The sequence below is a fragment of the Flavobacterium caeni genome, from assembly GCF_900101895.1.
In the GTDB taxonomy this organism is placed as follows: Bacteria; Bacteroidota; Bacteroidia; order Flavobacteriales; family Flavobacteriaceae; genus Flavobacterium; species Flavobacterium caeni.
The window spans coordinates 1-57671 of record NZ_FMVF01000012.1 but is presented as its reverse complement, the minus strand read 5'-3'; the positions used below and the strand labels follow the sequence as shown (position 1 = coordinate 57671).

Sequence of the window (57671 nt, the reverse complement as noted above, 5' to 3'; positions counted from 1 at the left end):
GAAGTGCAGTCGATTCAGGGTTCTGGTGCAGACGGACGCATCCAAAAAAGCGACGTGTTCAACTATTTGAAGAACCGCAAGTATGCGTTACCGAGTCGTCCGACAACCGACAACCGACAACCGACAACCGATTTCCCGAAACCCAAGATCAATTTTGTCGAAGGCAAAGACCGCATCGTCGAGATGGACCGCATGCGCAAAATGATTGCCGACCACATGGTCTATTCGAAACAGACCTCGCCGCATGTCACGTCATATATTGAAGTTGATGTGACGAATCTGGTGAATTGGCGCAACGCAAACAAAGATGCATTTGCCGCCAAACACAACGAAAAACTCACGTTTACGCCAATTTTTGTCGATGCCGTGGCCAAAGCCATTGTCGATTTTCCGATGATCAACGTATCGGTCGACGGCAAGAACATCATTGTGCACCAAGACATCAACATAGGCATGGCCACCGCGCTGCCGAGCGGGAATTTGATTGTTCCCGTGGTCAAGAACGCCAACGAAAAGAAGTTGCCGGAACTTGCCAAAACCGTCAACCATTTGGCCGACAGTTCGCGTACCGGCAAACTCAAGCCCGATGAAATTCAGGGTTCGACGTTTACGATCTCTAACGTCGGGACGTTCGGCAGTTTGATGGGAACGCCCATCATCAACCAGCCCGAGGTCGCGATCTTGGCGCTTGGCATCATCAAAAAGAGACCCGAGGTCATCGAAACTGAAAGCGGAGACGAGATTGCCATCCGCAGCATGATGTTTTTGTCACTCAGCTTCGACCACCGGGTCGTGGACGGATTCCTGGGCGGATCATTCTTGCGCAAAGTAGGCGACTACCTCGAACAATTTGACATCAATACCACTTTATAAAATTAGATTACCATGATTGACATTAAAGAAACCATCCACCACAGCGGCCGCGAGAAAAACATCGACCTCAATACGAGCGTCATGGGCACGGTCTTTACCGACCACATGTTCATTTGCGATTTCGAAAACGGCGCCTGGCGCAATCCGCGGATCGAGCCGTTGGGCAACATCGCAACGCATCCGGCGGCGATGGCTTTGCATTACGGACAGGCGATTTTTGAAGGATTAAAGGCCACGCTGGGCAAAGACGACACGCCGCTGTTGTTTCGTCCCGAGCAAAACGCCAAGCGATTGAATTTTAGCGCCGACCGCATGGGCATGCCCGCTTTTCCCGAAGGGTTATTCGTAGAAGGACTGAAGCGTCTGGTGGCCATCGACAAGGAGTGGATCCCGAGCGCCGAGGGTACGGCTTTGTACCTGCGTCCGTTCATGTATGCCGACGAAGCCTTTATCGGGATGCGTGCGGCCACCAAGTACAAGTTCATCATTTTTGCGTCGCCGAGCGGACCGTTTTTTAGCAAGCCGATCAAGCTGTGGGCCGAGACGCAATACATCCGCGCGGCCAATGGCGGAACGGGCGAAGCGAAGGCAGCCGGAAATTACGCAGCGGCGATCCGTCCTACCGAGATGGCCAAGGCCAAGGGCTACGACCAGGTTTTGTGGCTCGACGCACGCGATTTTGAGTATGTACAGGAATGTGGAACGATGAATATTTTTTTCAAGATCGACGGTAAATTCGTGACGCCAAATTTGGGTGGATCGGTGTTGAACGGCATCACCAGGTTAAGCGTGATGGATGTGTTGCGCGACCAAGGTTTTGAAGTGACCGAACGTCCGGTATCGATCAACGAAATTGTTGCGGCGTTCAACAATGGCACGCTCGAAGAGGCGTTTGGCGCGGGAACGGCCGTGTCGATTGCGCCTGTCGAGGAAATCGGATACAAGGATTTGAAGATTACATTTCCGGCTAATGCACCTGTTGGGGCAGCCGTCAAAAAGACGCTCGACGGGATCAAGACGCAGCAGATCGAAGATAAATTTGGTTGGATTGTAAGCGTCGATTCGACGGTCAAAGCGTAAATTTTAGACAGACTGCAGCCGTGATGGTAGCGGCATCCTTTTATGGAATGCAATGGAATAAAAGATAAAGCGGACAGCACGAATTGTCTGCCCAAGAAATAACAATGAAGATGCAAATTGCAGAACAAACCCTAAATAAAACCCTCCTCGAAAGCGCGTTCACGACGATGGCGACCGCCAAAACGATGGCCGAGTGGTATGAGGAAAATTTTAAAGTCGTATCGAAATACGTTCATGCGACTTCGCGTGGCCACGAGGCGATCCAGATTGCGACGGCCATGCAGCTGTTGCCGCAGGATTTTGCGTTCCCGTATTACCGCGACGATGCGATGTTGCTCGGTATCGGGATGCAGCCTTACGATTTGATGTTGCAACTCATGGCCAAGCGCGACGATCCGTTTTCGGGCGGCCGCACTTATTATTGCCATCCGAGTTTGCGCGATGCCGACAAACCCAAGATTCCGCACCAGAGCTCGGCCACGGGTATGCAGGCGATTCCGGCGACGGGCGCTGCAATGGGATTTTGGTATAAGGAAAATGTAGGGATTGACGACAAAAACCAAGAGAAGCCAATCGTGGTTTGTTCGCTCGGCGACGCGTCGGTGACCGAAGGTGAAATCGCCGAGGCTTTCCAGATGGCGGCTTTGAAGCAACTGCCGATTTTGTACCTCGTACAGGACAACGGTTGGGACATTTCTGCAAACGCTGCCGAAACGCGTGCGCAAAATGCTTTTGAATACGCCAAAGGATTCCATGGGCTCGAGGCGGTTTCGATCGACGGCGCCGATTTTACCGAAAGTTACCTGACGATCCAAAAGGTGTTGAAGACCATGCGTGAGCAGCGCCGTCCGTTTTTGGTGCATGCGAAAGTGCCGTTGTTGAACCACCACACCTCGGGGGTTCGCATGGAATGGTACCGCGACGATTTGGACGAGGCAAAGAGTCGCGATCCGTATCCGGTTTTGAAGCAACAAATGTTGGACGCGGGATTTACATCCGAAGAAATTGCCAAGATCGAAAATGACGCCTTGGCCAAAGTCAAGGCCGATTACGATAGGGCGCTCGCGGCCGAAGATCCGCGCCCCGAAGATTTATTTACGCACGATTTTGCCCCGACACCGATTTTGGAAGAGCAAGGCGAAAGAAATCCAGAGCGCGAAGACAAAGTAGTCATGGTCGATTGCGCGCTGTTTGCCGTCGAGGAACTGATGCGCGACAACAAAGACTGTTTACTTTACGGGCAAGACGTGGGCGGACGACTCGGCGGCGTGTTCCGCGAAGCCGCAACGCTGGCGCAAAAGTTTGGCGATGAACGCGTGTTCAATACGCCGATCCAAGAAGCGTTCATCGTCGGTTCGACGGTCGGAATGAGCGCCGTTGGTTTGAAACCAATCGTTGAAGTCCAATTCGCCGATTATATTTGGCCGGGCTTGAATCAGCTCTTTACAGAAGTTTCCCGTTCGTGTTACCTGACCAACGGCAAATGGCCGGTTTCGATGATTTTGCGCGTACCGATTGGGGCGTACGGATCGGGTGGGCCGTACCATTCGAGTTCGGTAGAGAGTGTTTTGACGAACATCCGCGGGATCAAGATTGCCTATCCTAGCAACGGTGCCGATTTGAAAGGACTATTGAAATCGGCGTATTACGACCCGAATCCGGTCGTGATTTTGGAGCACAAAGGCTTGTATTGGTCTAAAGTAAAAGGTACTGAAACTGCACGCGTCAATGAACCGAGCGAGGATTATGTGTTGCCTTTCGGAAAAGCCAATGTGGTGCAGGAAATCTGGCCGCAGGACGATGCCGAAACCTTGACCGTGATTACGTATGGCATGGGCGTACATTGGGCGTTGAACGCATCGGCAGGAATGAAAGAAAAGGTAGAAATCGTCGATTTGCGGACGTTGTATCCGCTTGACGAAGAAACGATTTTAAAGTCGGTTAAAAAAGCCAAGAAATGCTTGGTGGTGACCGAAGAACCGACGAACAATTCGTTTGCGCGAAGTTTGGCCGGAATGATCCAGGAACAATGCTTCAAATACCTTGATGCGCCGGTAATGGTGATCGGATCCGAGAATCTGCCGGCGATTCCGCTCAACAGTACGCTCGAAGCGACGATGATTCCGAGCGCCGAGAAGGTCAAGACTAAAATGGAAGAATTGTTGAGATATTAAATAAAAAACCGCAATTTATGTTGCGGTTTTTTTTGTGGGCAATTGCCCGACTTAACTTTAACAAAATCTACAGATTTTCTGTAGCCTACGTTTTGATTTTTTTCGTTGGGAATACCTTACATTGCCCCCTTCCCATAGAACGAAGTTAGCATTTGTGGTGTTGTTTTTACTGCAGAAAAACTGTAAAGTTCTAAAGGGTCACCTAATCCGGTCAAAAAAAACGCGGCTGCGGTTTCTAGGTTATTGTTTTTTCTGCGGCGGATATTGCTCCAAGATCTTCGCGACAAAATTCTTGATCACTTCGTCTTTTTTGTCGACATTTTGCGTGAGCGTTCCGATGCCCTGGCCTTGCCAGATCATTTCTTTTTTCTTGGCATCGATCAAATCGATGTAAAGCGTACCCTCGGTGCTGCTCGAAACGGTGGTGGTGTTGCCGCCCCACATGTACGGGTTCCAGCCCCAGCCCCAACCGTAGCCCCAGCCGGCGTTGAATTGGTTCACGCTGATTTGCTCGCGCGATTTGGTAAAGATGTTCACCAGCAAATCGGGGTTTTCGCTTTTGGTGAAGCCTTTGGCGGTCATGGCTTCGTCGATCGAACGCAGGATACGCTTTTTGTCGAGGTCGGATATTTCGACCTTGTCGATGCCATTTTTGTAGAACGCATAGGTTTTGAACTGATTGAAATCTACGTTTTTGTCGTAGTCAGAAGACACCTTGACCGAGGCGCAGGCGCCCAGTAAAAACACCAGCAATACAGGTAGTAATTTCAGATTTTTCATAGCGTGGAGGTTAGGATTGTTTTTCTTTTTCCTTAAAACTTTTGACGACTGCAACAATGTTGAGTACAATCGACGCGAGCGCCAAAAACGACTGCGCAAACACATTGTCGATAACCAGGGCCAGCGGAATCAGGCAGGTCCCCATGATCATAAGCTCTATGCTGTTTGCTTTTTTCACTTTACAACAAGTCTAAAATGGCGTCGTCTACAGTATTCGGGATGGTTACTTTGAGCAAAGGCTGCGTGGCCATGGCCCGTTTGATCGCAAATACGGCGCCCTCGTTTCGGGCCCAGCTCCGTCGGGAAATGCCGTTGTTTACATCCCAGAAAAGCATGGATTCCAAGCGTCTGGACGCATCGGCCGAACCATCAAGAACCATACCAAATCCGCCGTTGATGACCTCGCCCCAACCCACGCCACCACCGTTGTGGATGCTGATCCAGGTGGCGCCGCGAAAGCCGTCGCCGATGACGTTGTGGATGGCCATGTCGGCCGTAAAACGCGACCCGTCATAAATGTTCGAAGTCTCCCGGTATGGGGAATCGGTACCCGATACATCGTGGTGGTCGCGGCCCAAAACCACGTAACCGATTTCGCCCTTGGCAATGGCATCGTTGAACGCCTGTGCAATCTTGATGCGGCCTTCGGCGTCGGCATACAAAATACGCGCTTGCGAGCCGACGACCAGCTTGTTTTGCTGCGCGCCTTTGATCCATTGGATGTTGTCCTGCATTTGTTGCTGGATTTCGGTCGGAGCGGTTTTGGCCAATTCCTCTAAAACCTGGCAGGCGATGTCGTCCGTTTTTTGCAAATCTTCAGGTTTTCCCGAAGTACAAACCCAACGGAACGGGCCGAATCCGTAATCGAAACACATAGGGCCCATGATGTCCTGCACGTAGCTCGGGTAGCGGAAATCGATGCCATTGGCCGCCATGATGTTGGCGCCGGCGCGCGACGCTTCGAGCAAAAAGGCGTTGCCGTAATCGAAGAAATAGGTGCCCTTGGCGGTGTGTTTGTTGATCGCGTCGGTTTGACGGCGCAGCGATTGTTGTACTTTTTGTTTGAACAATTCGGGGTTTTCGGCCATCATGCGGTTCGATTCCTCGAACGATTGACCAACGGGGTAGTAGCCGCCCGCCCACGGATTGTGCAGCGAGGCTTGGTCCGATCCCAGATCGATGTGTAAATTTTCTTCGTCGAATTTTTCCCATACATCGACCACGTTACCGAGGTAGGCGATGGAAACCGTTTCCTTGTTTTCTTTGGCCTGGCGTACACGTGTAACCAATTCGTCAATGTTTTCGATGACTTCGTTGATCCAACCCTGCGAATGACGGATGTGCGTAATCTTCGGATTCACTTCGGCACACACCGTGATGCATCCCGCAATGTTGCCCGCTTTGGGTTGCGCGCCGCTCATGCCGCCGAGTCCAGAAGTGACAAAAAGGTTGCCTGTTGGCGTCGTTTTGATTTTGCGGAAGCCGTTCAATACCGTAATCGTCGTGCCGTGCACGATGCCTTGCGGGCCGATGTACATGTAACTTCCGGCTGTCATTTGGCCGTATTGTGTGACGCCGAGCGCGTTGAATTTTTCCCAATCGTCGGGTTTGGAATAATTAGGGATCATCATGCCGTTGGTGACCACCACACGCGGGGCATCTTTGTGCGACGGATACAAGCCCATCGGGTGGCCCGAATAGATTGTGAGCGTTTGCTCGTCGGTCATTTCGGAAAGGTATTTCATGGTCAGCAGATACTGCGCCCAGTTCTGGAATACCGCGCCGTTGCCGCCATAAGTGATGAGTTCGTGCGGGTGTTGCGCGACGGCATAATCCAGGTTGTTTTGGATCATGAGCATGATGGCTTTGGCTTGTTCGGATTTTCCTGGGTATTCTGATATCGGACGCGCCTTCATTTCGTAATCGGGGCGAAAACGGTACATGTAGATGCGGCCATAGGTGTTGAGTTCCGCAAGGAATTCGGGTGCGAGTGTCGCGTGGTGTTGTGGTTCAAAATAGCGCAACGCGTTGCGGATGGCGAGTTTCTTTTCGTCATCCAAAAGGATTTCCTTGCGTTTGGGCGCGTGGTTGATTTGCGTTTCGTAAGGTTTTGGATTAGGAAGCGTGGTTGGGATTCCTTGTTGGATTTGTTCTTTAAAAGTCATGTTTTTTGTTGTTGGACGCCGGTTTGCGCAGATTTTGTTCGAGAGTGACGGGTTTGTATTTTTTAGTGTTCGTTCTAAGCGGAGGTCGCGTTAGCGATTACTTCACCTCATTAATATTTTTTACAGGAGTTCAGTGAACTTCGTTTGCAGCAAGGTGCCGTGCACCGCGGAAAGCGCGGGCCGCAGGCAACGCACAACTACTTTTTAAAATCACCCGTCTTTTTGTCAAAGCCATATGGGCAATGCCGGCACCCGCTTTTGCAGCAATAGCCGCGCTTGAGGTGGTATTTTTCGGTAAAGCACTTGTAGCCTTCGGGCGTATAATAAAAATCTTCGCCTTCGATGGGTTTATTTTCGTTATTTTGGTGGTTCATAATCACTACAAAAATAACAAGATTCGGCCGAATGTTTTTGATTGTTTCCAAATATTTGCTCCCCAAAGGATTTAGCGGCATGGCCATTTTTCCGTTTGTGATCCTGCGCCGCAACGAACAAAAAAGCGATGCCGTGATGGTCAACCACGAACGCATCCACATCAGGCAGCAAATGGAACTGCTCGTGGTGTTTTTTTACCTGTGGTATGGTGTGGAGTTTTTGTGCCGATGGGTCCAATACCGAAGTAAAGACAAGGCCTACCGTAACATTTCTTTCGAACGGGAAGCCTACCAAAACGAAAAAGACCCCGGCTATTTGAAGCGGAGGTCTTTTTGGTCCTTCTGGAATTATGTTTAATGGTTCAATTCGGCTTTGAGTGAGGCGCGCTGCTTGACTTGCGGAGCCTTTTCGAAACGGCGGTCGTAGCGTGCCGTACGGGTTTGTCCGTTCGGTGCGGTGTAAGTTTCGGAGCCTCTGGTGGCTACTATTGAATACGAAAACAGGGTGTTGGACAGGCCACTTTGGAGTTCGACCACCTCAAACGAATGGGCCGATTTGTTGGTGACATACACGCCGTTGCAATCGCCTTCGAGTTGCACGAATACCTTGAGCGGATGTTGCTCGTCTACCAGTATATTTTTGGCGAATGTAGGGTCGATGGCAATCGTGACGCGGCCGTTTACCAATTGGCCTGTGCCGTAATCTTCGAACAGGTTCTCGGGTGTTTCGGTACAGTGCATCACCACTTTTTGGTTGTTGATGTCTTCTACAATCGTACTCACGGCGCCGGGCCCAATGATTTTGTAGTAGCCGAAACCGTCCCAGTGCGCAACATCCCATTGGTTGTCGAATTCATCCTGAAACAAGCCGCCCGAGCTCGGGTCGATGGTGATGGAAGAAACAAAGCCGAACACGCCCGTATACAATCCAGAGAAAGAGCCGCCGCTACCTGCGGTGAGATAGGTCGATATTTGGTTGTTCCCCGCGCCGTTAGAGCCCGTTCCCGATGCGCTGGTGTTGAATCCCCACAACCCGAATGCATTGCCTTGGTTGGTGCCGCCTTGCACCCCCGCGCCATTTGCGGCAGTCGCCTGGCCATATACACCGCGGCCATTGGCCAACGTGCTGTATCCCGCGATGGCACGTGTCATGGTGCCCTAAGTGTAGGACGAAAGTACATCGGTAGCAACGGGTGCCGCCGTGTTGTTGACGATGGTTTGTCCGTTGGCCAAAAGACGAACACGTTCGACACCCGCCGTAGCCAATCCGAGCGTGTTTGCTGCATTGCTGAACAGACCCGTATCGGGATCAGGTTGGAACGAATAGGCGGGTAAAGCCGCCGTCCCGCGCGAAATAGGATTGCAATTGTCCGTTGTTGGTATTGGAGATGTTCCATCGGTCGGTGCCCGCGGTCTTGATGCGCAAATCGACGGCGTTGGTCGTGCCCAAAAAGTGTGTGCCTGGCGTGGTGCCCGCATTACCGGTGATTGACCAGTCGTTGCTGGCGCCAGTTGCCAATCGAATCCAGGCGGTGCCGCTCCAATAGTAGAATCCGGGCGTTACATCGCCTGCTGTGGCAGTATTGTATACCAATTCCGAAGCGGTTGGGGTAAGCACCGTAGCGGTGGTGGTGTTGGCCAATGCCACGCGCGGAATCAAAAGTCCGTCGTTGGCGGCCGAAATGTCTAGTGCGGCATTGGGTGCCGTGGTGCCGACGCCCACTTGCGCCGACGCCGAATGGGTCGCAAAAAGGAAGGCTGCGACCAACAATCCAGGGTAAAAATGCTTCATATTTGTTTGATTAGGTGGTATTGAAAATAAACATAATAAATTGTAATTAGATTCCTACCAGAATATCGATGAGCAACCGTTAAAATGGACAAACGACACATTTTGTGAATTTTATCGAATAATTGCGTGTGCTGCATCGGCTGCATATATTTTTTTGCTACTTTTACCGAACTCAAATGCGATTGATTATGGAACGTTTATACTTTGCATGTTTTGGTCTGCTGATGGTAACTACCATAGCAAAGGCACAGGTTTATGTAAGTCCTGACAGCTATATTTTCGTGAATGATAGAATGGTTTTCGTAAACCAGGATATCAATTTGGACAAGGTTGGAGCTGTAGAAGGGAACATTTATTTAAGGGACGAAGCCATGCTGTTGCAAGGTGCGTCGACAGTGGTTTCTACGAATAGAGGAGCCGGAACATTGTCAGTTTTTCAAGAAGGAACCGTGAATAATTTCGCTTACAACTACTGGTGTTCGCCAGTAGGAAATGCCTCGGCTGCAACAGGAAATGAAAATTTTAAGGTTTCAATGCTTCACAGGCCGACGACCACAACGGCGTCGACTCCTGCAGTCATGTTGGGTGCCGGTGTTTTTGACGGCGTTGCGAATCCTTTGCGTATTGCCGATCGATGGGCGTTCAAGTTCGTATCATCGAGTACCTATGCACAATGGGTGCCAGTTCCAGGAGGTGCTGCCTTGCCCAACATCGAGCCAGGGATCGGTTATACTTTGAAAGGATCTGGAACTGCCGTGAACGATCTTACTTTTTCGGATAACGGACAAGCCAACAACCCAGGAAGCAGACAACGTTACGATTTCAGAGGCAAGCCAAATGACGGGAATATTACCGTTTTCGTAGGCGCGGGCTTGCGTACTTTAACAGGTAATCCGTATCCATCGGCCATCGATTTGAGGGCGTTTTTGATGGCGGCAACCAACACGACACAGGTGGCTTATTTTTGGGAGCAAGATCCTACGACGAATTCGCATTTGATCGCTTCGTACCGCGGCGGCTATGGTTCTTATTCGCCTTTGGCGGCGGGCGGTGTTACCGATCCGACTTATGGTTACATGGGGGTTTACAATCCGCCGACATTTTATGCCTATGATGGTGCTGGAACACAACTCGGAGCCACTGGGACAGGGACGCCATTTGAGCGTCGTTTTTGTCCGATCGGACAAGGTTTTATGATCGAGGGCGCTGCAGGCGGAAACGTCACGATGAGCAACAACTACCGTGTTTATATCAAAGAAGGTACTTTTTCAGACTTTAACCGTCCGGCGGATGTAAATGAAGGCACGAGCGAGCATACGTCAAGTACGGGATTCTTGCCGCCAATCCAGTCGGTTGCAGGTTGGGATTATACCACCGTAAGCACGGCACCGGCACCGCAAATCAAATTCCAGACTTTGCTCAACAACACAGGGGTTAAGGAAACTACCCTCGTGATGATCGACGGGGCTTCGGATGGCGCGGAATCTGGAATGGATGCCAAGTCGCCCGACCAAACCGACATCGACATGTATTTTGTGCTCGACAACGCACAGTATGTGATCTCGGTTATCGATTTTGACGTCAACAAAAAAGTTCCGGTTGGTTTTAAGGCCAATGTGCCAGCATCGTTCCGTATCAAGGCCACCGAAATGATCAATTTTTCGGAAGCAGAAAACGTTTATTTGCACGACAAATTGACCGACATGTACTACGACATCAAGAATTCAGACTACGAATTCACGCTGCCTGCGGGCACCAACGACACCCAGTATGAGATTACGTTCGTGGACGGTCTTTTGGGTACCTCGGATGAGCTCGCTGCCGATGCGTTCGCGATCTTGCAAAACAACGACCGTCAAATGCTTACGGTATCGAATCCGGGCAGCATCGACATCAAGTCGGTGACTTTGTTCGACATCACCGGGAAGCAGATTTTCACCAAGACCAAATTGGGCGCCAAAACGAGTTACGAATTCCCGACATCGGGGTTGGCCGAATCGATTTATGTGGTGAAAGTCGTTACTACCGACAACAAGCAATTTGCCAAGAAAATCAGCGTGTTTGAAAAAGGCAAATAACAATAAGGCATTAAAAAGAAAGCAGTCGAAAGGCTGCTTTTTTTGTTTGTAGGCGGTATTTTTGCGTATGGAAAGTTTCAACCAGCCGATACTTTTAAAAGCCGATGTTTCGCTTGCCATCAAACGCGAAGACTTGTTGCATCCGATGGTTTCGGGAAACAAGTTCAGGAAACTCAAATACAACCTGCTTGAGGCCAAACGGCAAGGTTTGCACACGATACTTACTTTTGGCGGCGCCTACTCGAACCACATCGCCGCCGTGGCCGCCGCCGGCAAACTATACGGATTCGAAACCATTGGCGTGATACGCGGCGGGGAACTCGAGGGTCAAATCGGTCAAAATCCTACTTTGCAATTGGCAGTAGAAAACGGTATGCGGCTGGTGTTTGTGTCCCGCGAACAGTACCGTCGTAAGACCGATGCGGGTTTTATTGGTCAAATGCGCGCGAGATTCGGCCCGTTTTACCTCGTGCCAGAAGGCGGCACCAATGATCTAGCGGTGCAGGGATGCGAAGAAATATTAACAACGGCCGACGACGACTACGATTTCATCTGCTGCCCCGTCGGCACTGGCGGGACGATGGCTGGACTGGTCCGGTCGGCAAAGCCGTGTCAACAAGTTTTGGGGTTTGCGGCGCTCAAAGGCGATTTTCTCCAAGCCGAAATACTTAAATTTGTAAACACGCCGAATTGGGAGCTGAATACCGACTACCATTTTGGCGGTTATGCGAAGATCGATGCGTCGCTGGTGGCGTTCATCAACGCGTTCAAGCAGCGCCACGGCATTTTACTCGACCCGGTGTATACGGGAAAGATGTTGTTTGGCGTTATGGAACTGATCGACAAAGGCTATTTTCCCGCCGGGTCAAAGATACTGGCAATCCACACTGGTGGTCTGCAAGGCATCGAAGGGATGAACGCCAAATTAAAAGAAAAGAAATTACCCATAATACAATGATTAAAAAGTTAATGCTTTTGCTGACCGCCTTGTTGGTGGTGGCGTGTAACTCCAGCCAGCCGGTTGTAAGGACCAAGAAGCCGGTCAACCGCAAGCCCAATACATCGGTTTCCAGCCGATCGAACGCCAAGAAACCTTATAAAAAGCCAGCCCCCGAGAACCGTAGGGTCACGCCCAACAAGCCTGTCGCATCAAGAACCGGGCAAAATGGCGATTTGCAGAAAATAGGCGAGAAATACGAGGCGGCCAAAGAGAAGTCTTCGGGGAACTCGACCGTGTATTCCAAAGAGGAGATCCTTGAAGCTACTACGCGTGTCAAAGTAACCACGGCCATGGTTTACGACTACATCGACACCTACAAAGGCATCGCGCAAAACAACATGACGCAGTACGGCATTCCGGCCAGTATCACGCTCGGGCAAGGTATTTTGGAGTCGGGTTCGGGCACCGGGCCACTCAGCGTTTTGGCCAACAACCACTTCGGGATCAAATGCCATAAGGAATGGACAGGCCCAAGCGTACGTTACGACGACGACGAAGAACAGGAGTGTTTTAGACAATACGAACATCCGAGCGAATCCTACCGCGACCATTCGCAGTTCCTGACCACGCGTACGCGCTATGCGGGATTGTTTTTGCTAGACAAAGACGACTACAAGGCATGGGCCAAAGGGCTCAAGGCGGCGGGATATGCGACCGATCCGAAATACCCAGATAAACTCATCGGCATCATCGAGCGCTACCAGCTGGCCAAATACGACGCCGAAGTGCTCGGGACAGAATACGTTTCGACAGGCAAAGAGCCGTCGATTCTCGAAGCCGGACGCGACAATGCCGTGGCCGACTCCGATTTGTATCAGGTGATCCAGGGCGATACCCTGTATTCGATCTCTAAAAAGTTCAACATCTCGGTCGATGATTTGCGCCGCAAGAACAACATCATCGACAACGCAATCTCAATCGGCCAAAGCCTCAAAGTAAAATAATATGTTATACCAAAGAAGCAGCCAGCTTTTTGCCGAAGCCGAGCAGGTCATTCCGGGCGGCGTCAACTCTCCGGTACGTGCGTTCAAGGCGGTGGGCGGAACACCGTTGTTCGCCAAAAGCGCCAAAGGAGCGTACCTGTACGACGAAGACGGCAACAGACTCATCGACTACATCAATTCATGGGGCCCGATGATACTCGGACATGCGTTCGAACCCGTAGTCGAAGCCGTGATTGCGCGGGCCAAATCGGGTACTTCTTTCGGGATGCCCACCGAACTCGAGACGCGTATCGCCAAACTGGCGGTTTCTATGGTGCCCGACATCGACAAGATAAGATTCGTGAACTCGGGTACCGAGGCTTGTATGAGCGCGATCCGATTGGCCCGCGGGTTTACCGGACGCGACAAGATCGTCAAATTTGCAGGGTGCTACCACGGCCATTCCGATGCGTTTTTGATCCAGGCAGGGAGCGGCGCCGTGACCTTCGGTACACCCAACAGTCCAGGGGTAACGCAGGGTACGGCCAAGGATACGTTGCTGGCGCACTACAACGATCTGTCGCAGGTGTCCGATTTGATCGACCACAACAAAAACGAAATCGCCGCCATCATCATCGAGCCGGTGGCGGGCAATATGGGGTGTGTGCCGCCGCAAAAAGGATTCCTCCAAGGCTTGCGCAAACTGTGTAACGACAACGGCATCCTGCTCATTTTCGACGAGGTCATGACTGGTTTTAGGTTGGCCAAGGGCGGCGCGCAGGAATTGTTTGGTGTTCGTGCCGATATTGTCGCGTTCGGAAAAGTAATCGGTGGCGGATTGCCCGTGGGCGCGTTTGCCGCACGCAACGAAATCATGAATTATCTGGCGCCGGTAGGGCCGGTCTACCAGGCGGGCACGCTGTCGGGTAATCCGCTGGCCATGGCGGCCGGATTGGCGATGCTCGAAGCGCTCGACAACGACCCTTCTATTTACCAACGCCTCGAGGAAAAAACGGCTTATCTGGAGCGCGGTATTCGCGAAGTGCTTTCGGCATATGATTTTCCGTTTACAATCAACCGCGTGGGTTCGATGATCTCGGTGCATTTCGATGCCGAGCCCGTGGTCGATTTTAAAAGCGCCGCCAAAGGCGATAACGACCGTTTTCGTCAGTTCTTTCACGGGTTGCTGCAACAGGGCGTATACATCGCGCCATCGGCCTATGAAACCTGGTTCATCACCGATGCGCTTACCTACGACGACCTAGACTTTACAATAAAGGCCATCGACAAAGTGGCCAAAACACTATAAAAAAAAGCCCGCAAACGCGGGCTTTACTTTTTTTGATATTCCGATCAATGAGACAATTGCTTGAGCAACGCCGGGTTGTCGGTCAATACTTTTCTTTGTTCTTTTGATACGCCAGACAAAATCTTGTGCTCAATCATATCCGAAACCTTTTGCTTATCGGCCGGAGATTTCGCAGCGGCAAGCATTTCGTGTTTCGACACCATCAAGGTATACATGTCTTGCTTGAGGGTTTGGTCGATTGTCACTTTTTCAATCAACGCGGCCACATCCTTTTGCGCGGCATCGTTAAAGTTTGATTTTTTATCCTGCGCTTGGGCCGAAACCGAGAAAGCAAGCACCAAGGTTACTACAGCAATTAACTTTTTCATGGTATGTTTTTTTAAAAAATTAGCAACCAAATCTAAATTATTTTTGTCAATCTGCAAAACAAAAAAGCGGTGTTATTCCGATTTTTGTATCGATTCGGCTTTGCGCTGCATTTTTTCCTGTCTTTTGGCTTTTTCGGCTGCCTTCATTTTTTCCCATTGCGCAAGCTGGTCATTTCTAAGGATTTTCTTGATTTTATCGTCTTGCGCGTCGCGGAAAGCTTCCATTTCGGCGCGACGCTCTTTGCGTTGTTCAGGCGTCAATTTAACGCCATTCTCTTTGTTGGCTTTGTGTTCCTCTCGCAATGCTTTGCCTTTCTCGGTGCGCTCGTTCAAGATTTCTGCCAAGGCTTTTTGTTGTTTGTCGTCGAGGTTCAGTTCGGCGGTCATTTTCTTATGTTGGAACTGCTCGCGATTTTCGCGTTGCTCTGCCGTAAGCGGCTGTTGGCGTACCAATGGTTTTCCTTCCTGCGCCACGGCGGTCATGCCTACCATCAACAAAGCGCCCAAAACTAATTTTTTCATGTTTTTATTTTTTAAGATTGGCCCGTAAGACTTTTTTGATTTTTGAAAGTTTAAAGCTAAAAAAATTTTAATACTAATTTGTGTTTCAAACTTATTTTTTTAATGCCTAATTTTGCCCCGTGAAACATTTGCTGCTGTTGTTGTGTTTGTCTGTGCTGCTCAAACCGCTTTTCCCGGTGGTCGAGTATGCAGCCAATTACCAATACATTGCCAATGAATTGTGCGAAAACCAAGACAAAGTAGAAATGGGTTGTAACGGTAAATGTTACCTCATGAAACAAATGGCCAAGGAAGCCGAATCCGAGAAGCCGCTTTCGTCAAACAAAAAACACGCGCCCGAAACCACCGATCTTTACTTTGTCGGTTTAAACGAATCGGCAAATTTACAAACAATTTCCATCCAGTCTTCTTCCGAAAGCCCATACCGCAACCGTTTGTTTTCAGACGCGCCCATCGGGGCTTTTTTCCACCCGCCCACGGCACTTTCTTAAATCCACGCATTTTTTTTCGCCCCGACGCGTGTCGCGTGGCGATGTATGTCCACATTTAAGAAAAAACCATGAAAACTACATTCAAAACCTTTTTTGCCGTATTGGCAACCACTTTTTTATTGGCGTCTTGTAACGACGACGATGCCGCACAAATGTTCAACAACCCAACAGGAACCGGTGATTTACAGGTTAAATTCGACAATGCCTATGCAGGCAACGACCTGATCCTTGGCGCGCCCAATACCGTCAATTCACAGGGCGAGACGCTCAAAGTCAACCAGATCAAGTACATCGTCAGCAACATCGTGCTTTTTGACGAAAACGGCGGCACGTTCACGTATCCCAAATCGGAAAGCTATTTCATTGTTAACGAAGCCAACCCCGCCAGCACCTTTATCGATTTGACCAGCATTCCCGCGGGGAATTACACCAAAATCAAGTTCGGAATCGGCGTAGACCAAGCCCAATGGGAAGCAGGTGCCGACGGGCAAGGCGATTTCCTGGCCCATGCCGATGCCCAGGACATGATGTGGAGCTGGAGCGCAGGCTATAAATTTATCCTGTTCGAAGGCCAATTCACTTCGGCCACCGTTTCGTCCGATACGGCCTACATGGTGCACACGGGCAAGACGGGTACGGCCTACAACTACACCGAAGTCACGCTCGATTTGCCGACCAAGGCTTTCGTGCGTACCGAGATTACCCCTTCGGTCCACATCGTGACCGACTTGTCGAAAATCATCGACGGCACCAACAAAATAGCGCTGTCCGACCACAACATGGGCGGGATGGGCGCGATGATCATGGGCGGCGAGGCCGTCGCGCAAATCTCGGCCAACGTGCCCGGGCTGTTTACGGTAGACCACGTCCACAACGATTGATTTTTTAAGGAGCACAACACCCGTTTCCAGTACAAATTTGGTCCCGCTGTACGCTGCAATCTGCGGTTGCGAACCCCGCAACCACAGGATTTCCGCTGCCATCGGGGCTAGATTACAGGGCTTGTGCGCCTAAGACGTTTCCTATGAAAAATACACTCATTTTAGCTATTGCGTTGGCGTTTGCGGGCTGTTCAAGCTCCGATTCCGCAAACCAAGACCAGTATATCGACGTGCCGCTCGCGTTCGAAACACCATCGAATTTTCCACCATTGGTGTACGACATAGCGTCGAATCGGCCCACGCAAAAAGGTTTTGAACTGGGCAAGAAGTTGTTTTACGACGGCAGGTTGTCGTCCGACGGCACAGTTTCCTGCGGTTTTTGCCACGAGCAATCGTCGGCGTTTACGCACCACGGACACACGCTGAGCCAGGGCGTAGATGGGCAGTTGGGCACCCGCAACACGCCATCTATCCAGAACCTCGCGTTCCAGACCCAATTCATGTACGATGGCGCGGCCGACCATATGGACCTGCAACCCATCATCCCGCTTATGAATCCGGTCGAGATGAATGCGAACATGGCTGCGATTTTGCAATTGCTGCGGTCAGACGCCACTTATGTCCAATTGTTTGGGCAGGCCTTTCCGGGCAAACCCATCGATTCCGAGCACATGCTCAAGGCGATGTCGCAGTTCATGCTCATGATCACCTCGTCCAATTCGCGTTTCGACAAATACCGTCTCAATGAAGCCGGTGGCACACTTTCGGCCGACGAATTACAAGGCTATGCCGTGTTCAACCAAAAATGTGCGTCCTGTCATTCGAGCGACTTGTTCACCGACGATTCGTTCCGCAACAACGGACTGGCCGTCAATCCGCTCGTAAATGACGTTGGGCGCTACCGCGTCACCGAACTCGAATCCGACCGGTACAAATTCAAGGTGCCCAGCCTGCGCAATGTCGAGAAAACCGCGCCGTACATGCACGATGGCCGTTTCGGGACACTCGAGGCGGTGTTGAGCCATTATACTAACGGCGTACAACCATCGGCCACGCTCGATCCGCTGTTACAACAAAACGCACAACCAGGAATTGTGCTTTCGGCCACCGAAAAGACGCAATTGATTGCTTTCTTAAAAACACTAACCGACCAGCAATACCTCAATGATCCGCGTTTTGCGGAATTTTAGACATGAAAAAACACCTATTGATTTTGATGGCGCTTTGCGCCCAAGCCGCCGTAGCGATTACCGTTAAGGACTCGCTTAGGCCATTTCCTTATTCAGGTCACGAACCTGCGCGATACCTCTCGAAATACCATGCCCTGCTCGACGATTGCGACGCGTGCGGTTGTTCGTCCAACGGCGGTAGCATGGGGTTCAGTTCGATGTTCAACAACGAATTTGTCGGGCTGCGCTATTTTTACCAGCGTTATTCGAGCAAAGACGGTATTTTCAACAATTCGCCTTGGGTAGACGAAAACTTCAACACCGTGCAGGCTTGGGCACGCATCCCGATCGTCAGGCGCTTGCAGGTGTCGGCCTTGGTGCCCTATCATTTTCACGTACGCGAGCGTGCCACGGGCGACCAACGCATCGAAGGCTTGGGCGACATCACCGTCCTGGCCATGTTTACGGCCTATGAAACCATGCGCGACAGCACCGTTCTTACACACAAATTGCAAGCGGGCGGCGGACTCAAGATGCCTACGGGCAAGTACAATATGGCCAACAATGTGGGTAGCGTCAATCCCGGATTCCAAGTCGGGACGGGAAGTTGGGATTATTTGCTCGCGACCGAGTATGTGCTCAAAAAGGGGCGTCTCGGACTCAATACGATGGCCACCTATACCATCAAAACCCAAAACGAAAAGCTGTACCGCTTTGGCAACCAATTCAACTACGGTGCGACGCTGTTTTATTTGATCGAGCAAAAGGTCAAATGGGTGCCGCAATTGGGGATTGCGGGCGAGGTTTTTGCGTCGAATTTTCAGTACGACCAAATCGTTCCGGATTCCTCGAGTGACATTGTGTTCGGAAAAGTAGGTTTAGAAGTAGGCCGCAACGATTTTTCGCTGGGACTCAATGCCATGTTGCCGATCAACCAGCATTTGAACGGCGGTAAGGTCGAAAGCAACTACCGGTTAAGCGTAAATTTAAACTACAGTTTGTAAACAAAAAAGCGGAACCGTCGGGCTCCGCTTTTTTTATCGTTTCTGGTATTTATCCGATGTAATGTACGGTTTTGATGTCGCCGTCTACCGATACTTTGACGAGTCCGTGTTTGGACAGGTTTTTCATCGCCGCGTCCCATTTTTTGCCGCTCAGTGCAGCCGAAACCTTAAGCATGCCAAGGTCCATTTGCTGGTCGTTGTCCGACTGGAGCATGCCGATGATGACTTTTTCGTCGTCGGTGAGCTCTACGCTGGTCTGTTTTTTCTCGGGGCGCATCTGCGGGAAGAACAACACTTCCTGGATAGATGCGTTGTTGGTAAGAAACATGATCAAACGGTCCATCCCGATACCGAGCCCCGACGTAGGCGGCATGCCGTATTCAAGCGCGCGCAAAAAATCTTCGTCGATGAATTGTGTGGCCTCGTCGTCGCCTTTTTCGGCCAGTTTGAGCTGGTGTTCGAAACGTTCGCGCTGATCGATGGGGTCATTGAGTTCAGAATAGGCGTTGGCGATTTCCTTGCCGCACACCATGAGTTCAAAACGTTCGGTAAGCTCTGGATTGTCGCGGTGCGATTTACACAAAGGCGACATTTCCTTCGGATAATCGGTGATGAACGTAGGTTGGATGAAGTTGCCCTCGCATTTGGCCCCGAAAATCTCGTCGATCAATTTTCCTTTGCCCATGGTGGCGTCCACTTCGATGCCCATGCTTTTGGCCGCATCAAAAAGCTCTTCTTCGGTCTTGCCCGAAATATCGAAGCCGGTGTATTGTTTGATCGCATCGGTCATCGTGACACGTGCGTAAGGGGCTTTGAAATCTACTTCGTGCTGGCCGAAGGTGGCTTTGGTCGTGCCGTTTACCGCTGTCGCACAATGTTCTAGCAGTTGCTCGGTGAATTTCATCATCCAATGGTAGTCCTTGTAGGCCACGTAGATTTCCATGGCCGTAAACTCGGGGTTGTGTGTGCGGTCCATACCTTCGTTGCGGAAATTTTTCGAGAATTCATACACGCCGTCGAATCCGCCTACAATCAATCTTTTGAGGTACAATTCGTTGGCGATACGCATATATAGCGGCACATCGAGCGCATTGTGGTGCGTGACGAACGGACGTGCGGCCGCGCCACCCGGAATCGGTTGTAAAACAGGTGTCTCGACTTCGAGGTAGCCTTTGTCGTTAAAAAAACTGCGCATGGCGTTGAACAACTTGGTACGCTTGATAAACGTATCCTTGACGTGGTCGTTGACGGTGAGATCGACGTAGCGACGGCGGTAGCGTTGCTCGGCATCGGCAAAAGCGTCGTGCACGTTTCCATCGGCGTCGGTCTTGACCACCGGCAGTGGCTTGAGTGCTTTGGAGAGCACCGTCAGTTCGTGTACGTGGATCGAGGTTTCGCCTACTTTGGTTTTGAAAACGGTGCCGCGAACACCCACGAAATCGCCAATGTCGAGCAGTTTTTTGAACACCACTTTGTACATGGTCTTGGCTTCGTCTTTCGAAATGTCGTCGCGCGTCACGTAAATCTGGATACGTCCTTCGGCGTCCTTGAGTTCGGCGAAAGAAGCATTGCCCATGTCGCGGAACGACATCAAACGGCCCGCGAGCACGACTTCCTTGCCGTCGTATTGCTCAAAATTTTTGAGGATATCGGTCGAATAGGCGTTGGTCGTGAATTCTTTTGCCGGATACGGCTCGATGCCCAGATTGCGCAATTCGGTTAGCGATTTTCTGCGGAGAAGCTCCTGTTCGGATAAGGCCATGGTGTTGAATTTGAAAGCCGCAAAGATACTCAAAGTTTCAAAAATCACAACGTCAAATTTGACGGGAATTGGTATCTTTGGGTTTGTAAACAGATTTCTTATGCGAAACAAAATTGCGGTTATCCTACCCTTGCTGGCGGTGTTTTTCACAGGCTGCCAGATCACCGAGAACATTTACCTGCAGGAAGACGGCAGCGGTAAAATCGTTTATGACATCGACGCCTCGGGGCTTATGGCGCTCGCGGGCGACAAACTGGGAGAATCGGGACGCGACAATATCGATTCGACAATGACCTTCAAGCAATTGTTTGAAGAGAAAAAGGACAGCATCGCCCAAATGTCGGCCGAACAACAGGCGCAATTGAAAAAGTTCGAAGACGTGTCGATGCGCATGCAAATCAATGCCGCACAAAAGCAATTCAACCTGTCGATGTTAAAGGACTTCAAAAAAACTTCTGAATTGCAGGACATGATGGACGCGATGAAAGTGCTGCAATCGCTCGATAAAAAAACGGCGATGGCCGACGCGGACAACCCGCTGGCGTCGATGATGGATTCGGGCGGCAATACCGAACTTTCATATGCCTACGACGGCAAGGTGTTCAAACGCACGCTTAAGGTTATCGATCCGAAGTTGCAGGAAATGGCCAAGGACACGACGGGTATGTTGCAAATGATGTTCGGAGGATCGAATTATACGATCAAATACCATTTTCCGCGCAGGGTCAAATCGGTGTCGAACCCCGATGCGCTGTACAGCGAAGACCGCAAGACGGTGACCATCCCGTATTCGCTTGTCGACTATTTGGAGCAGCCCGATAAGATGAGTTTCGAGGTGGTGCTCGATAAGAAATAATTGGGAATTTTTAACGACAATCCTTTGTAACTTTGCGGTTCACGATCACGCCATGAATAAAATCGTCCGCCTCGAAGATTTGGGTCTTAAAGATTACAAGCAAACCTGGGAATACCAGGAATCGTTGTTCAATGCCATTGTCGATTTGAAAATCAAAAACCGACGCGAGGACACCCATCTCCCGACGCCCAACCACTTTCTTTTTGTCGAGCATCCGCACGTATACACGCTGGGCAAAAGCGGCGATTTCGACAACCTGCTCATCAGCGAAAAACAGCTGGCCGAAAAAGGCGCGACGTTCTACAAAGTCAACCGTGGCGGCGACATCACCTATCACGGGCCCGGGCAAATTGTCGGGTATCCGATCCTTGATCTGGACAACTTTTTTACCGACATCCACAAGTATTTGCGTTTGCTCGAAGAAGTCATCATTTTGACCTTGGCCGACTACGGCATTACGGGAACCAGGAGCGAAGGCGAAACGGGCGTATGGCTCGACGTAGGGACGCCTTTTGCGCGAAAGATTTGCGCCATGGGTGTGCGTGCCTCGCGTTGGGTGACCATGCACGGCTTTGCGCTCAACGTCAATGCCGATTTGGGTTATTTCGACAACATGATTCCGTGTGGGATCCGCGGAAAATCGGTTACTTCTTTAAATGTAGAGTTGGGTGTGAACCGTGTCGATATGGGTGAGGTCAAAGCCAAAATCAAAAAACACTTTGCCGATTTGTTCGAAGCCGAGCTTCAGCAGACGACTTCTGCTATCCAAAATCCAGCGACAGCTGATCGGGCAACAACCTGAAACTCATACGATGGTACTTGGTGGGGCCGTACTTTTTGATGGCTTCGCGGTGCTCTTGGGTGGGATAGCCCTTGTTTTTTTTCCAGTTGTACATCGGGAATTCCTCGTGGATGCGGTCCATGTAAGCGTCGCGGTAGGTCTTGGCTAAAACCGAGGCGGCGGCAATGCTTTTGTATTTCGAGTCGCCTTTGACGATGCAGCTGTAGGGGATGTCGTTGAACGGTTTGAACCGGTTCCCGTCTACAATTATATATAAGGGAGTGGTGTGCAATTTACCGATGGACTCCTGCATGGCGCGGATCGAGGCGTTGAGGATGTTGATTTCGTCGATCACCGTCGGTTCGAGATGCGTAACGGCAAAACACAAGGCCTTTTCTTCGATGATAGGTCGCAGCGTGGCGCGGTGCTTTTCGGTCATCAACTTGGAGTCGTTGAGCCATTCGTGGTTAAAGTCTTCACCCAGGATCACTGCCGCCGCGGTTACCGGGCCCGCCAAACAACCGCGTCCGGCTTCGTCTGTGCCCGCTTCGATGTCAAAATCGGAATACCTGGGAAATAGCATGGGAAAATAATTTTCACAAAAATAGGGAAATGCAGCCAACCTTTTTGCATTGCATGACATCTGTAGGAGAAGTTGCGCTAACAATTTCTTAGCGGAATTTTGTTTTTAACACGCTGGCCTTGTTATATTAATTTGGTTAATTAAGAAATTATTAGGAAGTTTGCGGAATAACTAACTCAAATAAATTAAATATGAGATCTAAGTTCAAGTGGATTTTTGCGCTATTGCTAGCGTTCTCAATGCAGTTTTCTTTTGCACAGGAGAAAACGATTACCGGTACGATTACCGACGGCGGACTTCCGATGCCGATGGTAAACGTAGTCAATAAAAATACCAAAGTGGGTGTGCAATCCGATTTTGACGGAAATTACGCGATCAAGGCCAAAACAGGCGATGTGCTCGAATTCTCTTTCGTAGGATACAGCAATGTCTTGATCACCGTTGCGGCGGCCACCAAGGTCAACGTTCCGATGAAGTCCGATGCGCAACAGTTGGGTGAAGTCGTTGTAACCTCGCAAGGCATCAAGAAAGAGAAGAAAGCGTTGGGTTATGCGGTAACTACGATCAAGGCCGAGGAATTCGCCGCCAAGCCATCTACCGATGTCGTCAGGGCATTGACGGGTAAGGCGCCGGGGGTGAACATTCAGCAAACGAGTGGTTTGTCTGGTTCTGGAACCAACATCATCATCCGCGGTTATTCTTCGATCACTGGAAGTAACCAGCCGCTTTTCGTCGTCGACGGTATTCCGTTCAACGCCGATACCAACAGTGATGGTAACTTTCTCGAAGGAGCGACCAATGCGTCGAGCCGTTTCTTGGATTTGGATCCGAACAACATCGAATCGATCAGTATCTTGAAAGGCCTGGCCGCTACAACACTTTACGGATCTGCGGGTTCGAAAGGGGTGGTTTTGGTGACGACCAAGTCGGGTAATACAAAAGAACTCAACAAAAAGATGGAGATTTCGGTCGCGCAGTCGATGTTTATGACCGAAATTTCAGATTTGCCGGATTTCCAAAACAACTATGGTGTTGGTAACGACAACGAATACCGCACCACATTTGGTAACTGGGGGCCTAGCTTCGCGACGCGTGGCGAAGGCGGAATCGGAATGGACGGTACCGTCGATCACCCTTATGCTTATTACGGTGCGGGCGTGTTTCCAGAATACCTGAACGCCGATGGCACACCTAAAAAAGTAGCGTGGAGACCGTACGACAACGTATCGCCGTTCTTTACTACAGGTACGGTGAGTACTACTTCGGTTAACATTGGAGGAAGAGCAGAAGGTACCAATTACAACTTAGGGGTTGGCCACACCGACGATACCGGTTTTATCGAAAACAACAACTACCGTCGTTTGAACTTGAATACTGGTGGTTCGACGAAACTTGGAAATGGGTTTACTTTGAGCACGGTTATGAACTATGTGCGTACTGATAAAACCGCGCCATTGACCGGTTACGGTTATGGCTCTGGCTCTGTCACGCCATCGACGTTCGCGACCATTTTGTATACGCCGAGAAACCTTGACTTGTTTGGGTTGCCGTATGAAGATCCAAACACACACGAATCGGTCATGTACAGAAGGGACATCACCAACCCGCGTTGGTTGCTCAAAAACGGTAGCGATGAAGAAGCCGTAAGACGTTTTTACGGAAACTTCACCGCCATGTACGACATCAACTCTTGGTCAAACGTGTCTTACCGTTTGGCGCTCGACAATTATACGCAGTCGAAACGTTACTACATCAACAAAGGAGGTAACGAATCGCGTGACGGATACATGCGTACGACCTTCAACGAAAACACGATTTTCGACCATACGTTCAGCTACAACTTTAACGCAAACCTCGACAAAGACCAATCTTGGACACTCGACGGTACGGTAGGTTTGAACTCGCGTATGGAAGGTTATGACTATACTTATTTGGAAAGCTACAACCAATTTGTTTACGGCTTTAACGAGCACCAGAACTACGAAGAACACTTGGGTTATTCCGATCACCAAAACCAGAACATCGTAGGTTTGTATGGTAGTGCCACGTTGGGCTTCAAAAAATATTTGTTCTTGAACGTACAGGGTCGTAACGACTGGTTCTCGTCTTTGCAAAAAGAAAACCGTTCGTTGTTCTATCCATCGGCATCGTTGTCGTTCATCCCAAGCGACGCTTTCGAATTCATGAAAGGCAGCAAGGCGGTCAACTACTTGAAGATGCGTTTGAGCTACGGTTCATCGGCAGGCTTCCCGCCACCTTACCAAACCATTATCGGATTGGAATCGGCGACTACACAGTTCGTAACGCCTTCGGGTGAAACGGTCAACTATATCGCGCCAAGTTCGCGTGTAGGAAACCTGGACTTGAAACCTGAATTGTACAAAGAACTTGAATTCGGTTTGGAGACCAAATTGTGGAACAACCGCATCGGTATCGATTTGTCACTCTATGACAAGACTTCTACCGATTTGATCATCGTACGTGACGTAGATCCGGCTTCGGGCGCGACTGATCGTTACGACAACATTTCCGAAATGTCGAACAAGGGTATCGAATTGGGCTTGAGCTTTGCTTTGTTCCGTTCAGACAGCGACGGATTCACTTGGGATCTTTCGGGTCAGTTTACTTCAAACCGCAACCGTGTAGAGCGATTGGGTGATGGTGTAGAGCGTTTCGCCTATGCTGGTTTCACAAACCTCGGTAACTTTGCCGTGCCAGGACGTCCTTTGGGTGTCATCATGGGTAGCTCGATCATGCGCGATGGAAACGGCAACTATGTAGTAGGTTCAGACGGTAATTACTTGGTTAACAATGAACTTACAGAGATTGGTGATCCAAATGCCGACTGGCGTTCAACCGTGATCAATCAGATTTCTTATAAGAATGTAACCTTTGGATTCCAATTGGAGTACCAACAAGGTGGCGATATTTACTCGAACACCGCCAATGCGTTGCTTTCGCGTGGTGTGACCGAAGATACCAACTGGGACCGCAGCAGAACGTATGTTTTGCCAGGGGTTAACGTAGATGGTAACATCAACCAGATCCAAATTGGTGCAACCCAATACGGATTCAACAACAGCGGTTTCTTTATCGACGAACAATCGGTATTTGATGCAACCAACCTGAGATTGCGTGAGATTTCACTTTCTTACGACGTGCCTAAGCGCATTCTTGAAAAAACGCCTTTTGGTAGAATGTCGATTTCAATCATCGGCCAGAACCTTTGGTACAAGGCGTTCAATTTCCCTGAACACCTCAATTTTGACCCAGAGGTCATGAGTTTGGGTGTGGGTAACGGACAAGGCTTCGATTACTTGACCGGTCCTACCGCCAAGCGTTACGGGTTCAATATTAATTTAACATTCTAAGAAGATGAAAATAAAGACATTCAGTAAAAAATTTCTAGTCGGCGCGCTGCTCTTGGCATTTGCCGGTTGCGAAACTTTTGATCTCGACCAAACCGAGAACCCAAGTACGCTTCCGCAAAGCTACAACGACCCGATCCAGGCTTTCAACTATATCCAGCTTCAGTTGCCCGATTTTGTCAATTCGGCCAACTCGTTCACGCAACGCGTGACGCGCCAAATGGCAATGACCGGCGGACGTACCTATGACAATGCGTTCCAGCCCGAATTGTTCGACAACAACTGGATCATTGGCTACCGTATTCTCAATACAGTCAAGCAAATGGAGGCCAAGGCGCTTGCCGATCAGCAGTACCGCGTTTTTGGCGCCTCTAAAGTAATCCGTTGCTACGTTTTGATGACGTTGGTGGATCTTTATGGAGACGTGCCTTACAGCGAAGCGCTTATGGGAAATGCCAACTTGACACCAAGATACGACGCGAGTGAGGATGTGTACGCAGGAGTTTATGGCGAATTGAACGATGCCATCGCGTATCTTCAAAATACTGCAGCTACCAATGAGGATTTGGCGCAAGATATTATGTTTGGAACCGGCGAAGTAGCCGCGCCTGATGCCGACGCATGGATTCGCGTAGCCAATTCACTGAAGTTGAAAATGCTCCATACGGCACGTTTGACAGGAATTCAAGGCTATGATACGGCCAGTGAAGTAAACGCATTGATTGCTGGCGGACAACTGATCGACAGCGCAACCGAAGATTTTGCCTTCCGTTACGGAACAGAGCGCGAAGTGCCGAACTCACGTCACCCAGACTATAACAATGATTATGAATTTGGTGGTGGCTCTTACTTGGGCAACTACTTCATGTGGGCTGTTTCTCGTGAAAAAGCAGAGCCGACCGGCGGAAGCTATCCGTACTTCGACATCCGTACACAGTACTACTTCTACCGTCAGGCAGCCAACTCGACCGATACACCGCAAAACTTGCCGTGCGAGTATTTCGCCTCACCTGAGCATTACGGTAACGTAATCTACGCTTCATTCTATATTCCTGATGCGGTAGAAGCCGCCTATTGTACGACCGACCTTGGAGGCGACGGCACCTCGTTTTGGGGACGTGACCACGGAGACGACTCGGGTATCCCGCAAGACGACGAAACACGCAGCGCACACGGTTTGTACCCTGCAGGCGGAAAGTTTGACTATACGGCCAGCCCGGTTGCCAACAACCAAGGCGTAGATGGTGCCCTCGGCGAGGGAATCATGCCAATCTTGTTGTCTTCGTTCGTGCATTTCATGAAGGCCGAATTGGCGCTGACGGTTCCAGGTGTCACTGGCAATCCAGCCGCCGAGCTCGAAGCCGGTATGCGTGCATCATTCGAGAAAGTGACCACGGCCATGCCGCAACAAGAACGCGAGCCTAGTCAGTCGGTTATTGATTCGAAAGTGACTACTTATGTTAACTTTGTGATGACGCGTTTCAACGCTGCTTCGGCTGCCGACAAACTCAACATCCTGGTAAAGGAGTTCTACATCGCGAGCTGGGGTAATGGTATCGAGCCGTACAACAACTACAGAAGAACAGGCTATCCAGATAACATGCAGCCTACCTTGGAGCCAGAACCGGGCCAGTATTTCTATACGGCATTGTACCCGGCCATTGGCGTCAACAACAATCCAAACGCACCGGCCAACGTTCGTACACGCAAAGTGTTCTGGGAAGAAACGGCTGGTTTAGACTTACACTAAAAAAAGATACTATGAAAAAAATAGCCATTTTTACTTTATTTGCGGCCGCCGCGCTCACCTTTTCGTCTTGTGAGCAGGAATCATTGGATCCGCTACCGGAAAAAGTTGAAGGTATGTATGTAATTCTCAACGTACAGCAAGCTACCTTGGAGTTCGACAATTTTGAAACTACCGCTTTTAGAGGCACGTTGACCAACCCTTCGAGCAACATCGTGCGTTACGAGTTGTTTGTCAGAAGAAGAAACCCGAACGGGGTAAGTACCAGCAATACCAAATTGCTCGAAACGATTACTTCGTTTCCGCATCAGTTAGAGATTACGCCTGCCAAGATTGCGGCGGCGCTCGAAGTGCCGGTTACTGAATTGGCCGTGGGCGACGTATACCGTTTCATCGGATACTCTTATGACGCTTCGGGAACCAAGACCGGATACAACAACCTGTCGGCGGTTTTGCGTACCACCCCGACCATGAAGCAAGGGTACAAGTGGAGTGCCAACGCGGCCGCTGTGATCAACCCAGGTGACCCGTTCAATATTTACACTCCGTTTTCAAACAACTAAAAAAATTGCATGATGAAAATGAAAATATTTAAAAGTTTGTTGCTGTTGCCTGTTGCTGCAATGGTCTTTGTAGGATGCCAGGACGACGACGAGCGTTACAACGGATCGCCGGTTGGCAAAAACAACCTTGTGACGCTGACGGGGCAATTGAGCACCAATGTTACCTCGGCTTTGACCGATCAAAAGATTGAATTTACCGTAACGCTTCCCCGAACGTTTTCGGACACCGTAGCGGTTCAGGCCACGGCCATCAGCGACTCAGGACGTCGTATCAGAGGTTCTGTCGATGTAATGCCGGGCGAAACCACTGCAACCGGTGATATTTTTGCGCCTGGCGGTTCGATTTTCGACACCACCTTCGACATGTACTTGTCGGGTATTGCGTTGCAAACACCAGATCCGGTAGGGACGCACTATTTCCTGACTTCGGACGTGCTGAAGATTGCAACAGGTAATTCTGCAATTCCTGTGCAAAACAGTGAGCGTTTGATTATCAGATTGGTTTGGCCCGACGCTACATCGACCACCAATACGCTGGCCATGACTGTAGATCGTCCTACCGCTGCAGACGGCAACGCGCCTTTTCAGAACGGAGGTAGGGAACACAGGATTAATGTGGGTAGTACCGGAAATAATACGGGAGGAGCATTGTCGACTGAAGCGGGCGACTATTTATTCAAAATTAAGGCGACTGCTTTGTTGCAACAACCGATCGACATGCCGTACCGTTTGATCATTGTGTATCCTGACGGAGAAGCCGATGTGTTCTCGGGCGTTTACAATGGTTTGACGACAACTTCGCCAGAGATTACCATTGCAAAAATCAACAAGTCCTATGTAGGTAACGAAACGGTGTTCACTTCAGAAAACCTTATTCCTTAAAATTACCATTCCCCTGCCTGTAGAAAGCAGGCGGGGGAATATTTAAGTTAATGTTTTTGAAAACTTAACTTAATCCGTTATATTTGCTTTTCACTTTAATCAAAATTATTTATTATGAAAAAATTATTACTATCGCTTTTCCTCGCTGCGGGGCTGGGTGCGCAAGCACAAGCTACCTATTGGCAGGAAGTTTCAACAGGTTTCTCGACAACTTCTACTACACAAGGACAAATTTCTTACGCACCAGGAGGTGGCGGAGATGTGGTTTGGACGTACGGTGCTGCCGGTGACGGTTCGGGCGACTACTATCAAATCTGGGGTCGTTCACTCGACGGCGGTTTGACCTGGACTACAGGTGCCATCAACTTGGGTTCTGCTGACTTGGTGATCGGTTCAATCCACGCGATGTCGGCCACCACGGCTTACGTATCGGTGTGGCCAAACGGTTCGCTTCAAGGCGGTATCTGGGTAACCACCAACTCTGGTGCCACCTGGACCAAGCAACCGACGGCGCTTTTCAACGACGGTTTGATCTCGTTTGCGAACTTGGTCTATTTCTGGGACAACAACAACGGTGTGTGCCAAGGTGACCCTGCCAATGGATACTTCGAAATCTATACCACTACAAACGGCGGAACCAACTGGGTTCGTGTACCACAAGGTAACATCCCGATGCACCAGGTAGATGAGTACGGCTATACCCACAACTTTGAGATTTTTGGCGACACCATATGGTTCGGCACCAACCAAGGCCGTATCTACCGTTCGAACAACCGTGGTGTGAATTGGGTTTGGGCTGCGCAATCACCAATCTCTGACTTTGGTGGCGCTGCACAAAGTGGTAGCTATGCGATGAAAAACGGTACCGATGGTCTTTTGATTTCATCAGACTGGCAGTTCTTTAGAACTACCGACGGTGGTCAAACTTGGAATGCCGAGTTCCCAGGTGGCGAATACTACAGAAACTTCGACATTGCTTTCGTTCCTGGAACCGATAACACCTATGTTGTTACTGGTGTAGATATCGACGAAGTAGGTAGAGGTTCTTCGTTCTCTTTGGACGGAGGATTGAACTGGACAGACATCAACAACATTGACCCAGATCCGGTTGACGGTGGTGGTTCACTCGAGTTCTACGACTGTACACACGGTTTGGCTTCAGGTTTCACGACTTCATCTACTGTAGGTGGTATCTGGTACAACCTGTTCGACTGGTGTTCTACGTCAGCTACAAAAGATTTCGCTGCGCAAGGCTTTACTGCCGTTCCAAACCCAACTTCTGGTGCTTTGGAGATTTCAGGAAAAGACATTGCTAACGTAGCGGTTTATGACATCTTGGGCAAAGAAGTGATGAATTCAAACTTCGGTTCTTTGAACACAGTGAACATCAACTTGGGTTCTTTGAACGCAGGTGTGTATATGGTTAAAGTGACTACTGCAGCCGGTGCTTCATCGACTACCAAAGTGGTTAAACAATAATCAGATTTAATCTGAATCTCAAAAGCCATCCTACGGGATGGCTTTTTTGTTTTCTTAAATTCTGCCGACATTGTAAACAAAACGCTATTTTTGTGCTTTATTTGCACGTATGAGGATTGTACTGCTGGCCGTTTTGCTGTTGTTTTCGGGCGTTGTTTTTGCGCAGGAGCCCGCGCAGGAAAAAGCCCCCAAAAGCCTGAGAAAAACCGAAGAGGATAAAGCCAAGGAGGCCGCGCAGCGCGCACCCATCACTTCCTACCGCATCGTGACGCTCGAGCGCGACACCACCTATGTAGACACCTCGCTGACCATAAAGGACGAGTACGAGTACAATTACCTGCGCAAAGATATCTTTGGGTTGCTGCCGTTTGTCAACGATGGGCACACCTACAACACGCTCGACTACGGCCGTACCAATTTTTCGCCGTATCCCGAGTTCGGATACAAAGGCAAGCACTTCAATTACCTTGAAGTAAAGGACATCAAATACTATTCGGTGGCCACACCGCTCACCGAACTCTATTTCAAAACCGTCATGGAGCAAGGCCAAAGCGTAGATGCACTCGTGGCGGTCAACACATCGGAACAATTCAATTTCTCGGTCGCTTACCGCGGCATACGCTCGCTCGGCAAGTACATCAACCAATTGACCAGCGCAGGCAATTTCAGGTTCACGACCAGTTACCACACCAAGGGCGGCAGGTATGTGATCAACGCACACTATGCCGGCCAAGACATGCAAAACGGCGAGAACGGCGGCATCACCACACCCGAGGATTTCGAAAGCAAAGACGACGCGTTCAAGCAACGCCAAAGGCTCGAAGTCTATTTGCCCGATGCCAAGACGTTCCTCAAAGGCAAGCGCGTGTTCTTAGACCATGCGTTTCGCATCAACGGGAACCACGGCAGCAATAACCTGTATGTGACGCATCAGTTCAATTACGAAACCAAGTTTTTCGAATACAACCAGGCCAACGTGCAATCGGCCGCGCGTGGGTACTTTTACAATTATTTTGGCGAGGCGTCGCAACAAGGCCTCAACGACCAGGTGCGCTACAACAGGTTGTACAACAAAATCGGCGCGGTATACGAAAACGAAACGCTGGGGAAATTCCAGTTTTTTGTCGACGACTTCCAATACAACTATTACTACAATTCGGTTTTTGTATTCCCCGATCGTGTCGTGCCGGGCAAGATCAACGACAAGATCAATTCCGTCGGCGGGCAGTACGAGTACCGCAAAAACAACTGGCGTGCGCAATTGCTCTATTCGAATTCGATGACCAATCAGTCGCTCACCAACCTAGACGGACAAGCCAGTTACACGTTCAACGAAAAGAATGTGTTGTCGTTCCGCTACCAAAAAATCAACAAACTGCCCAACCACATCTACAACCTGCACCAAAGCACGTTTACGCATTACATTTGGGCCAACAACTTCAAGAACGAAAAAATCAACAACATCGAAGTCGAGGCCAAAACCCAATGGGCCACCGCGTCGTTCCAGCTCTCGAACATCAACGACATGCTGTATTTGAGCAACGACGCCGCCACCGATACGTTGCAGCTCATTTCGCCCAAGCAATACGGCAAGTCCATCCAGTACCTGTCGTTCAAGATCGGCAAGGAATTCAAACTCGGCCGTTTTGGGCTCGACAATACCGTGCTCTACCAAAAGGTCAGCCAGGACGACAACATCCTGAATGTCCCCGATTTTGTCACGCGAAATACGCTTTACTACAGCGACTATTTTTTCAAAAAAGCACTGTACCTGCAAACCGGCGTCATCTTCAACTATTTCACGAAATACTACGCCAACGACTACAACCCCGTGCTGGCCGAGTTTTTTGTTCAAGATCAGCAAGAAATCGGCGGTTACCCGATGTTCGATTTCTTTGTCAACGCGCGCGTGCGCACCTGCCGCATCTTCATAAAGGCCGAACATTTCAATTCGGCATGGTCGTCGCGCAACGAATTTTACGCCGCGCCCAACAACCCGTACCGCGATTTCGTGATACGTTTTGGGCTGGTTTGGAATTTCTTCAAGTAGGGCCGAGCGTTAACAAAATGTCCGGTGGACATTTTTAGCGAAGGAGCCAGGTGGCGGGTTGGCGGGCGTGCCGGCGATCGACATTGTTGCGAGGCCGAACATTGTGGCGCCGTCGGGCTGTCCGCGGTGCGCGGCACCTTGCTTCCATCCCTCACGCAGCATCCGTGAAACCAAACGGTCCCTTCACGAAATCGATTGAACTTTAAGACAACTTTGTTCGGCTTTGAATCCCAAATGCCTATATTTGTCGCGCAAAATTTGCCAAACCATGAATTACTCAGAAAACATACTCGGTACAATCGGCAACACGCCGCTGGTCAAACTCAATAAAGTGACCCAAGGTGTCGATGCGCTTGTATTGGCCAAGATTGAAACGTTCAACCCCGGAAACTCGGTCAAAGACCGTATGGCCGTTAAAATGGTCGAGGACGCCGAAGCCGATGGTCGTCTCAAACCGGGCGGCACCATCATCGAAGGTACCTCGGGCAACACCGGTATGGGGCTTGCGCTCGCGGCCATCGTCAAAGGCTACAAGCTTGTTTGCGTGATCACCGACAAACAATCGAAGGAAAAAATGGACATCCTGCGCGCCGTAGGAGCCAAGGTGGTCGTGTGTCCTACCGATGTAGAACCCACCGACCCGCGTTCGTATTATTCGGTTTCTAAAAGACTGGCCGAGGAAACGCCCAACGCGTGGTATGTGAACCAATACGACAACCCGTCGAACGCCATCGCGCACTACGAACAAACCGGTCCCGAAATCTGGGAACAAACCGAAGGCAAGATCACGCACTTTATCGTGGGCGTGGGCACGGGCGGCACCATTTCGGGTGTGGCCAAATACCTCAAAGAGAAAAACCCGAACATCAAATGTTGGGGTATCGATACCTATGGTTCGGTGTTCAAGAAATACCACGAAACCGGAATTTTTGACGAAAACGAAATCTACTCCTATATTACCGAAGGCATAGGCGAGGACATCCTGCCCAAGAATGTCGATTTTTCGGTCATCGATGGCTTCACCAAAGTCACCGACAAAGATGCGGCGGTATACCAACGCAGGCTCGCGCTCGAGGAAGGCATCTTCGTCGGGAATTCGGCGGGCGCTGCCGTCAAAGGGTTGTTGCAGCTCAAGGAGGAGTTCAAGCCCGACGACGTGATTGTCGTGCTGTTCCACGATTCGGGCAGCCGATATGTGGGCAAGATGTTCAACGACGATTGGATGCGCGAACGCGGATTCCTTGACGAAGAAATCACCAAGGCCGAAGAACTCATCGCCGACCACATCGACAAGCCGCTCGTGGTGGCACGTACCGAAGAACTCGTTTCGCACGCCATCGACCGTATGCGCAAATACAAGATTTCACAAATTCCGGTCATCGACACCAGCGGATTCGTCGGCTCGGTAGACGAATCGGATTTGTTCCAAAGCTATGTGACCGACAAGAACGTGGCCGAAAAACCGATCAAGGACGTCATGGGCAAACCTTATCCGATTGTCAAGATTGGCGCGCCTATCGAAGAAGTCTCTAAGCTGATTACCAAGGACAACCAGGCCGTGTTGATCGATTTGGGCAACGGCCGACACCACATCATCACCAAGCACGATATTATTGGGTCGATAAAGTAAGGGAAATTCCAAATCCCAAATTCCAAACTCCAAATTCCATCCCGAAGCGTCGGGACCAAATCAGGGCGCTTGGAATTTGGTGCTTGGAATTTGGAATTTATAAAAAGTATGACATTCACAGCCATTGATTTTGAGACCGCCACCGGGCATCCCGAAAGCGCCTGCGCGGTAGGTATCGTGACGGTCGACGACGGTCTCATTGTCGATGAATACTATACGCTGATCCAGCCGCCGTTCAACCACTATTGGTACCACAACATCCAGGTGCATGGCATCCGTCCGGTTGATACCGAGAACGAGAAGACCTTCGACGGTCACTTTCCCGAAATTTACAAACGGCTGTTCGGGCGCACGGTGGTGGCGCACAACGAATCGTTCGACCGCAACGTGCTTTCGCGTACCATGAAACACTATGGGTTGTATTACGACGAGCTTGAAATTGCCGACCGTTGGGAATGTACTTGTCGGATATACCGCGCCAAGGGCTACAAGCCGGCCAACCTGAAGTATTGTTGTGAACGCAACAGCATTGCGCTCAACCATCACGAAGCATTGTCCGACGCAAGGGCCTGCGCGCAATTGTACCTGATGCGGTAAATCTGTAATGGGGTTCTCGGAATTTTGACTACATTTATCCGATGGAAACCAAAAACCAACTGCCGTTTGTCATCCGACTCAAGTACCATCTCGAGGAGTATGGGTTTCACGTGTGTTCGCGCTTGGCCGACAAGCTCGGGATGCGGGCCAACAACGTTCGGCTGTTTTTCATCTACATTTCGTTTGTGACCGCCGGGCTTTGGTTTGGCGTTTACCTGACGCTGGCTTTCTGGATCAAACTCAAGGATTTGGTCCGCGCCAAGCGAAGTTCTGTTTTCGACCTCTGATTTTTTCTTCCTTTATACGCCATCCCGATGAATTTACGCCAACGCCCTTCTTATTTTTCATACACCAAATCGCAACGCAACGGGTTGCTCGTTTTGTTTGCATTGGTTGTCGCGCTTCAGGCCGCCCTTGTTTTTATCCGATTCAAACCGCTGCCTGAGAATCGGCCACAGCAGCAGGCTTGGCTTGCGTTGCAGCCACAGTTCGACTCGTTGGCCAAAATCAAACCCAAGCGGTTTGAGCGGCGTCCTTTTAACCCCAACTTCATCACCGACTTCAAGGGTTACCAACTGGGGATGTCGGTGGCCGAGATCGATAGGTTGCTCGCGTTTCGAAAGACCAACCGGTACGTGAACTCGGGCGCGGAGTTCCAGAAGGTGACGGGTGTTTCTGATTCGTTGCTGGCCAGCATGGAACCTTGGTTTAAATTTCCCGATTGGGTCAAGAACAAAAAACCGAAAGCCGACAACAATTGGGCTTCTTCCGGTTATCCAAAAAAAGCCAAATCCAGGATCGATCTCAACCACGCCACCGCCGACGACCTGAAAGCGGTGTACGGTATTGGCGATGGACTTTCTAAACGTATCCTTGAGCAAAAGGAAAAGTTGGGCGGTTTTGTGAGCATGGCACAAATGGAGGATATTTGGGGGTTGTCGCCCGAAGTGATCCAAAAATTGAAAGAGTCGTTCCATATTGGTGCGTTGCCGACGGTCAAAAAAATCAAAATCAACGAAGCGTCGGTCAAGGAGCTGTCGCAATTTCCTTATTTCAGGTATCCGATTTCGCGCGAAATCGTGACTTTTAGGAGCATGAATGGCGAAATCGATTGCGCTGAGGATTTGCTAAAAATTTCTGCAATTCCTGTTGAAAAAGTGAGTGTAATTGCCTTATATTTGGAATTCTAAAAAAATTACCGATAAAATGGATTTTGGATACAATGAAACGCAATCGATGATTGCACAATCGATCAGGGATTTTGCCGAGCAGCATATCCGGCCGAACATCATGGAATGGGACGAAGCGCAAACTTTTCCCGTGCCGTTGTTCAAGCAATTGGGGGAAATGGGGTTTATGGGCGTACTGGTTCCTGAAGAATTGGGCGGTTCCGGGTTGGGGTATCACGAATACATTACCGTAATCGAGGAGATTTCGAAGGTAGACCCGTCGATAGGGTTGTCGGTGGCGGCGCACAATTCGCTTTGCACCAACCACATCTTGACCTTTGGCAACGACGAACAAAAGAAAAAATGGATCCCGAAATTGGCCACGGCCGAACACATCGGCGCCTGGGGACTTACCGAACACAACACCGGATCTGATGCCGGCGGGATGAACACGACGGCCATCAAGGACGGCGACCACTGGATTTTGAACGGCGCGAAAAACTTCATCACGCACGCCATTTCGGGCGACATTGCCGTGGTGATTGCGCGTACGGGCGAAAAAGGCGATTCCAAAGGGATGACCGCATTCGTGCTCGAAAAGGGCATGTCCGGATTTTCTTCGGGGAAGAAGGAAAACAAATTGGGGATGCGTGCATCTGAAACGGCAGAACTCATCTTTAGCGATTGCCGCGTTCCCGATGCGAACCGTTTGGGCGAAGTGGGCCAGGGGTTTATCCAGGCGATGAAAATCCTGGACGGAGGCCGTATCTCGATCGGGGCGCTCGCGTTGGGTATTTCGAAAGGTGCGTATGAAGCCGCGCTCAAGTATTCGAAGGAACGCCAGCAGTTTGGAAAGCCGATCAGCGAGTTCCAGGGTATTGCGTTCAAGTTGGCCGACATGGCCACCGAGATCGAGGCATCGGAATTGCTGTTGCACAAATCGGCTTACCTGAAACAAACACACCAGCCCGTGACCAAATTAGGCGCGATGGCCAAGATGTATGCGTCGGAGGTGTGTGTCAAGGTGTCGAGCGAGGCGATCCAGATTCACGGCGGCTACGGTTACACCAAGGATTTTCCGGTGGAGAAGTTCTTTAGGGACTCTAAACTTTGTACCATTGGCGAAGGCACGACCGAGATTCAAAAATTGGTCATTTCGAGAAACGTATTGAAAGATTGATATTTCGGATAAGTTACAAGAGGTCGGGGTTTTCCGGCCTTTTTTTTTGCGTGAGATTTGAGATTAAGAGGAGGAAGCCCGGTGGGCTTCAGGTATAAATCGATACTTTTATTTGATCGAGTTACATGATTTTGACTGTGGCTTGCGTGAGGGATAGAGGCAAGCACCGCGTGCAGCCGATAGCCCGACGGCGACGGAATGTTGAATTTGACGAAGATGATGATCGCCGGCACGCCACGATTATTAATTATTTTTTATTGGGTATTATTTAGTGTTCTAAAAAAATAAAAAATATTAATAAATAATAAAAAATTAAATTATCTTTGCGGCCTTAACGAAAGGAGGTGTCCAAACTATGTTGATTATACCAATTAAAGACGGAGAAAATATTGATAGAGCGCTTAAGCGTTACAAGAGAAAATTTGACAAGACAGGAACTGTTCGTCAACTTCGTGCGCGTCAGGCTTTTGTGAAACCTTCTGTCACCAACAGGATGAAAATCCAGAAAGCGGCATACATCCAGAAACTGAGAGACAGCCTCGAAGGATAAAATTTCTTCGGATTTTAAAATAGACCGTCGGCCTAAAGTCATATCTTTGGGACTGACGGTTTTTTTATGGACTACGGCAAGCAGGCATACCGCGACTATCTTTCGCTCGAAAAGAATTATTCGGCGCACACGGTGACGGCCTATTTGAACGATGTTAATTTTTTCCAGACGTTTATTGCTGCGGAGTTTGATTCAGACGATTTGTATGCGGTGAATTACAGCCAGATCAGAAGCTGGATCGTGTCGCTGGTAGAAGCGGGCGTGTCGGCGCGGTCGGTGAACCGAAAGATTTCGTCTTTGCGGTCGTACTACAAATTCTTGCTCAAGACCAAGCAGGTCGAGGCCAGCCCTTTGCTCAAACACCAATCGCTCAAGACGGCCAAGAAATTGCAAATTCCGTTCTCTGAAAAGGAAGTCGATTTGGTGCTCAACCAAATCCAATACCCCGAAGGTTTCGAGGGTTTGCGCGACAAGCTCATCATTGATTTGTTTTATACCACGGGCATCCGCCGCGCCGAGTTGATCCAGTTGCAACTTTCGAGTTTCGCCTCGAACGGCACGCTCAAGGTGCTGGGAAAACGCAACAAGGAGCGCATCGTGCCGCTTTTGCCAATTATTTCCCAACAGGTTGGCGCGTATCTTTTGGAACGGGCTCGGCTGGAGCAGGTTAAAGACGCGTCGTTTTTTTTCTTGACCTTAAAAGGCGTTAAATTGAACGATTCGTTTGTGTATCGATTAATAAATCACTACTTTAGTAATGTCTCCGAGAAGGTAAAAAAGAGCCCGCATATTTTAAGACATACCTTTGCGACGCACCTTCTCAACAACGGAGCCGATATCAATTCAGTAAAGGAATTATTAGGACACGCGAGCTTGGCATCTACACAAATCTATACACACAGCAGTTTATCGGAACTCAAACAGGTGTATGGACATGCGCATCCGCGAAACCAACGTTGATTCCTTTTATGTTTAACCAATAAATTTGAGATTATGAAGGTAATCGTGCATGCAGTAAACTTTACTGTCGACAGAAAGCTGGTGGATTTTATCCAGGAGAGAATGGACAAATTGGACAAATACTACGACAAGATCGTATCGTCTGAGGTTTTTTTGAAGGTTGACAACGTAAGTGAGAAGGAAAATAAAATCGTCGAACTCAAGATCCATGTGCCTGGAGACGATTTTTTGGTCAAGAAACAGTGCAAATCTTTTGAAGAAGCGACAGACCAATGTGCCGAAGCTGCCGAACGATTATTGATGAAACGAAAGGAAAAAATCAGGGCGCACACCTAAATTAATTTTTTTTTGGAAAATGTTTTGATTGAACAACAAAATGCTATACATTTGCAGTCCGTTAGAAATAGCGGACTTTTTTTATGTCAATGCCGGTGTAGCTCAGCTGGCTAGAGCAGCTGATTTGTAATCAGCAGGTCGTGGGTTCGAGTCCCTCTATCGGCTCAAGGTTATTTTGAATGTTGAATGCTAAATTTTAAATGTATCAAATCATTTGAAATTCAAAATTTAGAATTTAAAATAACTAAAAGAATGTTCTTTTACAGTATTGAAAATAAAAAGGTTAGGGAAGATACTCAAGCGGCCAACGAGGACGGACTGTAAATCCGTTGGGAAACCTTCGCAGGTTCGAATCCTGCTCTTCCCACCAATTTTTGAATAAGCATTTGTCCGAAAGCTCGCTTTCGAGCAAATGGGTTTCAAAAATTGAGTAAAGGTTCACCTTTACGGATCACCGCGCAGCGGTAATCCCAAATGTGTTCCGAATTGCTTGATTTTGGAGCTCGCTTTCGAGAAAAAGTGTAATTCAACTGAGGTTTTGGTTTGTTTTGATTCGGCTCGCGTCAAACAAGCTTGAAATCTCCAAAAAAACAGGAACGGGCAGCCGCCCAATCCATCAAAAAACGGTGTTTCTCAAACGCAGCTGTTACAAGCTGTGGGCGAAAGCGCCGGAACTTCAACCTTCAAATTCAAGACAGCTTCCACTTGTCTGGGGTTTGAAGTTGGAGTTTAACCTTGCCGGTGTAGCTCAGGGGTAGAGTGCTTCCTTGGTAAGGAAGAGGTCACGGGTTCAAATCCCGTCATTGGCTCAATTAGAATTTTGAACACTAATATATAACTAAGATTAAAAATTAAGTAAAATGGCAAAAGAGAATTTTAATCGTTCCAAGCCGCACTTGAACATCGGTACGATTGGACACGTTGACCACGGAAAAACTACTTTGACTGCTGCTATCACTAAAGTTTTGGCAGAAGCTGGTCACTCTAAGACTGCTGCAAAATCTTTCGACCAGATCGATAACGCACCGGAGGAAAAAGAAAGAGGTATTACCATCAACACGTCGCACGTTGAGTACGAAACTGCTAACCGTCACTACGCACACGTTGACTGTCCAGGTCACGCGGATTACGTAAAGAACATGGTTACTGGTGCTGCTCAGATGGACGGCGCTATCTTGGTGGTAGCTGCTACAGACGGTCCTATGCCACAAACACGTGAGCACATCCTTTTGGGTCGTCAGGTAGGTATTCCACGTATCGTTGTTTTCATGAACAAAGTGGACATGGTAGACGATGCCGAGCTTTTGGAGCTTGTTGAAATGGAAATCCGTGACTTGTTGTCATTCTACGAATACGACGGAGACAACAGCCCGGTAATCCAAGGTTCAGCTTTGGGTGGTTTGAACGCCGACCCGAACTGGGTGCCTAAAATCCTTGAATTGATGGAAGCAGTTGACAACTGGATCGAAGAGCCAGTTCGTGACAACGCTAAGCCATTCTTGATGCCAGTTGAAGACGTGTTCACGATCACAGGTCGTGGAACTGTTGCAACAGGTCGTATCGAAACAGGTATCGCCAACACAGGTGACGCTGTAGAGATCATCGGTATGGGTGCAGAGAAATTGACTTCTACCATCACTGGTGTAGAGATGTTCCGTAAGATCCTTGACCGTGGAGAAGCTGGTGACAACGTAGGTTTGTTGTTGCGTGGTATCGACAAGGCAGACATCAAGCGCGGGATGGTTATCATCAAGCCAGGATCTGTAAAGCCACACTCTAAATTCAAGGCAGAGGTTTACATCTTGAAAAAAGAAGAAGGTGGCCGTCACACGCCATTCCACAACAACTATCGTCCACAGTTCTACGTACGTACAACTGACGTAACAGGTGTTATCTCTTTGCCAGCTGGTGTAGAGATGGTTATGCCTGGGGACAACTTGACCATCGATGTGGCTTTGTTGAGCCCAATCGCAATGAACGTAGGTTTGCGTTTCGCTATCCGTGAAGGTGGACGTACTGTAGGTGCAGGTCAGGTTACTGAAATCGTAGAATAATTATTGTACGAATAACTTAAAAAACCAGCAGCACTTTGATGTGTTGCTGGTTTTTGATAAACGGGCATAGTTCAAGGGTAGAATAGCGGTCTCCAAAACCGTTGATGGGGGTTCGAATCCCTCTGCCCGTGCAAAAAAGAAATGACAATGAAAGTATTCAATTATATATCGGAGGCGTTTGGTGAGTTGAAAGACAACGTGACTTGGCCGGAATGGGCAGAAGTGCAACGCCTTACCATTGTAGTTGCTGTTTTTTCAATATTGTTCGCACTCGCTACTTGGGGTACCGATGAGCTTTGCGCCAAAGCCATTGCCGGATTTTTCAATTTGATTAAAGGGTAGTGATCATGGCAGACAATAATGTGAAAAAATGGTATGTGGTTCGGGCGGTAAGCGGACAGGAAAACAAAGTCAAGGCTTATATCGAAACCGAAATCAACCGATTGGGAATGGGTGACTATGTGGCGCAGGTGCTCGTGCCTACCGAAAAGGTGGTGCAGGTGCGCGAGGGCAAAAAAGTTACCAAGGACAGGGTGTACTTCCCGGGCTACGTCATGATGGAAGCCAACCTGGCCGGAGAAATCCCTCATATTATCAAGTCTATCACAGGCGTGATCGGTTTCTTGGGTGAAGTCAAAGGAGGCGATCCGGTGCCGCTCAGGATGTCTGAAGTGAACCGAATGTTGGGCAAGGTCGACGAGTTGACCGTAAGCACCGATACCCATTCGATTCCGTTCAACATCGGCGAAACAATTAAGGTTATTGATGGTCCTTTCAACGGGTTCAACGGAACGGTTGAGAAAATCAACGAAGAAAAGCGCAAGCTTGAAGTCATGGTGAAAATCTTCGGAAGAAAGACACCGTTGGAACTGAGCTTTATGCAAGTCGAAAAAGTATAATTTGTTACACTATTATAATTAACCGCAAACGCCTGCTTCCACAGGCCGCTGCAAATTTTAAATTTCACAATGGCTAAAGAGATTAGTAAAGTAGTTAAACTACAAGTTAAGGGAGGTGCCGCGAATCCATCGCCACCGGTTGGACCTGCTCTTGGTGCTGCTGGTGTGAACATCATGGAATTCTGTAAGCAATTTAACGCCAGAACCCAGGATAAGCCCGGCAAAGTGTGTCCAGTGGTCATCACTGTATACAAAGACAAATCGTTTGATTTTGTCGTAAAAACACCACCGGCTGCCGTCCAATTAATGGAAGCTGCAAAACTTAAAGGAGGTTCAGGAGAGCCAAACCGTAAGAAAGTAGGCAGCATCAGCTGGGACCAGATCAAAACCATCGCAGACGACAAGATGGCCGATCTGAACGCATTCACTGTGGAGTCTGCCATGAGCATGATCGCAGGTACAGCAAGATCTATGGGTATAACTGTAACTGGAGATTCTCCGCTTAAAAAGTAAGACATGGCAAAGTTGACTAAAAAACAGAAAGAAGCGGCTTCAAAAATCGAGAAGAACAAACTGTACACTTTGAAAGATGCATCTGCACTCATCAAAACAGTTGCTTCGGCGAAATTTGACGAGTCGGTAGACATCGCTGTGCGTTTGGGCGTAGATCCAAGAAAAGCGAACCAAATGGTACGTGGCGTAGTTACATTGCCACACGGAACCGGTAAAGACGTTCGCGTTTTGGCCTTGGTTACGCCAGATAAAGAAGCAGAAGCCAAAGCCGCTGGTGCAGACCACGTAGGCTTGGACGACTACTTGCAAAAGATCAAAGACGGTTGGACCGATATCGATGTGATCATCACCATGCCGGCCGTTATGGGTAAATTGGGACCACTCGGACGTGTACTCGGACCACGTGGACTCATGCCAAACCCTAAAACCGGAACCGTTACTATGGACGTTGCGAAAGCCGTTCAAGAAGTAAAGTCTGGTAAGATCGACTTTAAAGTAGACAAAACGGGTATCGTTCACGCGGGTATCGGAAGAATTTCTTTCGGTGCAGAGCAAATCACCGAGAACGCACACGAAATCATCCAAACATTAATCAAACTGAAGCCAACTGCGGCCAAAGGAACTTACATCAAGAGCATCCACTTGTCTAGTACAATGAGCCCTGCGATTCCTTTGGATACGAAAGCGGTGTAAGTAGTTATACATTAAATCATGACAAGAGAAGAAAAATCACAAGTTATCGCGGAACTGACCGACGTATTGGCCAGCTCGAACGTGGTGTACATCGCTGACATCTCGGGATTGGATGCAGAAACTACTTCTAACCTCAGAAGAACTTGCTTTAAGGCAGGTATCGAATTGGCGGTAGTGAAAAACACCTTGCTCGAAAAAGCGATGGAAGCGTCTGACAACGACTATGGCGATTTGCCATCGGTGTTGAAAGGCAACACGTCTATCCTGATCGCAGAGAACGGCAACGCTCCTGCAAAAGTGATCAAAGAATTCCGCAAAAAGTCTGACAAGCCCGTATTGAAAGGTGCTTTCATTCACCAAGCGGTGTTCATCGGCGACAACCAATTGGATGCCTTGATCGCTCTGAAATCGAAAGAAGAAGTTATCGGTGAAATCATCGGACTCCTTCAATCGCCTGCTAAAAATGTGGTATCTGCCCTTAAATCGGGTGGCAGCACTATTGCAGGACTCGTTAAAACTTTGTCTGAGAGATAACATCGAAAGATTTAAGGAATTAAAGTTCGGAATAAACCGGCAGCTGTTGCCCTTCGACTTTAAGACTTTATGACTTTACGACTTTCGACAACCTGGCCTCGCGCACTATTAATAAATTATATTTTACAAACTATTTAAAACGATAGAAAAAATGGCAGATTTGAAACAATTCGCAGAACAACTGGTTAACTTGACAGTAAAAGAAGTTAACGAACTGGCTACAATTTTGAAAGATGAGTATGGTATCGAGCCTGCAGCTGCTGCTGTAGTTGCTGGTCCTGCTGCTGGTGGTGCTGGTGCCGATGGTGGTGCAGCTGCTGCTGAGCAAACTGAATTCACTGTAGTATTGAAAGACGCTGGCGCTTCTAAATTGGCAGTTGTTAAAGCGGTAAAAGAATTGACTGGTCTTGGCTTGAAAGAAGCAAAAGACTTGGTTGACGCTGCTCCTGCAAACGTGAAAGAAGCGGTTTCTAAAGACGAAGCTGAAGGCTTGAAAAAATCTTTGGAAGAAGCTGGAGCTGTAGTTGAGCTTAAGTAATCTTACCCGATTACAAGAATTAGGTTTAGGCCTTGGACACGCGTCCAACGGCCTAAACCATTTTTCGTATAATGAATTTGGATTCCCAATTTTATTATAAAATGGTTGAATAGACCACCCGTTTTAGTCAATACGAAGACAAATGTGAGCGAGCTTGGTTCACTTTTAAAGAGGTATTGATTTAAAAAAGAAAGCAGTGTTTGACACAAAAACTACTTTTTTTAATCAAAATTTTGTCCATTGATGATCACAAATCAAACCGAAAGATTGAATTTCGCCTCGACAAAGAACATCCCTGACTATCCAGATTTCTTGGATGTTCAAGTCAAGTCGTTCAAGGATTTCTTCCAATTGGAAACCAAATCCGACGAAAGAGGCAACGAAGGGTTGTACAACACCTTCATGGAAAACTTTCCGATCACGGATACCCGCAACAACTTTGTACTGGAGTTCCTTGATTATTTTGTTGACCCACCGCGTTATACCATTCAGGAATGTATCGAGAGGGGATTGACCTACAGTGTGCCGCTCAAGGCGCGTCTCAAATTGTACTGTACCGATCCCGAGCATGAGGATTTTGAAACGATTGTACAGGACGTCTATCTGGGAACCATTCCCTACATGACGCCTAGCGGAACTTTCGTCATCAACGGCGCCGAGCGCGTGGTCGTATCGCAATTGCACCGCTCGCCGGGCGTTTTCTTCGGACAATCGTTCCACGCCAACGGAACCAAATTATACTCGGCCCGTGTCATCCCGTTCAAGGGCTCATGGATCGAATTCGCGACCGACATCAACAGCGTCATGTATGCCTACATCGATCGTAAGAAAAAATTACCGGTAACTACTTTGTTCCGCGCCATCGGATTCGAACGCGACAAGGACATCCTCGAGATTTTCGACCTGGCCGAAGAGATCAAAGTATCCAAAACCGGATTGAAAAAATATGTCGGCCGTAAGCTGGCCGCGCGTGTCTTGAACACCTGGCACGAGGATTTCGTAGACGAAGATACAGGAGAAGTGGTATCGATCGAGCGTAACGAAATCATCCTCGACCGCGACACCATCATCGACAAAGACAACGTAGAAGAGATCATCGATTCGAACGTCAAGTCGATCCTGTTGCACAAAGAGAACAACAACCAGGCCGACTACGCGATCATCCACAACACGTTGCAGAAAGACCCGACCAACTCCGAAAAAGAGGCCGTCGAGCACATCTACCGTCAGTTGCGTAACGCAGAACCGCCTGATGAAGAAACTGCACGTGGTATCATCGACAAATTGTTCTTCTCGGACCAACGCTACAACTTGGGCGAAGTGGGCCGTTACAGAATGAACAAAAAACTCGGTCTTGATATCCCAATGGAAAAGCAAGTCTTGACCAAAGAAGACATCATCACCATCGTCAAATACCTGATTGAACTCATCAACTCCAAAGCAGAGATTGATGATATCGACCACTTGTCGAACCGTCGTGTAAGAACCGTAGGCGAACAATTGTCGCAGCAGTTCGGCGTTGGTTTGGCGCGTATGGCCAGAACCATCCGTGAGCGTATGAACGTTCGCGACAACGAGGTATTTACCCCGATCGATTTGATCAACGCGAAAACCCTTTCGTCGGTCATCAACTCGTTCTTTGGTACGAACCAGCTGTCTCAGTTCATGGACCAAACGAATCCATTGGCCGAGATTACCCACAAACGCAGATTGTCTGCACTCGGACCAGGCGGTCTTTCACGCGAAAGGGCCGGTTTCGAGGTGCGTGACGTCCACTATACGCACTACGGTCGTTTGTGTCCGATCGAAACACCAGAAGGTCCGAACATCGGACTCATCTCGTCGCTTTCGGTTTATGCGAAAGTCAACGGCATGGGCTTCATCGAAACACCATACCGCAAAGTGACCAACGGTAAAGTCGATTTGACCAACGAGCCGATCTACCTTTCTGCAGAGGAAGAAGAAGGCAAGATGATTGCGCAGGCGAACATCGAAATGGGCAACGACGGCGACATCACCGCAGAACGCGTCATCGCACGTGAGGAAGGCGACTTCCCGGTTGTTGAGCCAAACGTAGTTCACTACACCGACGTGGCACCGAACCAGATCGCTTCGATTTCGGCGTCACTCATCCCGTTCTTGGAGCATGACGATGCGAACCGTGCGCTCATGGGATCGAACATGATGCGTCAGGCCGTACCGTTGTTGCGTCCTGAAGCGCCAATCGTAGGAACAGGTTTGGAGCGTCAAGTGGCTTCAGATTCGCGTGTACTCATCAATGCCGAGGGCCACGGAACCGTAGAATATGTAGATGCGAACATCATCACCATTAAATACGACCGTACCGACGAAGAAAGAATGGTTTCTTTCGACGCCGATGAGAAAACGTACAACCTGATCAAATTCCGCAAGACCAACCAGAGCACATCGATCAACCTCAAGCCGATCGTCCGCAAAGGCGACCGCGTGATCCCAGGACAAGTTTTGTCTGAAGGTTATGCGACGCAAAATGGCGAACTGGCCTTGGGCCGTAACCTGAAAGTGGCGTTCATGCCTTGGAAGGGTTACAACTTCGAGGATGCGATCGTGATCTCTGAGAAAGTCGTACGCGACGATATCTTTACGTCTATCCACGTCGATGATTATTCACTCGAAGTGCGCGACACCAAATTGGGTAACGAAGAATTGACCAACGATATCCCGAACGTTTCGGAAGAGGCGACCAAGGATTTGGACGAGAACGGTATGATCCGTATCGGTGCCGAGGTCAAGCCTGGCGACATCCTGATCGGTAAAATCACGCCAAAAGGAGAATCTGATCCAACGCCCGAAGAGAAACTCTTGCGCGCGATCTTTGGTGACAAGGCCGGTGATGTGAAAGATGCGTCACTCAAGGCTTCTCCGTCGTTGAACGGTGTGGTGCTCGACAAGAAATTGTTCGCGCGTGCCGTCAAGGACAAGCGCAAACGCACCAAGGACAAAGACGATTTGGGTGCTTTGGAAATGGAGTTCGAAGTGAAATTCAACGAACTCAAGGACAAGCTCATCGAAAAATTGTTCCTCATTGTCAACGGCAAGACTTCGCAAGGCGTCATGAACGACCTGGGCGAAGAAGTGTTGCCAAAAGGCAAAAAGTATACGCAAAAAATGTTGTACGCGGTCGAAGATTTCGCGCACTTGTCTAAAGGGCAGTGGGTGGCCGACGACGCGACCAACAAACTCGTCAACGATTTGATCCACAACTACAAGATCAAATTGAACGACTTGCAAGGCGCGTTGCGTCGTGAGAAATTTACGATTACCGTGGGTGACGAATTGCCTGCAGGAATCTTGAAACTCGCGAAAGTTTACATCGCCAAGAAGCGTAAATTGAAAGTAGGTGATAAGATGGCGGGCCGTCACGGTAACAAAGGTATCGTGGCCAGAATCGTTCGTCACGAAGACATGCCGTTCCTCGAAGACGGAACGCCGGTAGACATCGTATTGAACCCGTTGGGTGTACCATCGCGTATGAACATCGGTCAGATTTACGAAACCGTACTCGGATGGGCAGGACAAAAGCTCGGCAAGAAGTTCGCGACGCCAATTTTTGACGGCGCCACTTTGGACGAGATCAACACACTCACCGACGAAGCGGGCATCCCGCGTTTTGGCCACACGTACCTGTACGACGGCGGCACCGGAGAGCGTTTCCACCAGCCGGCTACCGTGGGCGTGATTTACATGCTCAAGCTCGGTCACATGGTCGACGACAAGATGCACGCCAGATCTATCGGACCTTACTCGCTCATCACACAGCAACCGCTTGGTGGTAAGGCGCAGTTCGGTGGACAGCGTTTTGGTGAGATGGAGGTATGGGCCCTCGAGGCCTACGGTGCGTCGAGCACGCTCCGCGAGATTTTGACGGTAAAATCGGACGACGTCATTGGTCGCGCCAAAACTTACGAGGCCATCGTAAAAGGCGAAACCATGCCGGAGCCAGGCTTGCCGGAATCATTCAACGTATTGATGCACGAATTGAAAGGACTCGGTCTCGATATTCGTTTGGAAGAATAAGTCGAACGTCGAACGTCGAAAGGTCAAATGACTTTCTTCGTTCGACATTAGACATTTGACATTCGACAATAATCAAAAAAGAAAAATTCAGTAGTTATGACTATGATGAATAACAGAAATAAAGACAAAAACCCTGTAAAAAGGTTTGACAAAATCTCGATCGGTTTGGCCTCGCCAGAGTCGATCCTGGCCGAGTCAAGAGGTGAGGTGCTCAAGCCCGAAACCATCAATTACAGAACCCACAAGCCAGAGCGCGACGGATTGTTTTGCGAGCGCATCTTTGGCCCGGTAAAAGACTTTGAATGTGCCTGCGGTAAATACAAAAGAATCCGTTACAAAGGCATCATTTGCGACCGTTGTGGGGTAGAAGTGACCGAGAAGAAAGTGCGTCGCGACCGTGTGGGGCACATCAACCTGGTCGTGCCAATCGCGCACATCTGGTACTTCCGTTCGTTGCCGAACAAAATCGGCTACATCCTTGGATTGCCGTCCAAAAAACTCGACATGATCATCTATTATGAGCGTTATGTCGTGATCCAGCCGGGTATCGCCAAGAATGCAGAAGGCGATCCGGTGGAAAGACTCGATTTCTTGACCGAGGAAGAATACCTGAACATTCTGGACAGCCTTCCGCAGGACAACCAATACCTGGACGATTTCGATCCGAACAAATTCGTCGCCAAGATGGGTGCCGAGTGTATCATGGATTTGCTCGCCAGAATTGACCTCGATGCGTTGTCGTATGAGTTGCGCCACTCGGCCAACAACGAAACGTCAAAGCAAAGAAAAACCGAAGCGCTCAAGCGTTTGCAGGTCGTAGAATCGTTCCGCGAATCAAACGAAAACCGCGAGAACCGTCCGGAATGGATGATCATGAAGGTCGTTCCGGTCATCCCGCCTGAATTGCGTCCGCTCGTTCCATTGGACGGTGGCCGTTTCGCGACTTCGGATTTGAACGATTTGTACCGTCGTGTGATCATCCGCAACAACCGTCTCAAGCGATTGATGGAGATCAAGGCGCCTGAGGTGATCTTGCGCAACGAAAAGCGTATGTTGCAGGAATCGGTCGACTCTTTGTTCGACAACACGCGTAAGGCATCTGCCGTGAAGACCGAATCGAACCGTCCGTTGAAATCATTGTCTGATTCATTGAAAGGTAAACAAGGTCGTTTCCGTCAGAACTTGCTCGGTAAGCGTGTCGATTATTCGGCGCGTTCGGTTATCGTCGTCGGACCTGAACTCAAATTGTTCGAGTGCGGTTTGCCGAAAGACATGGCCGCGGAACTCTACAAGCCGTTTGTTATCCGTAAATTAATCGAAAGAGGAATTGTAAAGACGGTAAAATCGGCCAAGAAAATCATCGACAAAAAAGAGCCAGTAGTTTGGGATATCCTGGAAAATGTCATCAAAGGACATCCGGTACTCCTGAACCGTGCCCCTACCTTGCACCGTTTGGGTATCCAGGCGTTCCAGCCAAAACTGATCGAAGGAAAAGCGATCCAGTTGCACCCATTGGTGTGTACGGCGTTCAACGCGGATTTCGACGGTGACCAGATGGCGGTACACTTGCCGCTTGGTCCTGAAGCGATCCTCGAAGCGCAATTGTTGATGCTCGCCTCACACAACATCTTGAACCCTGCTAACGGCGCGCCGATTACGGTTCCGTCGCAGGACATGGTGCTTGGTTTGTACTACATGACCAAGGAAAGATTGTCGGTTCCCGGACACCAGATTTTGGGCGAAGGCCTGACATTCTACTCAGCAGAGGAAGTGAACATCGCCTTGAACGAAAACCGTTTGGAACTCAACGCACGCGTGAAAATCCGTGCGAAAGATTTCAACGAAAACGGCGAACTCGTATACAAAATCATCCAGACCACGGCAGGACGTGTCCTCTTTAACGAGGTGGTTCCTGAAGCCGCAGGTTACATCAACGAAGTCTTGACCAAGAAATCGTTGCGCGACATCATCGGTAAGATTTTGGCCGTAACCGACGTTCCGACGACGGCTGCGTTCCTCGATTCGATGAAGGACATGGGCTACCGTTTCGCGTTCAAGGGCGGATTGTCGTTCTCATTGGGCGATATCATCATCCCGGAGCGCAAAGAAGAACTCATTGCCGACGCCAACGAACAAGTCGAGGGCATCACGATGAACTACAACATGGGTCTGATCACCAACAACGAGCGTTACAACCAGGTCATCGACGTGTGGACATCGACCAACGCCATGCTGACCGAACTCGCGATGAAAAACATCCGTGAAGACCAGCAGGGCTTTAACTCGGTGTACATGATGCTCGATTCTGGGGCGCGTGGTTCGAAAGAACAGATCCGTCAGCTTACCGGTATGCGTGGATTGATGGCCAAGCCGAAAAAATCGACCGCAGGTGGTGGCGAGATCATCGAGAACCCGATCTTGTCGAACTTTAAGGAAGGTCTTTCGATTTTGGAATACTTCATCTCGACGCACGGTGCGCGTAAAGGTTTGGCGGATACGGCTTTGAAAACGGCCGACGCGGGTTACTTGACCCGTCGTTTGCACGACGTTTCGCAGGACGTTATCGTCAACCTCGACGATTGCGGTACCTTGCGTGGCATCGAAGTATCGGCACTCAAGAAAAACGAAGAAATCGTAGAAGGCTTGGGCGAAAGAATCCTCGGACGCGTTGCGTTGCAGGATGTCATCAACCCGCTGACTACCGAGATATTGGTCCATGCCGGCGAGCAAATCACCGAGGCGATCATGAAAAGCATCGAAGCGTCGCCAATCGAGGCGGTCGAGGTACGTTCGCCATTGACTTGCGAGGCCATGAAAGGCATTTGCGCCAAGTGTTACGGGCGTAACCTTGCGACAGGCAAAATGACACAACGCGGTGAGGCCGTGGGTGTAATTGCCGCGCAGTCGATCGGGGAGCCGGGTACACAGTTGACGCTGCGTACGTTCCACGTGGGTGGTACTGCAGGTAACATTTCGGAAGAATCGAGCATCGTGACCCGTTTCGACGGACGTCTCGAGATCGAAGATCTGAAAACCGTCAAAGGCGAGGACGGCGAAGGCAACACGGTAGACATCGTGGTATCGCGTTCGACCGAACTCAAATTGATCGACCAAAAAACCGGTATCACGCTCAACACGCACAACATCCCTTACGGTTCGAGCATTTTCGTCAAAGACGGCGATGTCGTATCGAAAGGCACCGTGATCTGTAAATGGGATCCGTACAACGGCGTTATCGTATCGGAATTCACCGGTAAGATCGAGTACGAAGACCTCGAGCAAGGACAAACGTTCCAGGTCGAGATCGACGAACAAACGGGCTTCCAGGAGAAAGTAATCTCTGAAGCGCGTAACAAGAAACTCATCCCGACGCTTCTCGTTTACGGCAAAGACGGCGAACTCATCCGTTCGTACAACTTGCCGGTAGGGGCGCACTTGATGGTAGAAAACGGCGAAAAGATCAAGGCCGGTAAGGTACTCGTCAAAATCCCACGTCGTTCGTCTAAAGCGGGTGATATCACGGGCGGTTTGCCACGTATCACCGAATTGCTCGAAGCGCGTAACCCATCGAACCCGGCGGTTGTTTCTGAAATCGACGGTGTGGTGACGTTTGGTAAGATCAAACGCGGTAACCGCGAGATCATCATCGAGTCTAAATTCGGTGAAATCAAGAAATACCTCGTCAAATTGTCGAGCCAGATCTTGGTTCAGGAGAACGACTTCGTCCGTGCGGGCGCACCGTTGTCTGACGGAGCGATTACGCCAGAAGACATCCTCAGAATCCAAGGCCCGTCGGCGGTGCAACAGTACCTGGTCAACGAAATCCAGGAAGTGTACCGTTTGCAAGGTGTAAAAATCAACGACAAGCACTTTGAGGTGGTCATCCGTCAGATGATGCGCAAGGTGATGGTCGAAGATCCGGGAGATACGTTGTTCCTCGAGGAGCAATTGATCCACACCAAGGATTTCATCGTCGAGAACGACAAACTCTACGGCATGAAAGTGGTCGAGGATGCAGGCGATTCAGAGAACATCAAGGCAGGACAAATCATTTCGCCGCGTCAGTTGCGCGATGAGAACTCTTTGCTCAAGCGCAACGACAAGAATCTGATCGTGGCGCGCGATGTCATCACCGCTACCGCAACGCCGGTACTCCAGGGTATCACGCGTGCGTCGTTGCAAACCAAGTCGTTCATCTCTGCGGCCTCGTTCCAGGAGACGACCAAGGTACTCAACGAAGCGGCCGTTGCTGGCAAGCTCGATACACTCGAAGGTTTGAAAGAGAACGTCATCGTAGGTCACAGAATCCCTGCCGGAACCGGTATGCGCGAGTACGACCAAACGATTGTCGGTTCGAAAGACGACTACAACGAGATGATGGCCAACAAAGAAGAATATATCTACTAAGATGAGCGATCAAAAACCACAACCGGGACAAATCAACATCGAGCTCGACGAGGCGACCGCAGAGGGGATCTATTCGAACCTCGCGATCATCAACCACTCGGCGTCTGAATTTGTCATGGACTTTGTGTGTATCATGCCTGGTACGCCAAAGGCCAAGGTCAAATCAAGGATTGTCTTGACACCGCAGCATGCCAAGCGTCTGGTCAAGGCGTTGGCCGACAACGTAAACCGCTATGAGGCGGCGCACGGCGAGATCAGGGATGTGGAGCAACCGCCTATCCCTTTGAATTTCGGCCCGGCCGGACAGGCCTAATCATTTTTCAGCAAAGAAAAACCCTTCGGATTCCGAAGGGTTTTTTGTTGGGGTTTGGTTCAGGTTTCAAAACAGGAATTTGAGAGAAACCTTTCGGGTTTCGTTTATCAGAACCGCAATATAGACTCCTTTCTGGGGTAAGTTTACCGGTTGGCTGGTATTTTGGCCTATATAGAACGTGTCCATCTTTTGCCCCCAGACGTTATATAGGGTTGCCTGAAACGATTCTCCGGTAGGGTTGACGATGCTTCCGTCTATAAAGCGCAGGCCGTCATGGTCAAATGCAACACGCCTGGTGGTCAGGTAGCAGGAATTCGTGTCGAAGCCGTAATCTGATCCAATCAGGTTCGTGGTTTGGTTTCCTGCTGCATTCCGGATGATAAAATACCACTGGTTTGCACAAATCCCGTCTGGTAGCATTACAGTTTCCTGGGTGACGGAGTTTACATAGCTTCTGGGCCCGATGCTAAAAGCCCCTTCGTAACTATTGGTGGATACATTGTAATTCAGAGGAATCAACGTGTCCAGATCAGACCATTTGTCGTGATAGTCCCAGGTATCTGCCGTGCCATCGGTTTCAAGCCCGGTATATAGATATAAGGTCTGCGCTCCCATCGGATCGAAAAGGGAAAAATCTCCTGCCGAACCGTAGGTTACAACTATGGCATCATTCATCCCGAACGGATCGGGGGAGAAAATTATCTGCGAACGCACCACGGAACTGGCTCCCATAGCAAGACATAAAAAAAGTAATTGGATTCTCATAAAGGTATTGATTTATATAGGGTTAGTTAAAAACATTCCAATTGCTGCCGTCGCTGAGAACGATCAGGCTGCGGTAGCCGTTTCCGTTATTTGGATGATCGGCTACGGTACATCCACAGCTGTCGCTTGAATACATATAAATTTGTGCACTGCTTCCCGTCCATGATTTTGCGAAATAGAACAGTTTGCTGACTCCTCCGTACATGGTAATCTTGGCGGTAAAACTGCTGACGTTCCGTATAAAATAGACCCTTCCGGGAACCGTTGCCGGATCAGGCAATTTGAACTCCTGATTGGTTGCTGAGGGATTTACGGAAATATACACGCCGTCATTGATGTTAGTGGCCGAACCGGCTCCAGTCAAAGCGACGTGTTTAACCGAAAGATTCCCGTTAATGTCCAGCGTACTCACTGGATTGGAAGTGTTGATCCCCACTTGCGAAAAGGCAGACAGGAAACCAAAGACATAAATGAAAAAAAACAGATATATTTTCATAATTAACTTTTTTGGTTCGGTTCGTTAAAGCGAAAATAAAGAATAAAAAATATCTAAATTTTTTCTAAAAAGCCGAAAACGTTTTCGTGTTGATAAGTAGGGGCGTTGACGAGTGATGTTCACTATAACTGTATGAAAATTCCTAAAGCTTATTTTTAAAAAAATCCAGTCTGTATTTTCTATTTGTCCTAAACAGGCTCAAAAATATCAATAATATGTATTTTAGTTTTTTTGAGTTATTCTCTAAAAATATTTTTATTTTATAAAAAATATAGGGAAAAATTTTTTTTATCAACACGAAAACGTTTTCGTTTCCCAATTATTCTGTCTTTGGGATATCGATAATAAATTATTATATAGTTTTACGGTGCTCCATTTCATTTACGGTTTCTGATGAGAATATTATTAATCTTTTAAAATTTCTGTCACATGAAGACAAACATACATCTGGAGCATGTTTTTTTTATTTTCTTTTGTTGCCTGTTTGCGGGATTCTCGTTCGGGCAATCAGCGAGTTTTCTATCTACTTCGGTAACGTTGAGCATTAGCGGGACCCAAACGGAGTACGATTTGTTGGGCGCCACGGCAAACCCTGATTTTAATGGGGCCAACCTCGGGACTTTTACCCAGGGTTCTTCCGGGATCCTGTTCAAGGGTGCAAAAAATGTGGTAAGCAAATGCAACGGTTGCAATGTGACCGGAACCAATTTTTACTACAGGGTTTATCTTACCGGATCGCCGTCAGGAAGCTATACCAACAACAACATCGGCTGGTCTGCCAACTCTGCGGATAATTGCACTGGCGGGCAAACCTGGAGTACCGTATCATTCAGTACAAATTTAACCGGAAGCCTGGCTGCGGGAAGTTATACGATGGAAGTCTATTCCACTCAGAATACTTCCTGCTCTGGAGTGCTGTCGGCTAACAACGGCGGAGCCAACTACAAGGCGACCTTCACCATTAGTGCAAGTACCGGTACAGGAACTGCTGGGTTTGATTCCACCTTCCTGACGCTAAGCCTCAACGGTGGAGCCAATACCACTTATGATCTACAGGCTGCAACCAGCAGTACTGATTTCAATGGGACCAACCTGGGGACTTTTACCCAGGGTTCCACCGGAATTGTCCTTAAAGGCGCCGAACACAATGTGTGGAAATGCAACGGCTGCAACATTACCGGAACCACTTTGTATTACCGGGTCTATCTTACCGGTGCGACGCCTGGAAGTTTTGTCTCCACCGGTATCGGCTGGACTTCAGAGACGGCGAATAGTTGTAGCAGTGACGGCAAGAATCAGAAATGGAGCACCACCTCGCTCAGTACTAATTTGACCTCAAGCCTGTCTGTGGGCAGTTATACGCTGGAAGTTTATTCCGCCGCCGCGACCTCATGTTCGGGAACCATCAATGCCAATAACGGCGGAGCCAATTACAAAGCGACCTTTACCATCGGTGGGACAGGGACTGCCGGATTCAATTCCACCTATCTGACGCTGAGTCTTAGCGGTGGAGCCAATGCTACCTATGATCTGCAAGCCAGTACTGCCAATACGGATTTTAACGGGACCAATCTCGGTACCTTTGCCCAGGGGTCATCGGGAATCATGCTTAAGGGAGCCGAACACAACGTATGGAAGTGCAACGGATGCGACATCAACGGAACCACGCTGTACTATCGGGTCTATCTTACCGGCGCGACGCCGGGGAGTTTTAGTTCCACCAGTATCGGGTGGGCTTCTGAAGTGACCAACGGTTGTAGCGGCAAAGACCAGAGATGGGGCACTACCTCGCTCAGCACCAACTTGACCGGAAGTTTGGCTGTGGGGAATTATACGCTGGAGGTGTATTCCGCCCAGACGACCTCATGCTCGGGAACGTTATATGCCAACAACGGCGGAGGCAACTACAAGGCAACCTTTACCATCAGCGAAAGTGCAACGAGTACCAACGTCGGGTTCAATTCCACCTATTTGGTCCTAAGTACCAACGGTGGCGACAATACCTATTATGATTTGCAGGCCGAAACCGGGAATATTGATTTCAACGGTACTGATCTGGGGATTATTTGCCAGGGCTCTGCCGGAATTGTTCTCAAGGGAGCCGAGCACAACGTCTGGAAGTGCAACAGTTGCAACATTACCGGGACTACGCTGTACTACCGGGTTTATCCTACAGGCCAAACAACCGGGAGTTTCACTTCCACCAGTATAGGGTTTACATCCCAAACGGCCAATGGCTGCGGCGGGCAGGATCAAAAATGGAGTACCACCGGGCTCAGCAACCATTTAACCGCAAGCCTCTCCCCGGGAAATTATACGCTGGAAGTCTATTCTTCTGAGGCTACCTCTTGTGCGGGAACACAATATGCCAACAACGGTGGGGCCAATTTCAAGGCGACCTTTACCGTAAATCCCAATGTCACGTACTATGCGGATGCTGACGGAGATGGATTCGGGAACCCCGCCGTCACGACTGTAAGTTGTATGGGGGCGCCAGGTGGATACGTGGCCGACAATACAGACTGTAACGATGCCGATGCCACCAAGCACCAAACCTTCCCGTTCTATGTGGATGCCGATGGCGATACCTACGGAACCGGATCTTTGGTTCAGGTTTGCGCGGTGAACGCGACGACTGCTCCTGCAGGTTATGCTGTGAACAACACAGATTGCGACGACAACGACAACACCAAACACCAAACCTTCACGTTCTACGTGGATGCCGATGGTGACGGATATGGGACAGGAGAAGCCATAATGGTTTGCGCGGTTGACGCCAACACGCCACCAACCGGTTATGCGGTTGAAGATGGCGATTGTAACGATGAAATCGCGGCCATCAACCCAGGTGCTGCCGATATCCCTTACAACGGCGTAGACGACGATTGCGACGGCACGATCGACGAGACCGGTACGGTCACGACGAC

51 protein-coding genes and 4 tRNA genes (1 of these 55 running past the window's edge) are annotated in these 57671 nt (G+C 49.4%); 43 read left to right on the top strand and 12 right to left on the bottom strand.

The genetic code is table 11. The features are described 5' to 3' along the window. From BLP55_RS12200 to BLP55_RS12190, 3 genes are all read left to right on the top strand, one after another. Positions 1–873 carry the 3' portion of a dihydrolipoamide acetyltransferase family protein gene (locus tag BLP55_RS12200; RefSeq protein WP_091144539.1) on the top strand. The gene continues 423 nt to the left of window position 1, outside the view, so only the last 873 of its 1296 coding nucleotides appear in the window; the start codon falls outside the window, past its left edge; it ends in the stop codon at positions 871–873. A gap of 12 nt (positions 874–885) precedes the next feature. Then, positions 886–1953 (top strand): branched-chain amino acid aminotransferase, encoded by a 1068-nt coding sequence (locus tag BLP55_RS12195; RefSeq protein ID WP_091144535.1) that lies wholly within the window; start codon positions 886–888, stop codon positions 1951–1953. Between the two features lie 110 nt (positions 1954–2063). Further along, positions 2064–4127 (top strand): alpha-ketoacid dehydrogenase subunit alpha/beta, encoded by a 2064-nt coding sequence (locus BLP55_RS12190; RefSeq protein WP_091144707.1) that lies wholly within the window; start codon positions 2064–2066, stop codon positions 4125–4127. Between the two features lie 240 nt (positions 4128–4367). Here BLP55_RS12190 and BLP55_RS12185 read toward each other — a convergent pair whose 3' ends face one another. From BLP55_RS12185 to BLP55_RS17030, 4 genes are all read right to left on the bottom strand, one after another. Further along, complete coding sequence (locus tag BLP55_RS12185; protein ID WP_091144531.1) at positions 4368–4907, bottom strand: DUF4136 domain-containing protein; 540 nt, start codon at positions 4905–4907, stop codon at positions 4368–4370. 10 nt (positions 4908–4917) lie between these two features. Then, positions 4918–5085: a hypothetical protein gene (locus tag BLP55_RS17035; protein ID WP_170826860.1), complete on the bottom strand. Its 168-nt coding sequence runs from the start codon at positions 5083–5085 to the stop codon at positions 4918–4920. Position 5086: 1 nt separating this feature from the next. Next, entirely contained in the window at positions 5087–7072 is a 1986-nt protein-coding gene (locus tag BLP55_RS12180) for a urocanate hydratase (RefSeq protein WP_091144527.1), read from the bottom strand. 197 nt (positions 7073–7269) lie between these two features. After that, the gene (locus BLP55_RS17030) at positions 7270–7446 is read right to left on the bottom strand and encodes a C1orf53 family protein (protein WP_170826859.1); all 177 of its coding nucleotides are present in this window, start codon (positions 7444–7446) and stop codon (positions 7270–7272) included. A 31-nt stretch (positions 7447–7477) separates the two neighbouring features. On the opposite strand from BLP55_RS17030, the gene BLP55_RS12175 reads away from it, so the two are divergent. Then, on the top strand, positions 7478–7804 hold the full coding sequence (locus BLP55_RS12175) for a hypothetical protein (RefSeq protein ID WP_091144524.1): 327 nt from the start codon (positions 7478–7480) through the stop codon (positions 7802–7804). Here the strand turns inward: BLP55_RS12175 and BLP55_RS12170 are convergent. Both BLP55_RS12170 and BLP55_RS12165 read right to left on the bottom strand, forming a co-directional pair. Further along, entirely contained in the window at positions 7801–8598 is a 798-nt protein-coding gene (locus BLP55_RS12170; protein ID WP_091144521.1) for a hypothetical protein, read from the bottom strand. The two genes, BLP55_RS12175 and BLP55_RS12170, sit on opposite strands and share 4 nt — an antisense overlap. A 157-nt stretch (positions 8599–8755) precedes the next feature. Continuing rightward, on the bottom strand, positions 8756–9238 hold the full coding sequence (locus BLP55_RS12165; protein WP_091144518.1) for a hypothetical protein: 483 nt from the start codon (positions 9236–9238) through the stop codon (positions 8756–8758). Positions 9239–9426: 188 nt separating this feature from the next. Between BLP55_RS12165 and BLP55_RS12160 the strand changes: the two genes are divergently transcribed. The 4 genes from BLP55_RS12160 (at position 9427) to hemL (ending at position 14548) form a co-directional block, all read left to right on the top strand. Continuing rightward, positions 9427–11316 carry a T9SS sorting signal type C domain-containing protein gene (locus BLP55_RS12160; protein WP_091144515.1) on the top strand — a complete coding sequence of 630 codons (1890 nt, stop codon included), beginning with the start codon at positions 9427–9429 and terminating at the stop codon, positions 11314–11316. Positions 11317–11383: 67 nt separating this feature from the next. Then, on the top strand, positions 11384–12274 hold the full coding sequence (locus BLP55_RS12155; RefSeq protein ID WP_091144511.1) for a 1-aminocyclopropane-1-carboxylate deaminase/D-cysteine desulfhydrase: 891 nt from the start codon (positions 11384–11386) through the stop codon (positions 12272–12274). Continuing rightward, a complete protein-coding gene (locus BLP55_RS12150; protein ID WP_091144508.1) occupies positions 12271–13260 on the top strand; it encodes a glucosaminidase domain-containing protein in 990 nt (329 codons plus the stop codon). The genes BLP55_RS12155 and BLP55_RS12150 overlap by 4 nt, the downstream gene beginning before the upstream one ends. A gap of 1 nt (position 13261) precedes the next feature. After that, positions 13262–14548 carry a glutamate-1-semialdehyde 2,1-aminomutase gene (gene hemL, locus BLP55_RS12145; protein WP_091144505.1) on the top strand — a complete coding sequence of 429 codons (1287 nt, stop codon included), beginning with the start codon at positions 13262–13264 and terminating at the stop codon, positions 14546–14548. Positions 14549–14592: 44 nt separating this feature from the next. Here hemL and BLP55_RS12140 read toward each other — a convergent pair whose 3' ends face one another. Continuing rightward, positions 14593–14916, bottom strand: coding sequence for a hypothetical protein (locus tag BLP55_RS12140; protein WP_139149664.1), 324 nt, complete (start codon positions 14914–14916; stop codon positions 14593–14595). A 72-nt stretch (positions 14917–14988) separates the two neighbouring features. Then, positions 14989–15438 (bottom strand): hypothetical protein, encoded by a 450-nt coding sequence (locus BLP55_RS12135; protein WP_091144500.1) that lies wholly within the window; start codon positions 15436–15438, stop codon positions 14989–14991. A gap of 119 nt (positions 15439–15557) precedes the next feature. Between BLP55_RS12135 and BLP55_RS12130 the strand changes: the two genes are divergently transcribed. The 4 genes from BLP55_RS12130 to BLP55_RS12115 all read left to right on the top strand — a co-directional run bounded on the left by BLP55_RS12130 (position 15558) and on the right by BLP55_RS12115 (position 18983). Beyond that, on the top strand, positions 15558–15929 hold the full coding sequence (locus tag BLP55_RS12130) for a hypothetical protein (RefSeq protein ID WP_091144496.1): 372 nt from the start codon (positions 15558–15560) through the stop codon (positions 15927–15929). Positions 15930–15997: 68 nt separating this feature from the next. Next, the gene (locus BLP55_RS12125; protein WP_091144492.1) at positions 15998–16810 is read left to right on the top strand and encodes an MbnP family protein; all 813 of its coding nucleotides are present in this window, start codon (positions 15998–16000) and stop codon (positions 16808–16810) included. Between the two features lie 143 nt (positions 16811–16953). Further along, positions 16954–18000 (top strand): cytochrome-c peroxidase, encoded by a 1047-nt coding sequence (locus tag BLP55_RS12120; RefSeq protein WP_091144488.1) that lies wholly within the window; start codon positions 16954–16956, stop codon positions 17998–18000. Between the two features lie 2 nt (positions 18001–18002). After that, positions 18003–18983, top strand: coding sequence for a transporter family protein (locus BLP55_RS12115; RefSeq protein WP_091144485.1), 981 nt, complete (start codon positions 18003–18005; stop codon positions 18981–18983). A 49-nt stretch (positions 18984–19032) separates the two neighbouring features. Here the strand turns inward: BLP55_RS12115 and lysS are convergent, their stop codons facing one another. Then, positions 19033–20745, bottom strand: a complete 1713-nt coding sequence (gene lysS / locus BLP55_RS12110) for a lysine--tRNA ligase (protein WP_091144481.1) — start codon at positions 20743–20745, stop codon at positions 19033–19035. 100 nt (positions 20746–20845) lie between these two features. Here lysS and BLP55_RS12105 point away from each other — a divergent pair, with 100 nt between their 5' ends. Continuing rightward, complete coding sequence (locus tag BLP55_RS12105) at positions 20846–21601, top strand: hypothetical protein (RefSeq protein ID WP_139149663.1); 756 nt, start codon at positions 20846–20848, stop codon at positions 21599–21601. A 52-nt stretch (positions 21602–21653) separates the two neighbouring features. Then, complete coding sequence (lipB, locus tag BLP55_RS12100) at positions 21654–22403, top strand: lipoyl(octanoyl) transferase LipB (RefSeq protein WP_091144474.1); 750 nt, start codon at positions 21654–21656, stop codon at positions 22401–22403. Here lipB and BLP55_RS12095 read toward each other — a convergent pair. Further along, the gene (locus BLP55_RS12095; RefSeq protein ID WP_091144471.1) at positions 22363–22965 is read right to left on the bottom strand and encodes a ribonuclease HII; all 603 of its coding nucleotides are present in this window, start codon (positions 22963–22965) and stop codon (positions 22363–22365) included. The two genes, lipB and BLP55_RS12095, sit on opposite strands and share 41 nt — an antisense overlap. Positions 22966–23156: 191 nt before the next feature. On the opposite strand from BLP55_RS12095, the gene BLP55_RS12090 reads away from it, so the two are divergent. The 28 genes from BLP55_RS12090 to BLP55_RS11955 all read left to right on the top strand — a co-directional run bounded on the left by BLP55_RS12090 (position 23157) and on the right by BLP55_RS11955 (position 53483). After that, positions 23157–26336: a SusC/RagA family TonB-linked outer membrane protein gene (locus tag BLP55_RS12090; protein ID WP_091144467.1), complete on the top strand. Its 3180-nt coding sequence runs from the start codon at positions 23157–23159 to the stop codon at positions 26334–26336. Between the two features lie 4 nt (positions 26337–26340). Continuing rightward, complete coding sequence (locus BLP55_RS12085) at positions 26341–28083, top strand: SusD/RagB family nutrient-binding outer membrane lipoprotein (protein WP_091144464.1); 1743 nt, start codon at positions 26341–26343, stop codon at positions 28081–28083. An 11-nt stretch (positions 28084–28094) separates the two neighbouring features. After that, positions 28095–28643: a hypothetical protein gene (locus tag BLP55_RS12080; RefSeq protein WP_091144461.1), complete on the top strand. Its 549-nt coding sequence runs from the start codon at positions 28095–28097 to the stop codon at positions 28641–28643. Positions 28644–28661: 18 nt separating this feature from the next. Beyond that, on the top strand, positions 28662–29525 hold the full coding sequence (locus BLP55_RS12075; protein WP_139149662.1) for a hypothetical protein: 864 nt from the start codon (positions 28662–28664) through the stop codon (positions 29523–29525). A 114-nt stretch (positions 29526–29639) separates the two neighbouring features. Continuing rightward, entirely contained in the window at positions 29640–31004 is a 1365-nt protein-coding gene (locus tag BLP55_RS12070; RefSeq protein ID WP_091144452.1) for a T9SS type A sorting domain-containing protein, read from the top strand. Between the two features lie 109 nt (positions 31005–31113). After that, entirely contained in the window at positions 31114–33054 is a 1941-nt protein-coding gene (locus BLP55_RS12065; protein ID WP_091144450.1) for a putative porin, read from the top strand. Positions 33055–33322: 268 nt separating this feature from the next. After that, the gene (locus BLP55_RS12060) at positions 33323–34684 is read left to right on the top strand and encodes a pyridoxal-phosphate dependent enzyme (RefSeq protein ID WP_091144704.1); all 1362 of its coding nucleotides are present in this window, start codon (positions 33323–33325) and stop codon (positions 34682–34684) included. A 108-nt stretch (positions 34685–34792) separates the two neighbouring features. After that, on the top strand, positions 34793–35281 hold the full coding sequence (locus BLP55_RS12055; protein ID WP_091144446.1) for a 3'-5' exonuclease: 489 nt from the start codon (positions 34793–34795) through the stop codon (positions 35279–35281). Positions 35282–35322: 41 nt separating this feature from the next. Next, positions 35323–35568, top strand: a complete 246-nt coding sequence (locus tag BLP55_RS12050) for a PspC domain-containing protein (protein ID WP_244503460.1) — start codon at positions 35323–35325, stop codon at positions 35566–35568. Between the two features lie 27 nt (positions 35569–35595). After that, positions 35596–36471, top strand: a complete 876-nt coding sequence (locus BLP55_RS12045; RefSeq protein ID WP_091144443.1) for a helix-hairpin-helix domain-containing protein — start codon at positions 35596–35598, stop codon at positions 36469–36471. A 16-nt stretch (positions 36472–36487) separates the two neighbouring features. Further along, positions 36488–37630 carry an acyl-CoA dehydrogenase family protein gene (locus BLP55_RS12040; RefSeq protein WP_091144439.1) on the top strand — a complete coding sequence of 381 codons (1143 nt, stop codon included), beginning with the start codon at positions 36488–36490 and terminating at the stop codon, positions 37628–37630. A gap of 355 nt (positions 37631–37985) precedes the next feature. Continuing rightward, positions 37986–38180 (top strand): 30S ribosomal protein S21, encoded by a 195-nt coding sequence (gene rpsU / locus BLP55_RS12035; RefSeq protein WP_091144435.1) that lies wholly within the window; start codon positions 37986–37988, stop codon positions 38178–38180. A gap of 66 nt (positions 38181–38246) precedes the next feature. After that, positions 38247–39140 carry a tyrosine-type recombinase/integrase gene (locus BLP55_RS12030; RefSeq protein ID WP_091144432.1) on the top strand — a complete coding sequence of 298 codons (894 nt, stop codon included), beginning with the start codon at positions 38247–38249 and terminating at the stop codon, positions 39138–39140. A gap of 33 nt (positions 39141–39173) precedes the next feature. Continuing rightward, complete coding sequence (gene hpf / locus BLP55_RS12025) at positions 39174–39476, top strand: ribosome hibernation-promoting factor, HPF/YfiA family (protein WP_091144427.1); 303 nt, start codon at positions 39174–39176, stop codon at positions 39474–39476. Between the two features lie 91 nt (positions 39477–39567). Next, positions 39568–39641, top strand: a tRNA-Thr gene (locus BLP55_RS12020). A 121-nt stretch (positions 39642–39762) separates the two neighbouring features. Next, positions 39763–39846, top strand: a tRNA-Tyr gene (locus tag BLP55_RS12015). Between the two features lie 367 nt (positions 39847–40213). Further along, positions 40214–40285, top strand: a tRNA-Thr gene (locus BLP55_RS12010). Between the two features lie 51 nt (positions 40286–40336). Further along, entirely contained in the window at positions 40337–41530 is a 1194-nt protein-coding gene (gene tuf, locus BLP55_RS12005; RefSeq protein WP_091144424.1) for an elongation factor Tu, read from the top strand. A gap of 60 nt (positions 41531–41590) precedes the next feature. Beyond that, a tRNA-Trp gene (locus BLP55_RS12000) sits at positions 41591–41661 on the top strand. A 16-nt stretch (positions 41662–41677) separates the two neighbouring features. Further along, positions 41678–41872 carry a preprotein translocase subunit SecE gene (gene secE / locus BLP55_RS11995; RefSeq protein ID WP_394331925.1) on the top strand — a complete coding sequence of 65 codons (195 nt, stop codon included), beginning with the start codon at positions 41678–41680 and terminating at the stop codon, positions 41870–41872. 5 nt (positions 41873–41877) lie between these two features. Then, positions 41878–42429 (top strand): transcription termination/antitermination protein NusG, encoded by a 552-nt coding sequence (gene nusG, locus BLP55_RS11990; RefSeq protein WP_091144697.1) that lies wholly within the window; start codon positions 41878–41880, stop codon positions 42427–42429. A gap of 69 nt (positions 42430–42498) precedes the next feature. Beyond that, the gene (gene rplK, locus BLP55_RS11985) at positions 42499–42942 is read left to right on the top strand and encodes a 50S ribosomal protein L11 (RefSeq protein ID WP_091144416.1); all 444 of its coding nucleotides are present in this window, start codon (positions 42499–42501) and stop codon (positions 42940–42942) included. Between the two features lie 3 nt (positions 42943–42945). Next, entirely contained in the window at positions 42946–43635 is a 690-nt protein-coding gene (gene rplA / locus BLP55_RS11980) for a 50S ribosomal protein L1 (protein WP_091144412.1), read from the top strand. Positions 43636–43653: 18 nt separating this feature from the next. Continuing rightward, on the top strand, positions 43654–44169 hold the full coding sequence (rplJ, locus tag BLP55_RS11975; RefSeq protein WP_091144409.1) for a 50S ribosomal protein L10: 516 nt from the start codon (positions 43654–43656) through the stop codon (positions 44167–44169). A gap of 151 nt (positions 44170–44320) precedes the next feature. After that, on the top strand, positions 44321–44707 hold the full coding sequence (rplL, locus tag BLP55_RS11970) for a 50S ribosomal protein L7/L12 (RefSeq protein ID WP_091144405.1): 387 nt from the start codon (positions 44321–44323) through the stop codon (positions 44705–44707). Positions 44708–44950: 243 nt separating this feature from the next. Continuing rightward, a complete protein-coding gene (gene rpoB / locus BLP55_RS11965; protein WP_091144401.1) occupies positions 44951–48763 on the top strand; it encodes a DNA-directed RNA polymerase subunit beta in 3813 nt (1270 codons plus the stop codon). 102 nt (positions 48764–48865) lie between these two features. Next, positions 48866–53170, top strand: coding sequence for a DNA-directed RNA polymerase subunit beta' (rpoC, locus tag BLP55_RS11960; RefSeq protein WP_091144398.1), 4305 nt, complete (start codon positions 48866–48868; stop codon positions 53168–53170). Position 53171: 1 nt separating this feature from the next. Beyond that, positions 53172–53483: a DUF3467 domain-containing protein gene (locus tag BLP55_RS11955; protein ID WP_091144394.1), complete on the top strand. Its 312-nt coding sequence runs from the start codon at positions 53172–53174 to the stop codon at positions 53481–53483. Positions 53484–53549: 66 nt separating this feature from the next. On the opposite strand, the gene BLP55_RS11950 is transcribed toward BLP55_RS11955, so the two are convergent. Next, entirely contained in the window at positions 53550–54248 is a 699-nt protein-coding gene (locus BLP55_RS11950) for a T9SS type A sorting domain-containing protein (protein WP_091144391.1), read from the bottom strand. A 22-nt stretch (positions 54249–54270) separates the two neighbouring features. After that, positions 54271–54744, bottom strand: coding sequence for a hypothetical protein (locus BLP55_RS11945; RefSeq protein ID WP_091144388.1), 474 nt, complete (start codon positions 54742–54744; stop codon positions 54271–54273). A gap of 429 nt (positions 54745–55173) precedes the next feature. On the opposite strand from BLP55_RS11945, the gene BLP55_RS11940 reads away from it, so the two are divergent. Next, positions 55174–57671 (top strand): putative metal-binding motif-containing protein (locus BLP55_RS11940; protein ID WP_211516829.1); only part of this gene is annotated, 2498 nt, incomplete at its 3' end.

What these genes read in the sequence shown, in the direction of transcription:
- BLP55_RS12195 (WP_091144535.1), top strand. Translation starts at nt 886, where the DNA reads ATGATTGACATTAAAGAAACCATCCACCACAGCGGCCGCGAGAAAAAC.
- BLP55_RS12190 (WP_091144707.1), top strand. Translation starts at nt 2,064, where the DNA reads ATGCAAATTGCAGAACAAACCCTAAATAAAACCCTCCTCGAAAGCGCG.
- BLP55_RS12185 (WP_091144531.1), bottom strand. Translation starts at nt 4,907, where the DNA reads ATGAAAAATCTGAAATTACTACCTGTATTGCTGGTGTTTTTACTGGGC.
- BLP55_RS12180 (WP_091144527.1), bottom strand. Translation starts at nt 7,072, where the DNA reads ATGACTTTTAAAGAACAAATCCAACAAGGAATCCCAACCACGCTTCCT.
- BLP55_RS17030 (WP_170826859.1), bottom strand. Translation starts at nt 7,446, where the DNA reads ATGAACCACCAAAATAACGAAAATAAACCCATCGAAGGCGAAGATTTT.
- BLP55_RS12175 (WP_091144524.1), top strand. Translation starts at nt 7,478, where the DNA reads ATGTTTTTGATTGTTTCCAAATATTTGCTCCCCAAAGGATTTAGCGGC.
- BLP55_RS12170 (WP_091144521.1), bottom strand. Translation starts at nt 8,598, where the DNA reads ATGACACGTGCCATCGCGGGATACAGCACGTTGGCCAATGGCCGCGGT.
- BLP55_RS12165 (WP_091144518.1), bottom strand. Translation starts at nt 9,238, where the DNA reads ATGAAGCATTTTTACCCTGGATTGTTGGTCGCAGCCTTCCTTTTTGCG.
- BLP55_RS12160 (WP_091144515.1), top strand. Translation starts at nt 9,427, where the DNA reads ATGGAACGTTTATACTTTGCATGTTTTGGTCTGCTGATGGTAACTACC.
- BLP55_RS12155 (WP_091144511.1), top strand. Translation starts at nt 11,384, where the DNA reads ATGGAAAGTTTCAACCAGCCGATACTTTTAAAAGCCGATGTTTCGCTT.
- BLP55_RS12150 (WP_091144508.1), top strand. Translation starts at nt 12,271, where the DNA reads ATGATTAAAAAGTTAATGCTTTTGCTGACCGCCTTGTTGGTGGTGGCG.
- hemL (WP_091144505.1), top strand. Translation starts at nt 13,262, where the DNA reads ATGTTATACCAAAGAAGCAGCCAGCTTTTTGCCGAAGCCGAGCAGGTC.
- BLP55_RS12140 (WP_139149664.1), bottom strand. Translation starts at nt 14,916, where the DNA reads ATGAAAAAGTTAATTGCTGTAGTAACCTTGGTGCTTGCTTTCTCGGTT.
- BLP55_RS12135 (WP_091144500.1), bottom strand. Translation starts at nt 15,438, where the DNA reads ATGAAAAAATTAGTTTTGGGCGCTTTGTTGATGGTAGGCATGACCGCC.
- BLP55_RS12125 (WP_091144492.1), top strand. Translation starts at nt 15,998, where the DNA reads ATGAAAACTACATTCAAAACCTTTTTTGCCGTATTGGCAACCACTTTT.
- BLP55_RS12120 (WP_091144488.1), top strand. Translation starts at nt 16,954, where the DNA reads ATGAAAAATACACTCATTTTAGCTATTGCGTTGGCGTTTGCGGGCTGT.
- BLP55_RS12115 (WP_091144485.1), top strand. Translation starts at nt 18,003, where the DNA reads ATGAAAAAACACCTATTGATTTTGATGGCGCTTTGCGCCCAAGCCGCC.
- lysS (WP_091144481.1), bottom strand. Translation starts at nt 20,745, where the DNA reads ATGGCCTTATCCGAACAGGAGCTTCTCCGCAGAAAATCGCTAACCGAA.
- BLP55_RS12105 (WP_139149663.1), top strand. Translation starts at nt 20,846, where the DNA reads ATGCGAAACAAAATTGCGGTTATCCTACCCTTGCTGGCGGTGTTTTTC.
- lipB (WP_091144474.1), top strand. Translation starts at nt 21,654, where the DNA reads ATGAATAAAATCGTCCGCCTCGAAGATTTGGGTCTTAAAGATTACAAG.
- BLP55_RS12095 (WP_091144471.1), bottom strand. Translation starts at nt 22,965, where the DNA reads ATGCTATTTCCCAGGTATTCCGATTTTGACATCGAAGCGGGCACAGAC.
- BLP55_RS12090 (WP_091144467.1), top strand. Translation starts at nt 23,157, where the DNA reads ATGAGATCTAAGTTCAAGTGGATTTTTGCGCTATTGCTAGCGTTCTCA.
- BLP55_RS12085 (WP_091144464.1), top strand. Translation starts at nt 26,341, where the DNA reads ATGAAAATAAAGACATTCAGTAAAAAATTTCTAGTCGGCGCGCTGCTC.
- BLP55_RS12080 (WP_091144461.1), top strand. Translation starts at nt 28,095, where the DNA reads ATGAAAAAAATAGCCATTTTTACTTTATTTGCGGCCGCCGCGCTCACC.
- BLP55_RS12075 (WP_139149662.1), top strand. Translation starts at nt 28,662, where the DNA reads ATGAAAATATTTAAAAGTTTGTTGCTGTTGCCTGTTGCTGCAATGGTC.
- BLP55_RS12070 (WP_091144452.1), top strand. Translation starts at nt 29,640, where the DNA reads ATGAAAAAATTATTACTATCGCTTTTCCTCGCTGCGGGGCTGGGTGCG.
- BLP55_RS12065 (WP_091144450.1), top strand. Translation starts at nt 31,114, where the DNA reads ATGAGGATTGTACTGCTGGCCGTTTTGCTGTTGTTTTCGGGCGTTGTT.
- BLP55_RS12060 (WP_091144704.1), top strand. Translation starts at nt 33,323, where the DNA reads ATGAATTACTCAGAAAACATACTCGGTACAATCGGCAACACGCCGCTG.
- BLP55_RS12055 (WP_091144446.1), top strand. Translation starts at nt 34,793, where the DNA reads ATGACATTCACAGCCATTGATTTTGAGACCGCCACCGGGCATCCCGAA.
- BLP55_RS12050 (WP_244503460.1), top strand. Translation starts at nt 35,323, where the DNA reads ATGGAAACCAAAAACCAACTGCCGTTTGTCATCCGACTCAAGTACCAT.
- BLP55_RS12045 (WP_091144443.1), top strand. Translation starts at nt 35,596, where the DNA reads ATGAATTTACGCCAACGCCCTTCTTATTTTTCATACACCAAATCGCAA.
- BLP55_RS12040 (WP_091144439.1), top strand. Translation starts at nt 36,488, where the DNA reads ATGGATTTTGGATACAATGAAACGCAATCGATGATTGCACAATCGATC.
- rpsU (WP_091144435.1), top strand. Translation starts at nt 37,986, where the DNA reads ATGTTGATTATACCAATTAAAGACGGAGAAAATATTGATAGAGCGCTT.
- BLP55_RS12030 (WP_091144432.1), top strand. Translation starts at nt 38,247, where the DNA reads ATGGACTACGGCAAGCAGGCATACCGCGACTATCTTTCGCTCGAAAAG.
- hpf (WP_091144427.1), top strand. Translation starts at nt 39,174, where the DNA reads ATGAAGGTAATCGTGCATGCAGTAAACTTTACTGTCGACAGAAAGCTG.
- tuf (WP_091144424.1), top strand. Translation starts at nt 40,337, where the DNA reads ATGGCAAAAGAGAATTTTAATCGTTCCAAGCCGCACTTGAACATCGGT.
- secE (WP_394331925.1), top strand. Translation starts at nt 41,678, where the DNA reads ATGAAAGTATTCAATTATATATCGGAGGCGTTTGGTGAGTTGAAAGAC.
- nusG (WP_091144697.1), top strand. Translation starts at nt 41,878, where the DNA reads ATGGCAGACAATAATGTGAAAAAATGGTATGTGGTTCGGGCGGTAAGC.
- rplK (WP_091144416.1), top strand. Translation starts at nt 42,499, where the DNA reads ATGGCTAAAGAGATTAGTAAAGTAGTTAAACTACAAGTTAAGGGAGGT.
- rplA (WP_091144412.1), top strand. Translation starts at nt 42,946, where the DNA reads ATGGCAAAGTTGACTAAAAAACAGAAAGAAGCGGCTTCAAAAATCGAG.
- rplJ (WP_091144409.1), top strand. Translation starts at nt 43,654, where the DNA reads ATGACAAGAGAAGAAAAATCACAAGTTATCGCGGAACTGACCGACGTA.
- rplL (WP_091144405.1), top strand. Translation starts at nt 44,321, where the DNA reads ATGGCAGATTTGAAACAATTCGCAGAACAACTGGTTAACTTGACAGTA.
- rpoB (WP_091144401.1), top strand. Translation starts at nt 44,951, where the DNA reads ATGATCACAAATCAAACCGAAAGATTGAATTTCGCCTCGACAAAGAAC.
- rpoC (WP_091144398.1), top strand. Translation starts at nt 48,866, where the DNA reads ATGATGAATAACAGAAATAAAGACAAAAACCCTGTAAAAAGGTTTGAC.
- BLP55_RS11955 (WP_091144394.1), top strand. Translation starts at nt 53,172, where the DNA reads ATGAGCGATCAAAAACCACAACCGGGACAAATCAACATCGAGCTCGAC.
- BLP55_RS11950 (WP_091144391.1), bottom strand. Translation starts at nt 54,248, where the DNA reads ATGAGAATCCAATTACTTTTTTTATGTCTTGCTATGGGAGCCAGTTCC.
- BLP55_RS11945 (WP_091144388.1), bottom strand. Translation starts at nt 54,744, where the DNA reads ATGAAAATATATCTGTTTTTTTTCATTTATGTCTTTGGTTTCCTGTCT.